This is a genomic window from Mesorhizobium sp. LNHC221B00, from assembly GCF_000502935.1.
Lineage (GTDB): Bacteria > Pseudomonadota > Alphaproteobacteria > Rhizobiales > Rhizobiaceae > Mesorhizobium > Mesorhizobium opportunistum.
This window is the reverse complement of record NZ_AYWR01000031.1, coordinates 1-52,918: the sequence shown is the minus strand read 5'-3', so window position 1 is coordinate 52,918 and position 52,918 is coordinate 1. Positions and strand designations below refer to the sequence as shown.

Sequence of the window (52,918 nt, the reverse complement as noted above, 5' to 3'; positions counted from 1 at the left end):
GAGATCGAGCTTGGCGAAGACCGGCTTCAGCAGCGTCTCGATCTCGGGATGTTCCTTGAGCACGGATTCGCGGATGATCGGCGCCGGCTGGTAGACCGGCTGCACGCCCTTGTCGTCCTCGAGCACGACAAGACCGGACGGCGCGATGCCGCCGTCGGTGCCATAGACCATGGCGGCGTTGGCGCCGCTGGTCTGGTTGGCGGCCGCGGCGATGGTCGCCGCCGTATCGCCACCGGAGAGCGTGATCAGCTGCTCCGGCTTCAGCTTGAAGCCGTAGGTGGTCTGGAAAGCCGGCAAGGCTGCCGCCGAATTGACGAACTCCGCGGATGCCGCCAACACCACCTGGCCGCCGCCCGCGACATATTTGCCGAAGTCGGAGAGCGTGGCGAGCTTGTTGGTGTCGGCCACTTCCTTGCGCAATGCGATCGCCCAGGTGTTGTTGGCGGGCGCCGGCGACAGCCAGACGATCTTGTTCGCGTCGTAGTCGAGCTTCTTGGCCGTCTCATAGGCCTTGGCGGCATCCTTCCACGCAGGGTCGTCGGCCTTCTCGAAGAAGAAGGCGGCGTTGCCGGTGTATTCGGGATAGATGTCGATCTCGCCGGCGGTGATCGCCTTGCGCACCACCGGCGTGCCGCCGAGCTGGATGCGGTCGGTCGTCTTGATGTCGTTGGCGTTGAGGACGAGCTGGATGATGTTGCCGAGCACGCCACCCTCGGTGTCGATCTTCGAGGAGACAACCACCTGGGCGCTGGCGGATGCCATGGTGATGCCGAGCGCCAACGCCGCGCTGGCCAGAACCTTGACTGAAAACATCGTGAAAATCCCTTGCTGTGAACCGTAATGCGGCGGCCGCATATGAGCATGGCTTCAACGGCCAGTCGGGGCACACGGTTTCATAACAATGAGCACAGACGCAATATTTTTGTTGGGAAGTTCAATTTCAAGGCGAAGCTGGCGATCTGGCGCCATCTGACGGATAATGCAGTGAGGGTGCGGGTGGCAAACACGGAGTGCGTGTCATGGCCATACACAAAGTCGGTTACCTCATCGGCAGTCTTGCCCGGGGATCCATCAACCGCAAGCTCGCGAAGGCGCTCGTTCAACTGGCTCCTCCGGAACTTGAAATGACGGAAATCCCTTTCAGGGATCTGCCCCTTTACAGCTACGACTACGACGCCGATTTCCCGCAGGTCGCCCAGGATTTCAAAAAGGCGATCGCGTCCGTCCAGGCCGTGCTGTTCGTCACGCCGGAGTACAATCGCTCGATTCCTGGAGGATTGAAGAACGCGATCGACTGGGCCAGCCGCCCCTACGGAAAGAATTCATTCGCACGCAAACCGTCCGCCGTCATCGGAACATCGCCGGGCGCCATCGCAACCGCTGTCGCCCAGCAAAGCCTGCGCAGCGTTCTGAGCTTCTGCAACTCACCCCAGATGAATGCCCCCGAGGCGTATATCCAGTTCACCCCGGGACTGATAACGGACGACGGCGAAGTGACGGTCGAATCCACCGAGGACTTCCTGCGCAACTACATGGCTGAGTTCCACATGTTCATAGCGCGGGTGCTTCAGGTTCTGCCGCCGGACGCATAGCTTTTGGCGTCAAGCCGGGCGCGCGCTCGTCATCTTCAGCGCGCCCAGCGCCACGAAACAGAGCGCGGCAACCGGGAAGATCATCCAGTTCAGCATGGTCCAGCCCCAGGCGTTATAGACCATGCCCGACATCAGCGAAGCGCAGGCGACGGAGCCGAACAGGACAAAGTCGTGGAAGCCCTGCACCTTGCCTTTTTCCGACGTCCGGTAGCTGGCCGCCACCATCGCGGTGGCGCCGATGAAGGAAAAGTTCCAGCCGAGGCCAAGCAGGATGAGCGCCGTCCAGAACTGCCATAATGCCAGGCCGGACAAGGCAACGACAGCACAGCCGATCAGCAGCAGCAGGCCGATGGCGACAATGCGCTCTGCGCCGAAACGATGGATCAGCGAGCCGGTGAAGAAGCTCGGCGCGAACATCGCCATGACGTGCCAGGAGATGCCGAGCGTCGCATCATCCTCCGACAGGCCGCAGCCGACCATGGCCAGCGGTGCGCCGGTCATGACGAAGCTCATCAGCGCATAGCTGCCGACCGCACAGAACAGCGCCGCGACGAAACGGGGCTTGGTTACGATTTCCGCCAACGGTCTTGCGTCGCTGTCGGCGATTTCAACCCTGCCGGGCACCCTCGCCGGCAGTTGCAGGAAGGACAGGATGACGGCGCCGGCCGCGGCAAGCGGCAGTATGGAGGCGAACGCGCCGGCAAACATCACCGGCGCGAACAATTCGCGGGTGAAGATGACGATCTGTGGCCCGAGGATGGCGGTGACGATGCCGCCTGCCAACACGAAGGAAATGGCGCGCGCCTTGAATTCAGGTGGCGCGTTGTCGGCGGCGGCGAAGCGGAACTGCTGCACGAACGCCCCGCCGACACCAATCACCAGCAGCGCGAACGCGAACAGCCAAAAGCTGCCATGGAAAAGTGCCGATGTGGCGATCAGGCCGCCAAGAGCGGTAACCACGGTTCCAGTCATGAAACCGCCGCGCTGGCCCATCCTGCGGATGATGGCCGCGGCCGGCAGCGCGCCAAGCGCGACGCCAAGGTTGAACCCGGTGATCGGCGCCGTCGCCAGCGATTTGTCGGGACCGAGCAAATATTGCCCGGCCAGCGCGCCCATCGAGATGGCGATGGGCGCCGCCGAGCCGATGATCGCCTGCGAGCCAGCGAGGATCAATGCGGTGCGCCGCGCCTCCTTGCCGACCTCGACGGCGATGGCTGTCACGATGCGTCCTTGCCGCGTCCCTCGCCGCGCACCCGGCGTGACACGCGGTCGAGCACGGCGTTGACCAGCTTCGGCTCGTCTTCCTCGTAGAAGGCCTTGGCGATGTCGACATATTCCGAGACGATCACCGCCACCGGCACGTCTTCGCGCTTCATCAACTCATAGACGCCGGCGCGCAGAATGGCGCGCAACGTCGAATCGAGCCTCGACAGCGGCCAGTCCTCGGTCAACGACTGGCGGATGATCGGATCGATGGTCTTCTGGTCCTCGACGACGCCCGTGAGGATAGCGCGGAACCATTGGGCATCCGCCTCGCGGTAGAGCGCGCCATCAACTTCCTTGCCAAGGCGGAACGCCTCATATTCGGCGGTGATCTCGAAGACGCCGCTGCCGGCGACATCCATCTGATAGAGCGCCTGCACCGCGGCAAGACGGGCAGCCCCGCGCTTGTTGGCGTGGCGCACCGCCGGCTGGCCGGGCGAAGCGGGCTCGCTCACGATTGCGCTCCCAGTTTTTCCTTGAGCGCGATCATGGTCAGCGCCGCACGCGCGGCAAAGCCGCCCTTGTCGCCTTCCGAGCGCTGGGCCCGCGTCCACGCCTGCGCGTCGTTCTCGGTGGTCAGGATGCCGTTGCCGATGCAGACCGAATCCTGCACGGACAGGTCCATCAGCGCGCGGCTGGATTCATTGGCGACGATGTCGAAATGATATGTATCACCGCGAACGACGGTGCCGAGCGCGACGAAGCCGTCGTAATTCGTGCCGCCTTCCGCCGCGCCGTCCAGCGCGAAGGTGATGACCGCGGGAATCTCCAGCGAACCTGGAACGGTGACGACGTCGTAGGTCGCGCCCGCTTCATCGAGCGCGTTTGTCGCGCCGTCAAGCAACGCGTCGGCAAGGCCATCGTGGAAGCGCGCTTCGATGATAAGCAAGTGCGCCTTCGCCTTCGGGCGAATGAAGGCTTTGCCGTGTTGGGAGGTACCAGCCATAAAAGTCTCCGGGGGGTTGCCGGTGACTTAGGCCGAAGCCGGATTGATCGCAAGCACAAGATTGTCGGGAGACGCCAAAGGTCCGTTGAACTTATGGGGTTTCCGATGGTTCAAGTGCCGGTAGCTTGACGGTGGCGGCGCACGGTATCCCGCAGACGATCGTTCACCGGTTGCGGATTGATCAGGGCTTCGACGAAGATCCTGCGGTCGTTGCTCGATAGGCTGAGCCACTGGCGGTCCTCGGCATTCGCGCCGGTCTCTTCACGCATCGGCTTTTCCTCCTGCGTAGGACTTACTCTGTCCTTGGTCATCAAAGTCCCTCTTTCGCCGCCTCCGCCAGCCGCGCGGCGTAGCGGGCCATGGTATCGATCTCGAGATTGACGCGGTCGCCGGCCTTGCGCTCCCCCCAGGTGGTCACGGTCAGCGAATGGTGGATCAGCAGCACGTCGAAGCGGGTGCCTTCGACCTTGTTGACGGTGAGCGAGGTGCCGTCGAGCGCGACGGAGCCTTTCGGCGCGATGAATTTCGCCAGATGGCGCGGCGCTTCCAGCGTGAAGCGCACCGCGTCGCCCTCATCCTTGCGTTCAACGATCTCGGCGGTGCCGTCGACATGGCCCGAAACGATATGGCCACCAAGTTCGTCGCCGATCTTCAGCGCCCGTTCGAGATTGACCTTGGTGCCGGATTTCCAGCCAGAGGCGGTGGTCAGCCGCAAGGCTTCCTCCCACGCCTCGACCTCGAACCAGCGCGCGTTCGAGCCGCTGTCGGGCAAAGCCGTGACCGTCAGGCAAACGCCGCCGCAGGAGATCGACGCGCCGATGGCTATGGTCGTGGGGTCATAGGCGGTGTCGATGCGCAAGCCGACGCCTTCGCTCAGCGACTTGATCGCCGCGACGGTGCCGATATCGGTGACAATTCCGGTAAACATCGATGTTGTCTTCCTGTTTGACCATGACCTTGTCCGAAAACCGGGTCCCACTTTTCGGGATCATGGTCTATCCTGTTTGGCCATGATCTTGTCCGAAAACCGGGTCCCACTTTTCGGGATCACGGTCTAGAGGTCTCTAATCCACTCGGCGTAACCGTCTTCGCCGAAGCGCATCTCGCGCAGCTTGCGAAAGCCTGCCGGGATATGGTCAGCGTCGATGGGCGATGCAATGCCGCCCTCGCCTATCGCTTCCGGTCCCTGGAACAGCACGATGCGGTCGACCAGCCCATCGGCCAGGAAGGCGCTCGCCACCCTGGCGCCGCCCTCGACCAGAACGCTTGCCATGCCGAGCGCCGCCAGATCCTCGAGCAGCTCCGGCAGTGCGACGCCGCCTTCATGGGTTTCCGTGCCGATGAAGCGCACGCCGGCGCGCTCGAGGGCCGCCCTGCGCTGCGGATCGGCCTCCAGGCAAGCCGCGACGTAAAGCGGCACGCGATCCACGCCCGAAACCAGTTTCGAAGCCTCCGGCAGCCTGATCTGCCGGTCGAGCACGATGCGCGCCGGCGAACGGTTCTCCAGCCCGGGCAAGCGGACCGTCAGCGCCGGGTCGTCCTCCAGCGCCGTGCCGATGCCGACCAGGATGGCGTCCGCCTCTGCCCGCATCAGATAGACTTCGCGGCGGGCCATGTCGCCTGTGATCGCGACCTGGCCGGCGCCCTCCCTGCCGATCTTGCCGTCACTGGAAAGCGCAAGCTTCAGAATCACTTCCGGACGTTTTCTGAGTGATCGAATGAGATAGCCGGCCATCTGCTCGGCGGCTTGCGCCGCCAGTACCTTTTCGACCACCTCGATGCCGGCAGCTCGCAGAATAGCATAGCCCTTGCCGGAGACGCGCGGATCAGGATCGCTGGCGGCACCGACGACGCGCGCGACGCCGGCATTGACCAGCGCATTGGCGCAAGGCGGCGTGCGGCCGTGATGAGCGCAGGGTTCCAGGGTGACGTAGGCCGTGGCACCACGCGCGAGTTCGCCCGCTTCGGCCAGCGCCTCTGTCTCGGCATGCGGCCGGCCGCCGACTGCCGTCACGCCGGTGCCGACGATCATCGGTCCGGCGCCGTCATCGCGCACGATCAGCGTGCCGACGGAAGGGTTGGTCGAGGTCCTGCCGGCATTCCTGCGCGACAGCCGTAGCGCAGCGGCCATGAAACGGTGATCAAGGGCCGCATGTGCGGCCTCGCCCTGTCGCGGTCCTGCCATGCTCAGCCGGCTTCCTCTTCACTCTTGTCTTCGTCGCCCTTCAGTTCGCCCAGCAACTCGTGGAAATCCTTGGCCTCGCGGAAATTGCGGTAGACTGAGGCGAAACGCACATAGGCGACATCGTCGAGCGACTTCAGCGCCTCCATGACCAGTCGGCCGACCTCGCCCGAGGCCACTTCCGTCTCGCCGGAGCTTTCCAGCTGGCGCACGATGCCGGTCACCGCGCGGTCGATGCGCTCGGGATCGACATTGCGCTTGCGCACCGCGATCTCGACCGAGCGCAGCAGCTTGTCGCGGTCGAACGGCACTTTTCGCCCCGATTTCTTGACCACGACGAGGTCGCGCAGCTGCACGCGCTCGAAGGTGGTGAACCGGCCGCCGCAATCGGGACAGACACGCCGTCTGCGGATCGCCGCGCCGTCCTCTGCGGGGCGCGAATCCTTCACCTGCGTATCTTCGGACTGGCAATAGGGACAGCGCATGGAGAGCCTTGGGTTCGCGAATCTGGTGAGGCGAAAGGCTTAGAGCCTTTCCGGCCGGGATTGAAGCAATTCCGTGTCTTCGACGGCCTGCCGCATCAGAGATAGCGAGGCACGAGGAAGATTGCCAGCGGCGCCTATGCCGATCCGGTCGGCCGGGTCACGGCGCAACGTCCTTGGTCGGGAAGCCGCAGGATACACCAAGGCTGCGATAGGCCTTGGTAAAGCCGTCCATCGGGATGCTGGCGATAGCCTGCTTGCCGAAGGTCACGTCGAGCGAGGTGACCTGGCGCATGGCACGCAGCAGCGCGAGACTGGTCTTGGGCTGATTGTCGACGGTCCAGGTCGGACGGCCGTTGACCGCGTCGTTGGAATAGACAGTCGTCGAAACCTTGACGCCGGGATCGCCGAAAATCGCCGCGATCTTCTTGCCGGTCTGCAGGCTCCTGTTGTCGATGGTGATCATGACGGCCGGATAGGCATCCGGCGGCAGCGCATCGCCGTTCGAGATCGACAAGGTCAGCGTGCCCGAATTGCCACCCGCATCGTAGAACGCCGTCGAAGCCGCGCAGGTCTTGCGCGCATCCTGGCCGGTGTCGAGCGTATCGACCATGGTTGTCCATAGACCGAACGTGCTGGTGGCAGGCATGTCGGGGGCGGGCTGCGTCTGCGCCAAGGCGGACCCGCAAGCGGCCAGCCAGCCCAGAGCGCCGAGTGAGGCAAGACGAAAATCGCGCATCATCAATTCTCCAGTTCCATGCGCCACCCGACCAGGGGTGACGCGCTGCCGGCGGATAAAAGATGACGCTTCGCGTCTGGTCAATCGAGATAAGGGTCTTGTCAATCGAGATAAGGGGCTGGTCAATCGAGATAAGGGGCTGGTCAATCGAGATAAGAATGGTCAATCGAGATAAGAATGGTCAACCGAGATAAGGATAGAGCGGAAAACGATCGGTCAACGACACCACCTTGGCCTTGACGGCCGCCTCGACCGCGGCATTGCCCTCGTCGGAATTGGCGACCTTGAGCCCGTCCAGCACCTCGGCGATCAGCTTGCCGATCTCGCGGAATTCGGCCTGGCCGAAGCCACGCGTCGTGCCGGCGGGCGTGCCGAGCCGCACGCCCGAGGTGACGAAAGGCTTTTCCGGATCGAAGGGGATGCCGTTCTTGTTGCAGGTGATGTTGGCGCGGCCAAGGGCTGCCTCGGCGCGCTTGCCGGTGGCGTTCTTGGGGCGCAGGTCGACCAGCATCAGATGGTTGTCGGTGCCGCCGGACACGATGTCGAGGCCCGTCTCCTGAAGGCTGGAGGCCAGAGCCTTGGCGTTGGCGGCGACGCTCTCGGCATAGATCTTGAAGCTCGGCTTCAGGGCTTCCCCGAAGGCGACCGCCTTGGCGGCGATGACATGCATCAGCGGTCCGCCCTGCAGTCCGGGGAACACCGCCGAGTTCATCTTCTTGGCGATGTCCTCGTCATTGCACAGGATCATGCCGCCGCGCGGGCCGCGCAGCGACTTGTGCGTGGTGGTCGTTACCACATGCGCGTGCGGCAGCGGCGAGGGATGCACGCCGCCGGCGACGAGACCCGCAATATGCGCCATGTCGACCATCAGATAGGCGCCGACTGCATCGGCGATCTCGCGGAAGCGCTTCCAGTCCCAGATGCGCGAATAGGCGGTGCCGCCGGCCAGGATCAGCTTCGGCTTGGTCTCGTGCGCGGTCTTTTCGATCGCGTCCATGTCGAGCAGATGGTCTTCCTTGCGCACGCCATAGGACACGACCTTGAACCATTTGCCGCTCATGTTGACCGGCGAGCCGTGCGTGAGATGGCCGCCGGAATTGAGGTCGAGGCCCATGAAGGTGTCGCCGGGCTGCAGCAACGCCAGGAACACCGCCTGGTTCATCTGGCTGCCGGAATTGGGCTGGACGTTGGCGAAGTTGCAGCCGAACAGCTTTTTCGCCCGCTCGATGGCCAGTTCCTCGGCCACGTCGACGAACTGGCAGCCGCCATAGTAGCGCTTGCCCGGATAGCCCTCGGCGTATTTGTTGGTCATGATCGAGCCCTGCGCCTCGAGCACCGCGCGGGAAACGATGTTCTCCGAGGCAATCAGTTCGATCTCGTGGCGCTGGCGACCGAGTTCGCTGCGGATGGCGCCGAAAATCTCCGGATCTGCATCGGCAAGCGTGGTCTCGAAGAAAGATTCGAATTTGTTCGACGCTGCCGCTGCAGTTGCCATGGCCTGAAAATCCTCTGGTTCGGGGCAATTTGTTTCTGCATATCGTTGCCCCGAAATCGCTGCGCAGTTCCGGGCGACACGCATTGCCGCGCCATTAACACAGTTGTTTTGGCCTCGCCACGTTTGCAGCGCGAAATTTGCTGGCCGTTTTGCGGCAGGGACTGCAAATCCACGGCGTCAGGCTTCCGCAATTCCTATTTCCGCGTCTGTCTGCCGTTCAAAAGGGCTTCCATGAGGGTGATCTCGGTGAACAACGCCCGCGCCGTGTGGTCGTTGATCTCTCCACGGCGCAGCATGGCGCGCAGGGCGTCGCGCTCGGCGGCTATGCCGGCAAGCCTGAGGTCGATCTCCAGCCTGCCAGCCTCCCGCACTTCGGCGCGCGCCTCGTCGGCCTCGTCGGCCGCCGCGATGCGCCGCCGATAGGCGGCGACAATGCCGTTGGCGGCGGCGAGCCTGATGCCGGGCACGTCGCCCTCCTCCTCGTCCATCTGCGTGATGCTCTCGAGGCGGGCGATTGCCGCCTTCGCCGCGCCGACGCGCGCCAAGCGCTCCTCGGCGGCGCCGGCATCTTCGCCCGGCTCGACCAGCCCNGAATGGCGAGCCGTCCTGCAAGGCCAGCGGCAGCGACAGGATGCCGGCCAGCGTGATGGCGCCGCGCACGCCCGCCACCGATCCGGCCAACCGCACGCGCAAGCCGAATGGCTCGGCCTCGCGCTTGCCGAGCCGCGCCGCGATCCCCGCCGTGATGTCGCCGATCCAGATCCAGACGAAGCGAAGCGCGATCAGGCACAGCGTCAGCGCCAGAACGGTCAGCACCGGCTGGACGACGGGGTAGTGGCCGGTGAGTTCCGCCGGCACGTTGCGGATGATTTCGGGAAGCTGCAGGCCGAGCACAATGAACAGCGCGCCGTTGAAGACGAAGGAAAACGTCGTCCACAACGAGATGGTCTGCATGCGCGCCGAGACGCCAAGGAAGCGGAATATGCCCGTGCTCCCGGTCAAAAGGCCCGCGGTGACCGCGGCCAGGATACCCGAAGCCCCGAAATGCTCGGCCGCGAGATAGGCGACGAAGGGCAGCAGGATGGTGATCAGCACCTGTGCCTCGGCCGGCACGCCGCCAATGCGGTTCAAGAGTTGCAGCATCTTGGCGGCGACGAACAGGGCCGCTACCCCGGCCAGGATGCCGACCGCCACGGCATAGAGGAAACTGAGCGAGGCGGCGGCGAAGGAGAAACTGCCAGTCAATGCCGCCGCGACGGCGAAGCGGAACATCACCAGGCCCGACGCGTCGTTGAGCAGCGACTCGCCCTCCAGGATGTGCATCAGCCGCGCCGGCACCACGTTCCTGTCGACGATCGAGGAGACAGCCACCGCATCCGTTGGCGACAACACCGCGGCGAGTGCGAAGGCCACGACCAGCGGAATGCTCGGCACCAGCCAGTGCAAGGCATAGCCGAAGCCGACAATGGTGAAGAAGACGAGGCCGATGGCGAGATCGAGTATCGGCCGGCGCAAGGCGATGAGTTCGCGCTTGGGCGCGCCAAAGGCGTCGCTGAACAGCAGTGGCGGAATGAACACCAGCAGGAACAGTTCCGGATCGATCTCGACATGGATGCCGCGCACCGGCCAGGCAAGTGCTGCGCCTATGGCGATCTGCAGCACCGGCAGCGGTACCCGCACCAGGCGCACCAGCGCGCCGGAAACGGCGACGAAGACGAGCACGATAAGGATGAAGATGGCGGTTTGCATGGCGCGATTCCGGCTGTCGGGGGACCGTGCGCAATCGCCGGCGCCGCGTCCAGCCAGGCCGCGCCGGCACCGAGATGACCAAAGGCCAGCCCCGAGCTCGGCGCCGTCAATCGTGCGGAAGCTTTGGCACCGCTGGCCAATCAGCGGCTGCGCCGCAAACAGAAAAGCCGCCTCGAAAGGCGGCTTTTCGTCAAAATTATCAGGCGCTTAGAGCGAAGACGTGATCTGCAGCTCGCTGTTGCCGTCGAGCGCATAGACGTCGTCGCGGAACTGGACGACGCCGGGGCCGGTCGACCAGGCCGACAGATAGAGGAAGTGCACCGGGACCGGGTTGGTGACCTGGATCGGCGTGTTCTGGCCCGTCTTGATCGCCGCCTCGAAATGCTGGCGGTCCCAGCCGGGTGTGTCGCGCAGGATCCAGGTGACGAGGTCGCGCACGTTCTGGACGCGCACGCAGCCCGACGAATCGAAACGCATCATCTTGCCGAACAGGCTCTGCTGCGGCGTATCGTGCATATAGACGCCATCCGGGCTCGGGAAATTGATCTTCACCGACGCCATGGCGTTTTCCGAACCGGGATCCTGGCGGAAACGGTACTTGGCGGCATCGTCGGTCGACCAGTCGACGTTCATCGGATCGACTTCGCTGCCATCCGGCGCGAACAGGCGGATATGGCTGTTCTTCAGATAGTCGGGATCCTTCCGCATCAGGGGAATGATGTCCTTGCGCACGATCGAGACCGGCGCGTTCCAGTACGGGTTGACGATGATCTCGTTGATCTTGGAATTGACGATCGGCGTCTGGCGATCGATCTTGCCGACGATTGCCGTGTGGCGGAGCACGACGCGGTCGTTCTCGACCGCTTCGATCTGCGCCGCCGGAATGTCCACCAGCACATAGCGGCTGCCGAGCGTGCCGGCCTTCTCCTTCAGCCGCTGCAGATTGGTCTGCAACTGACCGAGCCGGATTTGCGCCGAAACATTCATCGCCGCATAAGTGTATTTGCCCATCGAGCCGTCTGCCGGAAGACCGTGGCGCAACTGGAAGCGCTTGACCGCGGAGTCAACATAGGAATCGAAGGCCGTCGAAATGCCGGCGCTCTGCGACAGGTCGCCCGCAATCATCAGGCGCTTGCGCAGCGGCACGACGTCCGGGTCATCGACACCGAGTTCCAGTTTCTTAGTGGCGGGAACGTCTGTCCAACCGCCCTGGCTGACAATGTTCTGGTATTGCGCTACCGCCTGTTCCGTGAATGCAACGGTCTGCAGGCTGAAGATCGGCAGCGTCGAGGCGACCTTGCCGCCTTCGCTGGCGCGGGCGTCGAACTGGTCATCCCAATTGCCGCGAGCCGAGGATTTCAGGATATCCCCGATCACATCCTGCGCACTCGCGCGGCCGGCCACCATGGCGGCGGCGAGCGCGGAGGCTCCAGAAAGGAAAAAACGGCGGCTGGTTCTCATGGACGTTCCCGACATTCTTGCTGTGTTCGATCTCGCTCGGTTTGCTCTTAACGGGCGATTGAGCCCGCAGTCTAGGGTTGGCAATGTTAAGAATTAGCCAACCATGACCTGCATCGCGCAGGCGTCAAAGGCGCTGTCGCGATGCGGGTTCAAGTGAGCGCAAGCGCTGGCCGGCAGCATCACCCGCATCCTCGCTTCCACCGCGATTATGGCGGCAACGTGGCCTTGGCCCGCAATATGCTTCGGGCGACACCGCGAAAAGAAAGAACCGGTGCTTTTCGGCACCGGTGACAATCCAGATATCCCGATCCGCAGATATCCAGTCCGAAGCCAACCTCGTCCTCGACCATCACCGTCGTGCGAGAAGCCTCAGCCTTTTGGGTCCGGACGTGCTTTTGGATCCAGACCTGGCTTTGGCGTCAGACCTGGCTGCGCCTTCAGTTCCGAGCAGCGCTGCAACACTTCGTTTTGAGGATAACGCAGGACTTTGTTGTCCAGTTTGAGCAGCAATTCCCGCCTCTTTTCAGCGCCCTGCTCATCGTCCGTACAGGTCATGTCCAGAATGACGGCATCCAGGCGATTGATCTTCTGAACCTTGTCCAGCCTGCAGCCGACCTCCCACATGTCCACGGACTTGTCGGTAATTGTCACGATCGAGTCATTGTTGTCGCACGGACTGCTGCCCTCGGTGGCGAAGGAATCTTTCCACCAGTCCTCGGCGAAAGCCATTTGCGACACCATCGCAAGCACCGCGGCGACAGAACAGATCCTGAAACGCCCCTCTCGTCCCATCATGCCTCNATTTGCGACACCATCGCAAGCACCGCGGCGACAGAACAGATCCTGAAACGCCCCTCTCGTCCCATCATGCCTCCCTCGTGTGGTGACACTAGGCATTGTGGAGGCGAATGCAAAGCCTGGGCCGGGACGGCCGTCCGCCATAAGAAAATGGACCGGTGCTTTCGGCACCGGCCCTGACTGAAGGTCGCTCTTGCGGCCGCGCTTCTTTGGCGCGGGCCAGATCCGATGCGGCGGATGCCTTACATCCGGTAAGCGATGGTGTCGTTCCAGAAGCGGTCGAGCCGCTGCAGGGCGCGGTTCATCTGCTTGAACTCGTCGGTGTTGATGCCGCCGACCTGCTCGATCGAGCCGACATGGCGCTCATAGAGACCGGCGACCACATCGGCCACTTCGTTGCCCTTCGGCGTCAGCGAGACGCGGACCGAACGGCGATCGATGCGCGAACGCTGGTGGTTGATGAAGCCGAGATCGACCAGCTTCTTCAGATTGTAAGACACGTTCGAGCCGAGATAGTAGCCACGCGAGCGCAGTTCGCCGGCGGTCAGTTCGGAATTGCCGATGTTGAACAGCAGCAGCGCCTGGATGGCATTGATGTCGGAACGGCCGTTGCGGTCGAATTCGTCCTTGATGACATCAAGCAGGCGGCGGTGCAGCCGCTCAACAAGCTGCAGCGATTCCATGTACAGGGAGCGGATAGCCTCGCGGCGATCGTCGGATACGTTGGCGGTCTTCGCCGCCGGACGCGAATTGATCATTGTCTTTGCCTCTCGTTTGTCGCCCTGGTGATTTTTTGTTTTTCACCTTGATCGCGACACTATCGAATACTCATAAAATTCGACTTAAACGCTAGGGCTAACAAGAGCTTACCGGTAATAGGTTTCGGAAGAGGCTTAACGAACGGTCACCCGAGTAAGGATAATTAACCTAAAGGCTTAGGCGCCTCTCACGGGGCCGGTTCGGGGCGGTCACGAAGTCATCAATGCCCTCAACGGCTTAGTGCCGTACGGGGCGTTTCTGCAGCCAGATGACGACGCGAAAGACGATATAGAGCAGCGCCACCGCCGCATGCGAGACGACAATCAGCAATCGATGGCCGAAAAGCTCGGGGAAGCCGGCATACATGACGGTCTCGGTGACCGCGCAAATGAACCAGATCACCGGCCCCCAGGAGGCCAGCATCCACAGCCCCGCCGCGGCAAAGGGGAAGAACACGGCGAGCATCACCGCCGCCACCTGCCAATGCACCGGCATGAGATCGAAACGCCACAGCGAACCTGGATAGAAGCCGATCAGCTTGACCCAGTACAGAATGCCGAACAGCAGGCAGTAGCCGGCGATGACGCGCTGGAACCAGGCGAAGATGACCTCGACCGTCGAGGGCTGAAGCACCACGCGTCTCGAAGTCACCTCGCTCATGCCAGGAGTTCCCGTTCACCGAGGGGGGCGAAATAGGCCTCGACATCGGCCTCGCTGACCGCGTCGAGACTTGCCGGCCGCCATTGCGGCTTTGACCCCTTGTCGATGATGGCGGCGCGGATGCCTTCATAGAAATCGTGTCCGGCTAGCATGCGGTTGAGAATGCGGAATTCCATCTTCATGCAATCGTCCATCGACAATGTCAGCCCGGCGTTGATCTGCCGCCAGGCGACACGAAGGCTGGTCGGCGAGCGCATGCGGATCGTCGCCAGCGTTTTTGCCGCGAATTCGTCCGTGCCCGCCGCGCGTTCCAGGCTGTCTACGACATCTTGCAGCGATGGTTGGGCGAAATGACGCGATATCGCTTCCAGGATCGGCCTGTCGGTCTCCCGCTTTGCCTGGACGAAGAAACCGCGCAGCACCGATTCCGGATCGCCGGTCAGTACCAGCCGATCGAGGAAGCTCGCCTGGTCCTCGGCCTTGATGGTGTGAGTGGCCAGCCCCGACCACAGCGCGTCACCATAGCGGATGCGGTTGCCGGTCAGCGCCAGATACATGCCGAACGAGCCGCCAAGATCGGGCAGCAGATGGCTGGCGCCGACATCGGGGAAAAACCCGATGCCGACCTCCGGCATGGCGAACTGGGCATTCTCGGTCATCACCCGATGCGAGCCGTGGAACGAAATGCCGACGCCGCCGCCCATGACGATGCCGTCGATGAGCGCCACGTAGGGTTTCATAAAGCGCGCTATGTAGGCGTTGAGCCGGTACTCGTCGGCGAAGAATGCCACCGGCGGCTCTCCGGCCCGGCCGGCTTCGTAGATATCCAGGATGTCGCCTCCGGCCGAAAACGCCCTGCCCTCGGCCTTGAGGACCACGACGTCGACACCGTCGTCGCGCTCCCAGGAACGCAGGGCCTTGCCCAGCGCCTCGACCATGCGATGGGTGACGGCATTGAGCGCCTGCGGCCGCGTCAACGTGACGACACCAGCCCTGCCCAACCGTTCGAAGCGAATTTCGTCGCCTCCACCAAAATCCATCGCCTGAGAATCCCTCCCCCGCGCCTGCGGGACTGAAGTGCTAAGCGGCGACCGGGCGAACGTCAATTGTCGTGTGCCGGGACAAGAAGCATGATCGGTTGGAATTGCTACCACACGAACGGGATCAACGCCTTCGTGCGACGCGCATAGTCTGGGAATTCGTCGGGAAATTGCCGTGCCAGAAGCCTGTCTTCGGCACCGACACGCCATAGGAAGATCACGCCCAGCAAGATCAGCAGAAAGACGAAACCACCGCCCACCACGATCGCCGAACCGATGCATGCGACGAGGCCGCCTGTGTACATGGGGTGGCGGACATAGCGATAAGGGCCTGACGTCACCAGTTCATGGCCCTGCTTGGCGGAGACGATCTGGCTCCAATTGCTGCCGAGGGTTTGCCGCGCCCAGACCAGGAAGGCCATCCCGGCAACGGCCACGATGACACCGATGCTGCTCAAGACGGCGTTCACGGGTGCGAAGTTGACGAACCGGAACATCGGCACACGCGGAAGCAGGAAAGCGAGGATCATGGCGAACATCAGCCCCAGTCGCTGCGCGATGTGCTCCTCGGTATCCCGTTTCACACCGAACGCCGAAACGGTCAGGTAGACGATCAGCACGAGCCAGGCGGCATAGATGGACCAGACGAAAACCATGGCTTGCTCCTTCCGTCGCCATGCGGACCTAGCGTGCCGCAAGGACGCGTCAACGCCACACGGCCGGTACCGCCTCTTGGCTCGCGTCCGTGGTCGATGTTAGAAATCGACCGGCAAATGCTGGACGGCGGACGTTGTTCATGGCTCGATTTTTACGCCTTGCGCTGGTGGCAATCGGGCTGATCGGTCGATGCCTGGCCGCCCATCCTGTGCTGGCAACCACGCTGGACGAGATCTACCAGTCGCAGACCATCGTCACCGGCCAAGGCGAGGAGAACCGCCAGACAGGCTTCAGGGATTGCCTGGACAGGGTCCTGGTCAGGGTTTCGGGCGATCAGCGGTTGCTCGACAAACCAGAGATAGCGGATCTGCGCGACAAAGCCGGCAGTTTCGTCGATGCTTTCCGCTACCATGACCGGTTGGAGGGCATTCCGATCCATGACGAGCAAGGCACGCATGACCGGCCGCATGATCTGACCTGCTTCTACAAGCCTGAGGTGATCGACAAGGTGCTGGCGTCGCTGGGCAGCAGGCCCTGGCTGGGCGACCGGCCGACGCTCGCGGTCTTTCTCGTTGCCGAACAGGGTGCCCGACATTTCGTCCTAAGCGCCGAGGAGCAGCGTGGCGAAACGATGCGCGAATCCTTCGTCAATGCTACCGGTCCAATGCTGATCCATGTCGCATTTCCGAAGGCTGCGCAGCTTGCCGGCCTGGGCGAAAAAGCGCTGCGCGCCGCCGACATGGCGAGGCTGGATCGGCAAGCCAAACACGTAGGTGGCGCGCAAGCGCTCGCCGGCAGCATCGTATGGAGCGACAAGGAGCTCGGCTGGATCGCCGATTGGCGGCTAGCCGACCGCGGCAAGACCTATCGCTGGCAGGCGCGTGGCGTCAGCTTCGACGAGGCGTTTCGTGTGGCCATCAGAGGCGCGGTGCAGATTCTTTCGGGTAATGGGCAGCCTTGACTGGATAGGCAGGAGGGATAGCGCGCCCCTCTGGCCTGCTGGGCATCTCTCCACAAGGGGGGAAATTGGCAGCTTCGACCGCTGGCACAAACGTGTCGCATTGGTCAGCACCGAGGGCTCGTGGTAAAAGCCGCTGATCTGGAGTTTTGGCAATGAACAGATTCTCCCCGACAAAGCCAGCCGGCGCGCGCAGCGTCGACGACGTCACCGGCAGCCGCCGCCTGCGCCGCATGCGCAAGGCCGATTGGTCGCGCCGGCTCGTGCAGGAGAACCGGCTCACAGTCGATGATTTGATCTGGCCGATCTTCGTCGTCGAGGGGAAAAATGTGCGCGAGCCGATTGCGGCCATGCCGGGCGTCTTCCGCCTGTCGGTCGATCTGGCTGTCAGGGAGGCGGAACGCGCCGCCAAGCTCGGCATTCCGGCGCTCGCCACCTTCCCCAATGTCGATCTGGCCTTACGCGACCAGACCGGCTCGCACATCCTAGACCCCGACAATGTCATCAACCGCGCGACCCGCGCCATAAAGGACGCGGTGCCCGAGATCGGCATCATCACCGACGCCGCGCTCGACCCGTTCACCAGCCACGGCCATGACGGCATCCTGCGCGACGGCATCATCATCAACGACGAGACGGTCGAACAGGTCGCGGCGGCGGCCGTCATCCAGGCGGCGGCCGGCGCCGACATCATCGCTCCGTCCGACATGATGGACGGCCGTATCGGCGCCATCCGCGACGCGCTCGACGCCAACGGCTTTCAGGACGTGGCGATCATGTCCTACGCGACCAAATTCGCCTCGGCCTTCTACGGCCCCTATCGCGAGGCGGTCGGCACCGCCGGGCTGCTCAAGGGCGACAAGAAGACCTACTATATCGATCATGCCAACTCGGACGAAGCCGTACGCGAGGCCGAGCAGGACATCGCCGAGGGTGCCGACATGCTGATGGTCAAGCCCGGCCTGCCCTATCTCGACATCATCCGCAGGCTGAAGGACGAATTCCAGATGCCGACCTTCGCCTACCAGGTGTCGGGCGAATATTCGATGATCAAGGCGGCGGGCGCCAATGGCTGGATCGACGGCGAGAAAGCGATGCTGGAGAGCTTGCTTGCCTTCAAGCGCGCCGGCTGCGACGGCATCCTGACCTATTTCGCACCTGAAGTGGCGACGATGCTGAAGGGGTAGGTTCTCGCCCTCCCCCGGCCAGTCAGCGACGTGGTCGTCCATGAACGGCATCCGCGACTTCCATAGGGAACTTACAGGCAAGGCCTTCCCGCTACATGTCGGAGAGGTCCGGGTACGTGTTTCTTCGCCGCAGAAAATACCACTTGCAATTCGCAATCGGTTTGCTACAAGGCAACCACTTGCAAAATACAACTGGTTATCGAGGAGGTTTTCATGTCCAAGCTGCGTGTCAACGCTTTCACCCTATCGCTCGACGGCTATGGCGCCGGTCCCGACCAGGATCTGCAAAATCCGCTCGGCATTGGTGGGGAATCCCTGCACAAGTGGTTTGTCGACACCCGCACCTTCCGCAAGATGGTGCTCGGGCAAGACGGCGGCACCACTGACGCCGACGAGGCGTTTGCGGCACGCAGCTTCGAGAATGTCGGCGCGTGGATCCTCGGGCGAAACATGTTCGGGCCGATCCGCGGTGAGTGGCCCGACGACACCTGGAAGGGCTGGTGGGGCGACAACCCGCCCTACCATGTGCCGATCTTCGTGCTGACACACTTCAAGCGAGCGCCGATCACGATGGAGGGCGGCACCACTTTCCACTTCGTCACCGACGGCATCCATTCGGCGCTCGATCAGGCAAGGTCGGCGGCCGGCGGCAAGGACGTGCGGGTCGGCGGCGGTGTCTCGACCGTCCGGCAATATCTCCAGGAAAAACTTATCGACACCATGCACCTAGCGATCTCACCGGTGCTGCTGGGAACAGGCGAGAACCTCTTCGCGGGCCTGGATATGGTGAAGCTTGGCTATCGATGCACGGAGCAGGTGGCGACAGCGCTTGCCACGCATGTGATCATCGATCGAGCGTAGGTGGGGAGCGTAATCTCCCCCCACGTGGGGGAGACCGCAGCCTCATCCGCCTCAATACTTCTCCGGCACGTAGAGTTCGCGCGGCAGAACCTGGCGCTCGTATTCCGGATTGAAGACGCGCTCCGGCAGCGTGATCTCCTCGTGCGGCACCTCTTCATACGGCAGTTGCTTCAGCAGATGATCGATGCAGTTCAGCCGCGCGCGCTTCTTGTCGTTGCCTTCGACGATGAACCAGGGCGCCTCGGGAATGTTGGTGCGGGCGAAGGTTTCTTCCTTGGCCTTGGTGTACTGTTCCCAGCGCACGCGCGACTGCAGGTCCATCGGTGACAGCTTCCACTGCTTCATCGGATCGTGGATGCGCATCAGGAAGCGCATCTGCTGCTCTTCGTCGGTGATCGAGAACCAGTATTTGACCACCGTGATGCCCGAGCGCACCAGCATGCGCTCGAACTCCGGCACGTCGTGGAAGAACTCCTCGACCTGCTCCGGTCCGGCAAAACCCATCACCCGTTCGACGCCGGAACGGTTGTACCAGGAGCGGTCGAACAGCACGATCTCGCCACCGGCCGGCAGATGCGGGACGTAGCGCTGGAAATACCATTGCGATTTCTCGCGCTCGGTCGGTGCCGGCAGTGCCACGACGCGGCAGATGCGCGGATTGAGCCGCTGGGTGATGCGCTTGATGACGCCGCCCTTGCCGGCGGAGTCGCGGCCCTCGAAAATCACCACCAGCTTCTTCCTGTGATAGGCGACCCACGACTGCAGCTTGATCAGCTCCGACTGCAAGGTGATCAGGTCGCGGAAATATTGCATGCGGTCGATCGATGGCGGATGTGAGTTCTTGTAGATCTTGGCGATCTCCATCGACAGCGCCGGTTCCGACATTTCGAGCTCATAGTCTTCGTCGAGCGTGTCGGCGAGCTCGGCTTCGAGCCAGTCTTTTGCAGGGGAATTCTGTCTCAGCTCGGTCATATCAGTTGCTCCGCGTGCAAGCCTGTCGGTTTATGTCCCGGCGCCCCAACCCGGCTGGCCCGCGGCCTGGAACGGAACACCTTAGCCGAATTCAATATAGGCCGGCAGTGACGGTTTTATTGCAGCCCGAGCACGATCGCCGGCGCTGCAAATCCCTCGAGATATGATCGATCGTCGTCCTTGCATGGCGACAAACCGGCCGAATTGTCCTACAAATCCCCGGTCGCATTCCGGGCTGCCCTTTCGCGCCGCCCCAATTCAACTCAGCCCCAGTTCAACACGGCCCAATTCAATACGGCCCCAATTCAACACAATCGCGAGGACTGACATGGAATACCGCACTCTCGGCCGTTCCGGCCTGAAGGTTTCGACACTGACCATGGGCACCATGACCTTCGGCGGCGCCGGCCCGTTCGCCGCTGTCGGCAACAGCGATCTCGCCGAAGCCAAACGGATGATCGACATGTGCATCGATGCCGGCATCAATCTTCTCGACACCGCCAATGTCTATTCCAACGGCATCTCGGAAGAGATCATTGGCGAAGCACTCGGCGGCAAGCGCAAGAACGACGTGCTGATCGCCTCCAAGGCGAGGATGCGGATCGGCAAGGGACCCAACGACGAAGGCCTGTCGCGCTATCACCTGATCCGCGAATGCGAGAGGAGCTTGAAGCGGCTCAAGACCGATGTCATCGATATCTATTTCCTGCACGAATGGGACGGTCTGACGCCTCTCGAGGAAACCATCGCCGCGCTCGACACGTTGGTCGGCCAGGGCAAGATCCGCTATGTCGGCTGCTCCAACTACTCCGGCTGGCAGGTGATGAAGGGTCTTGCCGTCAGCGACAGCCATCACCAGCCGCGTTTTGTCACCCAGCAAATCCACTACTCGCTGGAGGCGCGCGAGGCAGAGTATGAATTGCTGCCGATCTCGGTCGACCAGGGGCTCGGCGTGCTGGTGTGGAGCCCGCTCGCCGGCGGCTTGCTGTCCGGCAAATACCGCCGCGACAGCCCCACCGCCCGACAGCTCGCCGGCTGGTCCGAGCCGCCGATCCGGGACGAAGACCGGCTTTGGCGGATCGTCGACGTGCTGGTCGAAATCGGCAAGGCCCGGGGTGTTTCCGCGGCGCAGGTGGCCCTTGCCTGGCTGCTCGGCCGCCCCGCCGTCTCCTCCCTGGTGATCGGTGCCCGCAACGATGCCCAGCTCAAGGATAATCTCGCAGCCGCAGCCCTGGAACTCAGTGCCGACGAACGCCAGCGCCTCGACGCGGTCAGCCGGCCGCCTTTGCTCTACCCCTACTGGCACCAGCAACTGACGGCAAAGGATCGCTTCGGCCCCGCCGACACGGTTCTCGACCGCAGCGCCATCTGACGGACATCAGGATCTAACCCCCGATGAACCGCCAGAGTTCGGGATAGGGTTCGAGCTGGCCGCTGAGCACGAAATATTTGTAGAGCACGAGCAGGGAGATCGCCTGCTCGTCTCGCTGGTTGGAGAACTTGCGGCAATGCGCATTGGCCGCGAGGACGATGCGCTCCGCCGCGGCCGGGTGCCGTTCGAAATAGCTTACTTTTTCGGCCAGATCGGCGAAATCCGGATCGAGCGGCACATAGTGGACATTGGCCTCGAGCTGGCTCTCCCTGAACCACGTCTCGTAGGTCGGCGGCGGCATCAGGCAGAGCGAGTTCGAATTCATGATCCACTTCAGATTGGTCGCCACGTCATTGCCCTCCAGCGAGACGATGTAGCGATAGCGCAGGTGCTGGGCGATGCTGAGAAAGGGCTTGCTGTACTTTGCCGGCGCGTTCGGCTTGTGCGAGCCCGCATCGCAGAACGGCAAGTCGCGCACGGCATCCAGAAACCTTGTCCTGAGCGGATTGTTGAGATCGCCACGCCAGACCACGGCCGGCAATTTGTCGGCGAAGGCAACCGTGTCGACAGGCATGTAGAAGTGGCGGAACTTGTTGAACTTCATGAGCACCGCATTGTCGTTGTCGGCCCGGATCGGGCGATCCTTGACGAATGACGGCACCTTGGGCACCTCGATGACGTCGCCAAACTCCAGGTCGAGGCGCAGTCCGGCATCGAAGTAACGGGCAAATTCCTTCAGGTCGTAGTAATACATGCTGCGTGCCGACGGCAGGCTGTCGATACGGACGGCATCGGGGCTGGGCGAGAACGTGTCGTGCAGTTTGTTGTAGTCGTTCAATCGTTGGCGGACGGCCTCATCGGAGAGCCTGGCCTGATCGAGGCGACCTGCCAGCCGTCGTCGGAAGATTGCCTGTGGTGCGACATCGCGTATGACATTCCGCGCATAGTAGAAAACCTTTTGGGTCGTTCGCTGTATGGTGGCCATCGTTCTCTGATCAAAACAAGCGCCAGCAAACGCACGACAGCCGGAATAGTTCCTCGCCGCGCTCCAGCTTGGTCGTGTCCGAGATTTCGCAAAATGGGCGGCGCCTCCAAATGGTAACGGCGCGCTTGGCCACAGGGGTCGGCTATTTCGCCGGCAACTATCCCGTTATGTAGCGCCAGACATCGGCATCCGGCTTGATCTGGCCGCTGAGCACGAAATATTTGTAGAGCACCAGCAGGGAGATCGCCTGTTCGGTCTGCTCATTGTCGAACGTCCGGCAATAGGCGTTCGCGGCCGCGACGATGCGTTCGGCCTTCGCCGGGTGCCGCTCGAAAAAGGCCACATGTTCAGCAAGGTCGGAGAAGTCCGCTGCGAGCGGCACATAGTGGACATCGGCTTCGAGCTGCCGCTCCGCGAACCATGTCTCGTATGTCGGAGGCGGCATCAAGCAGAGTGACTTCGAGTTCAATATCCATTTGAGATTAGTCGCCACGTCGTTGCCTTCGAGCGAAACGATGTAGCGATAGCGCTGGTGCTGGCTGATGGTGAGAAAGGGCTTGGCATACTCCGCCGGCGCGTTGGGCTTGTGCGAGCCGGCGTCGCAGAACGGCAGGTCGCGCGCTGCTTCCAGAAACCGTGTCCTGATCGGATTGTTGAGATCGCCACGCCAGACCACGGCCGGCAGCTTGTCGGCGAACGGGATCGTATCGGCCGGCATCTGGAAATGGCGAAACTTGTCGAGCTTCATGATGACCGCGTTGCTGTCGTCGTCACGGATCGGCCGATCCTTGACGATCGAAGGCACCTTCGGCACCTTCATGACGTCTCCGAACTCGACGTCGATCAGCAAGCCGGGATCGAAGTAGCGGGCAAACTCCTTCAGGTCGTAATAATACATGGTCGGAGTGAAGGGCAGCTCGCTGATGCGCACGGCCTTTGCGCTTGGCGTGAAACCATCCTGCAGCTTGTTATAGTAATTCAGCCGCCGGCGCGCCGGCTCGCCGGAAAGCTTGGCCGTTTCGAGACGAGCGGCCAGCCTGCGTCGAAACAGGGCTTGGGGAATGATGTCGCGCGCGACGTTTCGCGCATAATAGAACACCCTCGCCGCCGTCCGCGCAATTGTGGCCATGGTTCACTTGATCAAAACAAACAGGCAGCTCTCAATTCGTTGGCGCCCCGACGCTTCCTACACCATTGTGCTGCACATCTGGCAAGCCCTCCCAACCGCGGAAGCGAACGCCGCGGTACTTTTGCCTCGGCTGTTGTGTTTGGCGGCTAATGCTCCTAGGCAAGGTTTGAGCCGCAAGGCAGGTCAAAAAGGAGCCGATATGGCGCGAGCACCAAACTACGATCAGGAACGCAAGGAACGCGACCGGCAGAAAGCAGCCAAGAAGGCCGAAAAGCAGGCCGCCAAGGTCGCCGCGCGGGAACGGTCCAAGCCGGAGACCGAGACCGACACCGAAACAGAGGAATGACGGCAAGAGGCCCGCGAATGCGGGCCTCGTCGCAATCCAATGGCTCGTCTCAATCTCGACTGGCCCGTCTCAATCCGACTGGATTGCGTCAAGCGGGCGCCTTGTCGCTGACGAAAACGTCGACTTCACGCGCCGCCGCGATGAAGGCACGCCTGGCATTCATGGCCGGCTTGTCGCCGGCCAGCGCGTCATGACAGGCCTGCAGCGCTGCGCGGTGCTTGGGGCTGCGCTTGCCGGGCCAGCTGTTGAGGAGGTAATCGGAAGCCTCCCGGGCCGAACGCAAGAGCTGAGTGCTTCCCGCCGTGGCGGACTTGACTGTCACGGGTGTTTCAAATCGGTTGTTTTCCATCGCCGCTCTTACGCCATCGGCATCCATGAAGCGAGGCCGAAAGTGCGCTTTGTGTCGGGACGCCGCTGTTTCGCAGCGATTGCCCCCGCCTTGTGCAGGCCGCGCTAAGCAGCGACCACGGCAAAACCCCTGGCGCGAAGCCCACGTCTATCGTTGGCGAGCGACGTCACCAGCCGGTCACGGCTGCCAACGATGTGGGCTGAAAGCCGGCGGGCCGCTTCATCGGCATCGCCAAGGCGTGCTGCCGCCAGGATGGCGCGATGCTCGGCCCAGGCACGGCCAAGGGCGGCCTCGTCGCGAACCTCCAGCCAGCGGGCGCGCGACAGCCGCGTCATGGCATCGCGAACGGCGCGGAACAGGAATTCATTGCCCGACAGGCGCGCCAGCTCGATGTGAAAATCCATGCCGACGCGATGCCACTCCTCGCGCGGCGTGCTTTCGTCGCAGGAATCGAGCATCGCCTCGATGACATCGATGGCATTCCCGTCGACGTGCGTGCATGTCAGCCGCAGAGCCGCGACCTCGACCGCTTCGCGATAGACCGCGATCTGCTCGAGCTCGGCAAGGTTGATGGGCGACACCGTCCAGCCGCGCCCGTCCCTGCCGACCAGCCCCTCGGTCTCCAGCCGCAGAAGCGCTGCCCTGACCGGCGTGCGCGAGGCGCCGAAGCGACCTTCGATCCAACGCTCCGTCAGCCGCTCCCCCGGCCCAACCTCAAGCCCAAGGATCATCTCGCGCAACCGCCGTTCGACATTCTGCATCTGCGACATCGCGCTCGCCTTTCCGAAGCCGCATTGACAGCAGCGGGGTTGAAGTTCATGACGTATCCGCATTGGTATCCCAAAACGGTATCCGCAACAAGCGCTGGTATCGAGCAGGCAGGACATGACGCAGGAAGACACCCGACAAAGCGGCTACAACATCCACTGGCGGCGCAATCTCGCCGTCTGCTTCGCTGGCTCGTTCAGTACGCTCATCGCCATGACCCTGCTGCTGCCTTTCCTGCCGCTCTATGTCGAACAGCTCGGCGCGCAGGGACATGCGGCCATCGTGCAGTGGTCCGGCATCGCCTATGGCGCCACCTTCTTCGCCGCTGCCATGGTTGCGCCGCTGTGGGGACGCCTGGGCGACCGCTACGGCCGCAAGGTAATGCTGGTTCGCGCCAGTTTCGGCATGGCGATCTGCATGTCGCTGACAGGCATGGTCGAAACGGTCTGGCAGTTGGTGTTGCTGCGCCTGCTGATCGGTTTTGCCGGCGGCTATTCCTCGGGTTCGACCATATTGGTGGCCATGCAGACGCCCAAGGACCGCTCTGGCTGGGCGCTCGGCGTGCTGTCGGCGGGGATCACGGCGGGCTCGCTGGTCGGCCCCCTGCTCGGCGGCGCCTTACCGCCGGTCATCGGCATCCGCGCCACCTTCCTGTTGTCCGGCGGCGTCATCTTCCTCGCCTTCCTGGCCACCACCTTCCTGATCAAGGAGATGCCCCGCCCGAAGCCAGCCAAAGCCGCTTCGTCGGCAAAGGCGAAGAGCGGCTGGTCGCAGATCCCGGACAAACGTCCGGTCGTGGCGATGCTGACAACCGGTATGCTGCTTGCGTTCGCCACCATGTCGATCGAGCCGATCATCACCGTCTATGTCCAGCAGCTCATCGAGGACCAGAGCCGAGTGACGCTGGTCGCCGGCGTGGTGATGTCAGCGGCGGCGCTCGGCACCATCCTGTCGGCCTCCTGGCTCGGCAAGCTCGCCGACCGCGTCGGTCACTGGAACGTCGTCGTGGGTGCGCTCGCCGTCTCGGCCCTGCTGCTCATTCCGCAGGCTTTCGTCACCGACAGCTGGCAGCTGATAGGACTGCGCTTCCTGATGGGCCTGGCGCTTGGCGGCCTGCTGCCCTGCATCACCAGCGTCATCCGCCACAACGTCCCCGACGGTGTCGGCGGCAACGTGCTTGGCCTGGCGATTTCGGCGCAATATGTCGGGCAGGTCGCCGGACCCTTGACCGGCGGCTTCGTCGGCGGCCACTTCGGCATGCCGGCGGTGTTTCTCGGCACATCGGTGCTGATGGCCGGCGGTGCCGTCTACAACTGGATTGTCCAGTCGCGGCGGACACGGCATATGCTGCTGGAGGCGGGCGAGCCTTGAGGGATTCGCCCAAGTCGGCAATCGAAGGCGGCGCTATTATGAATCTCGCTGAATCCAACGCCAGCCGCATCCTGGTGCTTGCCGGCGGTCTCGTCGGTGCGGCAGGTGTGGCACTGTCGGCGGCGGCCGCGCACCGTGGCGGCGCCTTTACCGGCACGGCCGCATCGTTCCTCTTGATGCACGCGCCGGTGTTTCTCGCCGTCGGCCTTGCCGGCGCGAACCGCTTGCTGCGGATGGCCAGCCTGGCCCTGCTTGTCGGGCTTGTGCTTTTCGCGGGCGATCTGCTCGCCCGCGACTTCTTGGAATCGAGACTGTTTCCGATGTCGGCGCCGATCGGCGGCACCCTGCTCATCGCAGGCTGGCTGGCGATTGCCGCCTCCGCCTTGGTGCGCCCAAGACCCTGAGATGGCGAACGGTCAGTCTCGATGACGTTCGGATCGGACCCAAAGATCGCGACCGCGCGAGGCTCGCCTTGTCCGGCGCGGCGCCTCGGGCCGCTCGGCGGCCGGCGCGATGCCCCAATAGTTGCGATAGATGTCTTCGAACAGATGCTTGACGGGATGCATGGTTTTTCTCTCTCTTGAATTGAATCGATCCAATCGGCAGTCACAAAAAGGCAGCGCCGATCAGCTCCGCTTGCGCTCCACCAGAAAGCGAAGGTCCCGAATCCATGGGCCGGCATGATTTCGACGTCTGGACCTGCTGGAGGCCGGCGCAACGCTCCAGTCGTTGCGATAGATGTCTTGAAAAAGATAGTTGACGGGATGCATGGCGCACCTCCCCTTCGGTCGTTTCGCCAGCTTGAATCTGCCGGCTTGGATCGATTCAAAGATAGGTCTTCGGCTGCCGTTGGTCAAGCAGAATTTGAATCGATCCAACGAAAGTGCTAGATGCAAACCCGGAACGTGCTAAATGCATGTCAGGAGGCACGCGCAAAATGGCGTCACTCACCGCAGGCAATCGACGACCCGTCCGGCTGGCCGACATCGCCAAGGCCGCAGGTGTCTCGCATGGCACCGCGTCCAATGTCTTCAGCCGCCCCGAGATCGTGCGCGAGGAAGTCCGCGAACGGGTCAAGGCGGCTGCCGAGGCGATGGGCTATGGCGGCCCGGATCCGAAGGGCCGGCTGCTGCGGGCCGGCAAAGTCAATGCCATCGGCGTGGCCACCGCCGAGCCCCTCTCCTACTTCTTCGACGATCCCTTCGCGCGCGTCATGATGGCGGGCATCTCGCAAGCCTGCGACGCAACCGGGGCCGGGATCTCCCTGGTCTCGGCCGCCAACAACGAACAGCTTGCCTGGAACATCCAGAGCGCGCTGGTCGACGGCTTCATCGTCTTCTGCATCGAAGGCGGCTCGCGCCTGGTGGAACTGGCACGCGAGCGCAAACTGCCGTTCGTGGCGCTCGATCTGGATTCGCAGGACGGTTCGGTCGCGGCGATCGGCGTCGACAACATCGCCGGCGCCGGCATGGCGGCGCGCCATCTCACCGATCTCGGACATCGCCGCTTTGCCGTCCTGGCGCTGCCTTTCGCCGACAACAGGACAGGCCTTGTGTCGCCAGAACAGGTTCGCGCCGCGACCTATGCGGGGACGCGCGACCGCCTCACCGGTTATCTCCAGGAGCTTTCGCGGGTTGGCGTCGACATATCCAAAGTGCCCGTCTACGAGACCGCCAACGATGCGGCCACCACGAAAGCAGGGCTCGAAGCCATTTTCGCTTCCGGCGAACCGCCCACGGCCATCCTGGCGATGTCGGACAGAACAGCCCTGGTGGCGCTTGAATGGCTGAGCGCGCGCGGGCTGGCCGTCCCCGGCGACGTTTCCGTCGTCGGCTTCGACGGCGTCCCGGAAGCAGCGACGTCCAAGCCGCCCTTGACCACGATCGCCCAGCCCATCGCCGAGATCGGCCGCCTTGCCGTCAAGGCGATCCTGGAAAGCGACGGCAGGGTCAGCCGGCAGCTTCTGCCTGTCGAACTGATCGTGCGGGCCTCGTCGGCTCCGCCACGCGGCTGAGCCGCGCGGCCAAGCTCAGCGATTGGCTCTTGCCACGGCGGAGATGCCGAACGGCGCGCGGACCGGCGTGACATCCTTTTGCTTCGCACGGGCTTTGCCCGAGCCTGCGATGGTCGACAGCCATTCGAGATAGAAGGCGAGCGCGAACTGCATGGCGATGCCGGCCGATAGCAGCAGGCTGTCATAGACGAGCCCGCCCGGATTGATCAGCCTCATCACCTGGGCGAGCATGGCAATCAGCGTGCCGGCGACGAAGACCGGAAGCGAGCGCTTGCCCAGTATCGCCAGCGGATGGTCGGGGCTGGTCCGGAACAGACTGGAGAGCGCCGGCAGGGCGACGATAAGATAGCTGACCGCCAGGATGTGCAACAGCCGCGGCAACGACAGGAAGGTCTTGTCGAAGCCGCCGATCACCACCGGCAGCTTGAACCAGGTTATCTGCCCCCACAGCGGACTGTGCACCCAGACCAGCGCCGTCAGCACATAGGTCGCGGCGGCGCCGACCAGCCAGCGATTGACCGGGATGACACCGCCACGCCTGACATGCAGCATGGCGGCCAGGCCGATGTTGAACAGGAACTGCCAGGACAGCGGGTTCAGGAACCAGAAGCCAGGCTCGGGATAGTTGGGCGGGGCGATCTGCCAGATGCCGGCGACGAGCCACAGCGCACCGGACACGACAAGTGTGGCGACGGGCCTGTAGCTGACGAACAGCACGAAGGCCGGCGCCATCAAAAGCAGCACGGCATAGACAGGCAGGATGTTGTTGTAGCCAAGCTGATGGCCGAGCGTGACGATGCCGACTAACACTTCCGGTGGGTTCTTCATCAGCGGCTCGATGTTGATCAGCTTCAGCAGGTCCGGCCGCCTGGCAAACACCGCCACGGCGCAGAACAGGGCCATCACCGCCATGGTCGTCACGATGTGGGTGACGTAGAGCACACCCGCCCGCCGCCACATCTTCAAGGTTGCGAGAAGCCGGCCGCCCGGCCGGAATTTCGTGCCGTAGGCGAGCGCGACCGAGATGCCGGAAATCAGCACGAACGCTTCGGCCGCGTCCGAGAAACCGAAATTCTTGTAGGTCAGGACCTCGAAAGGCGTGCCCGGCACATGGTCGACGAAGATGGTGAGCAAGGCGAGCGCGCGCAGCACATCGATACGCGTATCGCGTTCCGGCGAAATGGGGGCCGGCGAAATGGGGGTGGTCATCGACAAAAGGCCTCAAAGCTGGTTGTTCATGTCCAGCAATGCGACCCCCGGGGCGCACCGCTTCGATTCCTCCCAGGGGAGTGTATCGGCGCAGAAACGGGCTGGAATGCGCCCGGTTCAATCAACTTTCGCGGAGCATGAAAATATTGCGTTTTGAAGCCGGCAAATTCAGCGAAACCTCATATAATCAAGAGGATGCGGAATGATGGGCGACAGCGTCGAAAATGGCCCGCTGCTCATGGATCTGGCCTTTCCCTACCGGCTTCTGGGTGCCGGCGGGAGCCGCCGTGAATGCCTGTTCCTGCTCCATGGTTCCGGTGTCGACGAGACGACCCTGGTGCCGCTGGCGAGACAGATCGCGCCCGACGCCGTGCTGATCGCGGCGCGTGGCCGGATCCCCCATGAGGACGGTTTTCGCTGGTTCGAGCGGATTACCCCGACGCGATTCGAACAGGAAAGCATCCTTGCAGAAACCGCCGCCTTCGCGGCGTTCGCCGGCGAAGCGGCCAAGCGCCATGGGCTTGATCTCGCCCGGGCAACATTCCTCGGCTATTCGAACGGCGCCAATCTCGTTTCAAGCCTGATGCTGCTGCATCCGGGCATCGTGCGCGGAGCGGCGCTGCTGAGGCCAATGCCCGTGCTCGAAATGCCTGTACTCGACCAGGCGCCGGCCGCAACCCTCATCGGAACACGAGCGCTGATCATCGCCGGAGCAGCCGACGAGACCTATGGGCCCTTCGCGCCGGCGCTGGTGATGCTGCTCAGCCGCCACGGCAGCGAGATCGACGCCCGGATCATTCCATCGGGCCATGAAATCGGCGATCCGGACGCGGCGATCGTCAGGCAATGGCTGGTGGGACCGGCGGCGATACAGCGAAGCTGAGGCTTCTGTCCCGAACGGTCAGAGTGTCGATCTGCGCTCGGCCGTGCGGGCCTGCGGAATCCGCGTGGAGAGGCAGCGCCTACCCCCGCCCCATCCTGTTCCAGGCATCAAGGCCCGCGATCTTGTAGGCCTCGGCAAGCGTCGGGTAATTGAAGGTGTTGTTGACGAAGAAGTCGACCGTGCCGCCGAGATTGATCACCGCCTGGCCGATGTGGATGAGTTCGGTAGCGCCCTCGCCGACGATGTGCGCGCCGAGCAGGCGACGCGTTTCGATCGAGAACAACAGTTTCAGGAAGCCGGTGTTGACGCCCATGATGTGACCGCGTGACGTCTCGCGGAAGCGCGCCACGCCAACCTCGTAAGCGGCGCCACTCTCGCGCACCTGTTCCTCCGACTGGCCGACGGTCGAGATTTCCGGCACCGCGTAGATGCCATAGGGGAATGTTTCCGGCGGCGGCGGCAATGCCACGCCGAAGGCATGGCAGGCGGCGACCCTGCCCTGCTCCATCGAAGTGGAGGCGAGACTCGGAAAGCCGATGACGTCGCCGGCGGCGTAGATGTTCGGCACGCTGGTCTGGAAGGTCTGCGGGTCGACCTTGATGCGGCCTCGGGTATCGGCATCGATGCCGACCACATCCAGCCCCAGGCTGCCGACATTGCCGGTGCGGCCGGCGGCGTAGAGCACGACCTCGGAGCGAATGGTGCGGCCATCGGCCAGTTCCACCTCGGCGGCTTCGGGCTTGGAGCGGATTTCCTTCACCGCGCTGCCCAGCCTTATCGTCATGCCGCGATCACGCATCTGATGGATGAAATCGTCGACGATTTCGCGGTCGACGAAATCGAGGAGGGAGTTGCGCGGCTCGACCAGCGTCACCGGCACGTCGAGAGCGGAAAAGATCGTGGCGTATTCGACACCGATGACGCCGGCGCCGATCACCGTCAGCGTGCGCGGCAGGCGGTCGAGTTCCAGCATCTCGTCGCTGTCGAAGACGCGGGTCTTGTCGAAGGGCACGTCGCGCGGCCGGTGCGGCCTGGTGCCGACCGCGATCAGCGCATTGGCGAAACCGACTTCACTGTAGTCGCCATTGTCGGTCGTCAGGCTGACTTTGTTTGGACCGAGAAATTTTACCGCGGCACGTGCGCTCTTGACCGTGTTGCGCATGAACTGGTGCTGCAGCACCTCGACCTCATGGTCGAGCGTCTTGTGCAGCCGCTCGACCAGGTCGCCGACCGAAATATCCTGCTTGACCCGGTAGCCGCGTCCATAAAAGCCGCGTTCGCGCCAGCCCGAGAGGTTGAGCACCGTTTCGCGCAGCGTCTTGGAAGGGATGGTGCCTGTGTGCACCGAGACGCCGCCAAGACGCCGGCCCCTATCGACCACCAGCACCGATTTGCCGAGCTTGGCGGACTGCACCGCGGCGCGGCGGCCGGAAGGGCCGCTGCCGATGACCAGCATGTCATAGTCCATAGTGCCCCGTTCCCCTGCCCCTCGGCGCTTTGGTGCGCCGCAGCAAGCTAATGCCATTCGCGCGGCAAATTCAACCGGTTCAGCTTGCGCCAGACGCCGTTCCGTCCTTGCGCCCGCAATGAAGCCCGATCTTGATTCCGGCACGGGCCTTCACCATTTCATTGTCGAGCGGCCCGCACCCTATGTCGGGCCCTGTTACGAGGAAATGACATGAACGCGCGCGTTCTCGACGGCGAAATCATCAACACCAGGCTCGACGATGTCAGGGCCTATGAAGGCGTGCGCACAAGGCGCATCCTGGCCTTCGTGCTCGACTATATCATCGTCGCGCTGCTCAGCATTCCGTTCGCCATACTGGTGTTCTTCCTGGGGCTCTTGACCCTCGGCCTTGGCTGGGTGCTGTTTGGCGTCCTCGTGCCGGCCGTTGCCATCCTCTACATCTGGAACACGCTGGGCAGCACCGACCAGGCAACCACGGGCATGAAGATGATGGGCATCCGTCTCGACCGGCTCGACGGTCGGCCGATCGACGGGCTCACCGCGGTCGTCCATTCCGTGCTGTTCTGGGCCGGCAACGTCATCCTGTCGCCGCTCGTCCTGCTGGTGACCCTGTTTGCCGACCGCAAGCGCACGCTGCATGACCTTTTGCTCGGCACCGTGGTCAGCCGCACCGGCCGTTGACGGCATTTTCTGGAAGCGCTACCGCCATATCGGCGCAAATGTGAAGGCGTCTGTTCGTCCGCACCTTCACAATCCTGTTGAATTTTTCGCTTTCCGCGCCAAAGGTAGAGCGACTCGAAGGAGTGTTTCCAAGGCTCGATGACGCAGCACCCGACCCAGTCGCCGCAGTTCTTCCTGACCGCGCCGTCGCCGTGCCCTTACCTCGACGGTCAGTTCGAGCGCAAGGTGTTCACGCATCTGGTCGGCGACAAGGCGTCGGAGATGAACGATCTCCTGACGCAAGGCGGCTTCCGGCGCTCGCAGAACATCGCCTACAGACCGGCCTGCGAGACCTGCCGCGCCTGTGTGTCCGTGCGCATCCTCGCCCAGGAATTCACCGCCAGCCGCAACATGAAGCGCGTGCTGCAGCATAATTCCGACCTCGTCGGCGCCATGCACAATGCCGAGCCCTCGACCGAACAATATTCGCTGTTCCGCAGCTATCTCGATGCCCGCCATCGCCGCGGCGGCATGTCCGACATGACGGTGCTCGACTACGCCATGATGGTCGAGGATACCCATGTCGACACCAAGGTGATCGAGTACCGGCGCCGCGGCCCCGATACCTTCATCACCGGCAAGGGCCAGGGCGAACTCATCGCCGTGGCGCTTACCGACAAGATGGCCGACGGCCTGTCGATGGTCTATTCCTACTTCAATCCCGATTTCGAGGAGCGTTCGCTCGGCACGTTCATGATCCTCGACCACATCGCCCGCGCCAGGGCGATGGGCCTGCCCCATGTCTACCTCGGCTACTGGGTCAATGGCTCGCGCAAGATGAATTATAAGATGCGCTTCATGCCGCAGGAGCATCTCGGCCCCAAGGGCTGGGAACGCTACATCAACGAAGCGGTTTCACGCTGAGTTTTTCCACGGCCCACCCTTAAACTGTTTCAAGGCAGGGGATGCTGGTCTTTCAGCCGGTTGGCTGGAGAGAGTGCGCCATTGCACCGGCTGGCCGCCAGCCTGCATTTCATTGCGAAAGTTCCTGCATGTCCTCTCATTACGATCACCAAAAGGGTCTCTTGATAACCGCCATCGGCGGGCTCACGCTCACTGTCGACATACCGTTGATCCGCCTCGCCGACGGAGGCGCATGGACGATCATGCTGCTGCGCACCGGCACGACTTTCGTCGCGGCCATGGTCATTTGGTCGGTCTGGCGGGCACTAAGCCGAAACGCCCCGCCGCTCATCCCCGGCTGGTCCGGCCTGATCGTGGCGATATGCTACGGGCTGACGGGGATCACCTTCGTCACCGCCGTCTATCACACCTCGACCGCCGACCTGGTGTTCATCCTGGCCTTCAACACCGTGTTCGCGGGCTTGCTGTCGTGGATATTCCTGCGGGAAAGGCCGTTGCTGGTGACCATCGCGGCGATGGCGATCATGATCCTCGGCGTGCTGGTCATCGTCGGCGGCTCGGTCGGCACCGGCAAGCTGTTCGGCGATTTCATGGCGCTGTGCTCGGCCTTCTTCATCGCGGTGGCCATCACCATCTCGCGCGCCAGCGGCAAGGACATGGGCTTCACCTCGCTCGTCGGCGTCCTTCTGCCGCTTGGGCTGGCGGCCTTCATGGTGTCAGGCGAAGGCTTTCATGTGAACGCGCCATGGTGGATCGTCTTCAACGGCGCCGTCATCATGCCGATCTCGTTCTTCTGCCTCGCCGCCGGGCCGAAATACATTTCAGGACCGGAAGTGGCGATGTTCTACCTGCTCGAAACCGTGCTGGCGCCGGTCTGGGTGTGGATGATCTTTGCCGAGGCACCGACCCGCAACAGCCTGATCGGCGGAGCGATCCTGATCGTCACGCTGGTCGCACACTCGCTCTGGCAGCTGCATGACGGGCGCAAGCGCCGGGTCGATTTCGCGGTGCATCACCCGGTCTAGCGACAATTCGGCTTACGGCGCAAAGCCGGTCCTTATCAGGCGCTGGCTTTCTTCGCCGCATTGGATTCCGGCAGGACCTCGATTTGCGGACCGGCCTCGATTTCGGCCGCCGAATCGGCGGCCGTCTCGTCGCCCAGTTCCACCTCGCGCAGCCATTCGCGCCAGATCGCCACCAGCAGCGCCATCAGCACCGGGCCGATGAACAGGCCGAGGAAACCCATGGTCTTGACGCCGCCGATGAGGCCGAAAAAGGTCGGCAGGAAGGGCAGCTTTATCGGGCCGCCGACGAGCTTCGGGCGCAATGTCTTGTCGACGATGAACAGCTCGACCGCCCCCCACAGGAACAGCGCCAGGCCGGCCATCGGCGAACCGCTGGCAGCGAGGTAGATCGAGACCAGCGTGAAGGACAGCGGTGCGCCGCCGGGTATCAGCGCCATGACGCCGGTCAGGGCGCCGAGCGTCACCGGCGATGGCACCCCGGCCAGCCAGTAGGCAATGCCCAGCACCAGCCCCTCGCCGATGGCGATAACGGTCATGCCGGTCACGGTCGAGGAGATCGTCGCCGGCACGACGCGCGAGATCCGCTCCCAGCGGGTCGGCAGGATGCGTTCGCCGAGCCGGTCGACCTGGCCGGCAAAGTGTTCGCCGTCGCGATAGGCGAAGAACAGCGCGATCATCATGAACAGCAGCGTCAGCAACAGCCCGAAAGCACTGCCGCCGGCGGCGAGCACGCCGCGATAGATGCTGCCGATATTGGCGCCGCTGATCAACTGGATCAGCTCGCCGATGCCGCCGGGATGGCCAAAATTGTCCGTCCATTGCTCGTTCAGCCACTCACCGATGACAGGCAGCATGGCAATCCAATGCGGTGTGGTGGCACCGTACCGATTGGTCTCGATCGCCCAGCCGACCCACTCGCGCACCTCGTTGATGGCGTAGGTGCCGGCAAGCGCGATCGGTATGACCAGGAAGGCCAGGATGAACAGGATGGCAAAGGTGGCGGCAATGGTGCGGTTGCCGCCGACGCTGGCCAGCAGGCGACGGTAGAGCGGCCAGCTGGCGAAGGCGATGACGAGCGCCGCCAGCACCGGGAACAGGAAGCCGTGGAAGAAATAGACGCCGGCGGCGACGATCAGCACCAACAGCCAGCGCGCCGCCGACAGCGGCGGAATGACCGCGGACCGCAGGGGCGTCGACAGGCCGAACAGGCGCTGCTGCCGTTCCGGTTTCTGGATTTTTGCTTCCTTCAAAACGCCCGTCTCTCCCAAACACCCCGTTATGCACGGATATAGTGCAGCAATCGTGACGATACTCCAAATGAGTTGGGGGAGTGAGCGATCTCCCCCCTCGAGGGGGAGATGGCCGGCAGGCCAGAGGGGGTCGCCGCCCGTAAGGCGCTAGCCTCTTCTGTTAAAAGCAGGAGGTTGCGTCCGGTCGAACCGACCCCCTCTGTCGCCTTCGGCGACATCTCCCCCTCGAGGGGGGAGATTAGTGCGCTTGCCGCCCGCGCCGCTGTCTTGGNTTCTGTTAAAAGCAGGAGGTTGCGTCCGGTCGAACCGACCCCCTCTGTCGCCTTCGGCGACATCTCCCCCTCGAGGGGGGAGATCAGCCGCTACCCAAACTTCCCCGTCCTCGGGAATCCCTTCGGCACCATCCGGCCGGCCGACGCGCGGGCGCCGATCCATTCGGCCAGTTCCTCGCGCGACCGGGTAAACGTGCGGTCGGCCGAATCCTGCCAGGACAGACCGGTCTCCAGCGTGAACGGCTTGAGGTCGAGCAGGCCGCCATCCTTGTATTTCTGCAGCCGCACGCCTTTGCCGCGACCCATTTCCGGGATGTCTGAAAGCGCGAACACCAGCATCTTGCGGTTCTCGCCGACGATGGCGAGATGATCGCCGGTGAGCGGGACGCAGCGCTTGGCTTCGTCCGGCGCCTTGACGTTCATCACCTGCTTGCCCTTGCGGGTGTTGGCGACGACTTCCTCCTCCGGCACGATGAAGCCGTTGGCGTCATGGGAGGCCAGCAACAGCTTGCGCTTGGGATCGTGGACGAAGGCGGTGACGATGTCCTGGTCATTGTCCATGTCGACGATGATGCGGATCGGTTCGCCATGGCCGCGCCCCCCCGGCAACCGGTCGGCGCCGATGGTGTAGAACTTGCCGCCGGTGGTGAACACCAGCACCTTGTCGGTGGTCTGGGCGTGGAAGGCGAGCTTGAGGCTGTCGCCCTCCTTGAAGGTCAGCGTCGACAGATCGGCCAGATGGCCCTTCATCGCCCGCAGCCAGCCCTTTTCCGAAACCACCACGGTGACCGGCTCGCGTTCGATCATGGCATGGGCGATGTCGGTCAGGTCGTGCTCGGGCGCGTCGGCGAACTGGGTGCGGCGCTTGCCGAGCTCGGTCTCCGGGCCGAACTTCTCGCGGATGCTGGTGACTTCCCACTTGATCGTCGACCATTGCTTGGCGTCGGACGCAAGCAACGCCTCGATCTGCTTCTTCTCGGTGGTGAGGCCGTCGAATTCCTTGCGGATCTCGAACTCTTCCAGCTTGCGCAGGGCGCGCAGGCGCATGTTGAGGATGGCTTCGGCCTGGGTGTCGGTGAGCGACCAGCGGGCCATCATCACCTGCTTGGGCTCATCCTCCTCGCGGATGATCTTGATCACCTCGTCGATGTTGAGATAGGCGATCAGATAGCCGGCGAGGATCTCCAGCCGTCTTTCGATCTCGCCCAGGCGATGTTTCGAGCGGCGGACGAGCACGTCGCGGCGATGGTCGAGCCATTCCTGCAGCACGCCCTTGAGCGACAGCACGTTGGGCACCTTGCCGCGCGACAGGACGTTCATGTTGAGCGGGAATCTGCTTTCGAGCTCGGTCAGTTTGAACAGCGATTCCATCAGGATGCCGGGATCGACCGATCGGCTCTTGGGCACCACCACGACGCGGATGTCTTCGGCACTTTCGTCCCTGATGTCTTCGAGCAGCGGCAGTTTGCGGGCCATCAGCAACTCGGCGATCTTCTCGATCAGCCGCGCCTTCTGCACGCCATAAGGGATTTCGGTGACGACGATGCTCCAGGTGCCCCTGCCCTGGTCTTCCTGGCTCCACTTCGACCGAACACGAAAGCCGCCGCGGCCGGTCTCGTAGGCTTCGAGGATGGAGGCGCGGCTGTCGACGATGATGCCGCCGGTCGGGAAATCCGGACCCTGGACGAAATCCATCAGCTTCGCCACCGGCGCGTCCCGGTGCTCGATCAGGTGAAGTGCGGCGTCGCAAAGTTCGGCTGCGTTGTGCGGGGGGATCGACGTCGCCATGCCGACGGCAATGCCCGACGAGCCATTGGCCAGGAGGTTCGGGAAAGCGCCGGGCAGCACGACCGGCTCCTCGTCCTCTTCATTGTAGGTCGGCCGGTAGTCGACCGCGTCCTCGGTGATGCCGGCAAGCAGCTCGGTCGCGACGTCGGTCATGCGCGCTTCGGTGTAGCGCATGGCGGCGGCGTTATCGCCGTCGATGTTGCCGAAATTGCCCTGCCCGTCGACCAGCGGATAGCGCATCGAAAAATCCTGCGCCAGCCGCACCAGCGCGTCATAGATCGACTGGTCGCCATGCGGGTGGAACTTGCCCATCACCTCGCCGACGATGCGGGCGCATTTGGCGAAGCCCTGGTCGGGGTTGAGCCGCAGCAGGCGCATGGCATGCATGATGCGGCGATGGACCGGTTTCAGTCCGTCGCGCACGTCGGGCAGCGCCCGATGCATGATGGTCGACAGCGCATAGGCGAGATAGCGCTCTTCCAGCGCCTTCTTCAGGTCGACCGGTTCGATATGATCGCCACCGCCATTGTCAGGCGGCAAAAGCCTTTTTCCCATGGGCTGGAACTAGCCGAGCGGGTGATTCGCGGCAAGTGGCGCGTGCCGGGCCAATCAACTTGCGTCCTTTGTGCAACATGAAGCCGAAAGGTCCGGCTTGCCGGCCAACATCAATCTGTTACACGCCGCATCTATTGCCAAGCGCGACGGCGCTGCGTGACCCGCTCTTCATGCCAAATTCACCGCTTTAGACAATGACGTTCGGATCGGGTTTGCCTTTCGCCGCGATTTTTGACCAATGTGCCGGGGATACGCCTTTTTCCCGTCCAGTTCGTCACGGAATGGTGATGGCGCAAAGAATTGAAAAACAATTTCAGAACACTCTCAGGGACCTTGTGATGACAATCAACCGCTCAATTCTCCGGAAATTCGCTCTTTCGACCTTCTTGCTCACGCTGCCACTGAATGCGGCCCTGGCACAGGACGCCGCCGTCGCCGACCGGCTGAAGGCGGCGCTTTCCGCGCAGGGAGTCGACATCTCCTGGACCGGCGTGACCGGCGACAACACCAGCATGGTGCTGCAGGGCGTCGCGATCAAACCGGCTGCGGAAAAGGAAGCCCTGCCGATCGGCGACGTCAAGCTCGAGGGCGTCACCGAAGCCAATGGCGGCTATGACATCGCCACCGTGTCGACGTCGGCCTTCGAACACAGCAAGGATGGCGTCACCCTCAATCTCAGCCCCTTCGTGATCCACGACATGACGGTTCCGGCCGATGGCTCCACCGGCCCGCTGGGCTCGCTGATGATGTACAAATCCGCCGAACTCGAAAACATGACCGTCAAGGTCGCCGACAAGACCGCCTTCTCGATGGACGGCCTTGCCATAGAGATCACGCCGCCGGCCGACGGCAAGGCGATGGAATTCACCGGCACCACGGAAAAGTTCAATGCGGACCTGACGCTGGTCGACGATCCCAAGTCGAAGGAAGTCATCAACGCTCTCGGTTATCAGAATATCTCGGGCAACCTCGAAATGGCCGGCACCTGGCAGCCCTCGGATGGCAAGATCGAACTGTCGAAATATGACATTTCCGTCGAGAATGCCGGAACGCTCGGCATGACCTTCGACCTCGGTGGCTACACGATGGATTTCGTCAAGTCGCTGCAGGAGATGCAGAAAAAGATGGCCGCGCAGCCCGAAGGCGCCGACAATTCCGCGCAGGGCATGGCCATGCTCGGTCTTTTGCAGCAGCTTTCGTTCAACAGCGCCTCGATCCGCTTCGACGACGATTCGCTGACCAACAAGGTGCTGGATTATGTCGGCAAGCAGCAGGGCATGTCGGCCAAGGACATCGCCAACCAGGCCAAGGCAATCGTGCCGTTCGGCATGGCGCAGCTCAACAATCCGGAACTGACGGCGCAGGTGACGGCAGCCGTCGGCAAGTATCTCGACGACCCGAAGAGCCTCGAAATCTCGGCCGAGCCGCCGGCATCGGTGCCGTTCGCGCTGATCATGGCGGGCGCCATGTCCAACCCGCTCGACCTGCCGAAGACGCTGGGCGTCAGCGTCAAGGCGAACGAAGACTGATCGAAGTTAGCTCAAGACATGGAAAAGCCCGGCAGCGATGCCGGGCTAATGCGTCAATAGAGCGCCCAAAACGGTGACTATCAGAAGACCGAAAAAGCCGTAGACAACTGGATGTCTCTCTACGTGCCCGACTCCGTCACTCACAATTTTAGCTACACTGTTTGAAGGCTTGATAACCTCAATATCTGATTGTGGATATTGAGCGATGGCTGCACGTTCCTTTTCGAAGGCGCCTGCGGCGTGGTTGTGCACATCCACCAGCTGTGCTGCAAGATGCGCATCCATCATGGCTTCCAACTCTGAAACGTCAACCGTGCCGCGGACTTGCGCCGCGTCTGCTGCTTCAAGCGCCAGATAGTATGGTTGCTTATTTGCTGCAATTTGTTCCGGAATTGTTTTGGTACCAGGAAGGCGATACCCTAGCCTCGCACATAGTATCAGATAAGAGACAATCCGGGCCGTCCGGCCATTCCCGTCAACAAACGGGTGAATCCAGTTCAATCGCCAGAGAGCATAAGCAGACAGGTGAATAGCAGATTTCCCGTCCCAATTTTTTTCTATATAATCGCAGAATTCTTCTACTAAATCAGGCACTTGATCGGATGAAATGGGCAAATGCCCACTTCCTGTTATTTTGATATCTCCCGGCCTGAAAACGCCTGCATATTTGCTTAGCCTTTCGAGTGCAATTCTGTTTAGGCGTAAGATCGTAGATGGCCGAAGCTTATACCGAGGATTCCCAATCCATTTGCGCAACTCAGACATCGCCCCGTCGAATTGACGGAGCGTATTTTCAGCTTCTATCCTCGCAATCTCTTGAGCGTCTGTGACGAGCAAAGGATCGTCAGCTTCGCTCGATCTGTCATTCGTCATTCGGCGCTTTGCTCAATCGGACAGCCGCTTCATCGATAATATCGCGAGTTATATCGTTGTTTTCTATTTTAGCTGATCCGTAGGCAAAACTGCGGCGCTGCGCCTCTTGCTCCGTCTCTGACATTTTGACCGCGCGGGATTTTTCGATAAGTTCCTGTAGGTTACGCGTCATTGTAGTCTCCCTGCGAATCCGGATATTAACGCAACATTAAGGCATTCATAGCCGTAAAATTTCGGTTAATTAGGAAAATTTTCAGGCATCTTTCTTGGTCGGTGCGACGCGCAGCGCCAGCTCGCGAAGCTGCTGCGGGCTCGCTTCCGAAGGCGCGTTCATCAGCAGGTCGTAGGCCTGCTGGTTCATCGGGAACATGGTGATCTCGCGCAGGTTCTTCGCTCCGACCAGCAGCATGACGACGCGGTCAACGCCGGCAGCCATGCCGCCATGAGGCGGCGCGCCGTACTGGAAGGCGCGGTAGAGGCCGCCAAAGCGCTCCTCGACCGTGGCACGGTCGAGCCCGACCGTCTCGAACGCCTTGACCATGGTTTCGGGCAGATGGTTGCGGATACCTCCTGAGGCGATCTCGAAACCGTTGCAGACCATGTCGTACTGGAACGCCTTGATGCCGAGCAGGTCCTCGCCGTTCAGCGCATCGATGCCGCCCTGCGGCATCGAGAACGGATTGTGGGCGAAGTCGATCTTCTTCTCCTCCTCGTTCCATTCGAAGAACGGGAAGTCGACGATCCAGCACAGTTCGAAGCGCTCGCGGTCGACAAGGTTCAGTTCCTCGCCGGAGCGGGTGCGTGCGGCACCGGCGAAGGAGACGAATTTCTTCGGATCACCGGCGACGAAGAAGGCGGCATCGCCATCGGCGAGGCCGAGCTGTAGGCGGATCGCCTCGGTGCGTTCCTCGCCGATGTTCTTGGCGAGCGGACCGGCGCCTTCGAGCTTGTCGCCCTCCTTGCGCCAGAAGATGTAGCCCAGCCCCGGCTGGCCCTCGCCTTGCGCCCAGGAGTTCATGCGGTCGCAGAAGGCGCGGCTGCCGCCGGTCTTGGCCGGAATGCCCCAGACCTCGGCCTTCGGGTCGTTGGCCAGGATGTTGGCGAACACCTTGAAGCCCGAATCGCGAAAATTGTCGGAGACGGCCTGCATCTCGATCGGGTTGCGCAGGTCGGGCTTGTCGGAGCCATATTTGCGCATGGCGACATCATAGGGGATGCGCTGGAATTTCTGCGTCACCGGCTTGCCGTTGGCAAAGGTCTCGAAGACCCCGCGCATCACCGGCTCCATGGTCGACAGCACGTCGTCCTGCTCGACGAAGCTCATTTCGAGGTCGAGCTGGTAGAATTCACCGGGCAGACGGTCGGCGCGCGGATCCTCGTCGCGGAAGCAGGGCGCGATCTGGAAATAGCGGTCGAAACCCGACACCATGATCAGCTGCTTGTACTGCTGCGGCGCCTGCGGCAAGGCGTAGAAAGTGCCGGGATGGATGCGCGACGGCACCAGGAAGTCGCGCGCGCCTTCCGGCGAGGACGCGGTCAGGATCGGCGTCGAGAATTCGGTGAAGCCGACATCGGTCATGCGCTTGCGCATCTCGGCGATGATTTTCGTCCGCGCCACGATGTTCTTGTGCAGCGTGTCGCGGCGCAGGTCGAGGAAGCGATACTTCAGCCTGATGTCCTCGGGATAGTCCGGCTCGCCGAACACCGGCAGCGGTAGTTCCTTGGCCGCCGACAACACCTCGATCTCGCGGGCGAAAATCTCGATCTCGCCGGTCGGCAGGTTGGCGTTCGTGGTTTCTGGCAAGCGCGCCTTGACCTCGCCGTCGACACGGATCACCCATTCGCCACGCACGGTCTCGGCGACCTTGAAGGCCGGCGAATCCGGATCGGCGACGATCTGGGTAAGGCCGTAATGGTCGCGCAGATCGATGAACAGCAGGCCGCCATGGTCGCGCACACGATGCACCCAGCCCGACAGGCGAACGGAAGAGCCGACGTCGCTCTTTCTCAACTGGGCACAGGTGTGGCTGCGGTAACGGTGCATGGTCATTGGTAAAGTCCGGGGTGCTGGGTTGCAGGCCGAAGCATCAAGCCCGGCCTCAAAATTTGCGCGAAAAGCGCATGGGAGGCCGGATTTGTCAAGGCAAGCGAGCGCAGCTGCCTGTTTCGACATCCCTTGTCGAAGCCCGGGTCGAAGCCCGGGCGAAACTCGAAATCAGGACACCCCGTTGGCGGATGCGCGGGCGACGGTTTCAAGCCAAGTGGATTTCAACGCCCTGACGTTCGAATTCCGCAAGGATACTGGCCGGCGCGGTCTTGTCGACGACCAGATGGCGGATCGCTTCGGGGCCGGTGACGCGATAGGCCGATGCGGTGGCCAGTTTGTCATTGGTGGCGGCGATGACGATGCCGCCGCTGTTCCTGGCCATGGCCCGCTTCACCTCGGCTTCCGCCGAATCGAAAGCGGTCACGCCTCTTGTGGCATCGAGACCGCAGGAGCCGAGGAAAAACAGATCGGCGCCAAGCTGCGCGACGGCGGCCAGCGTGTCGCCTCCGACGCAGGTGCCGAGTTCGCGGTCGAACCTTCCGCCCAGCACGATCAATTCGACCAGAACGTGATCGGACAGGGCCGAGGCGACGCCGAGCGAATTGGTGGCTATGGTGAGCTCGAGGTCACGCGGAATGGCCTTGGCGATCGCGGCATTGGTGGTTCCGCCATCGATGAACAGGCTCTGCCCGCTGGAGAGCAGAGCCACCGCCGCGCGCGCCAGCCGCATCTTCTCCTCGACGGCATGGCTGCCGCGCAGGCTGATCGACGCCGCGGCGAAAGGTGCGGGCGCGACCGCGCCGCCATAGACGCGGCGGCATTGCCCGGCCTTCGCCAGTTCCCTCAGGTCGCGCCGGACCGTATCCTCCGATACACCGAAGCGGGTCGCCAGTTCGCCAGCCAATACCCGGCCCTCCGACGCAAGCCGGTCGCGAATGAGTTGGTGCCGTTCATCGGTCAGCATTGCACATTCCTATATTTTTATGCGCGTTCTTGCATGTTCTGCATGATTATGCAAGAAGTCGGTGCATCGGGCAGTCGAGCAGACCAGCCGCAGCTCCTCTTTCCTTGAAGGCATAGCGATGACCCTTGGCCTCAGCCTCTCCCCTCAACACCGGGTCTATGCCGGGTTTGCGATCTATTCCTTTGCCATGGGCAACATCTTTCCGCGGCTGCCCGACATCAAGCACGCCATGGGTATCGAGGACGGCACGCTCGGCCTCAGCCTGATCGGAACGCCGATCGGCACCTTGACGGCGCTGACGCTTGCGACGCCGCTGCTCGAGCGCGTCGGCTTCCGCCGCGCCCTGCTTGCCTTGATCCCGCTGGTGGCGCTTGCCTATGCCATCGCCGTACATGCGCCGGGTCCGCTGGCGCTGTTCCTGATGCTCTTCCCGGTCGGCCTGATGATCGGCAGCGTCGAGATCATGCTCAATGTCGAAGCCGACAGGACGGAATTCCTGCTGAAACGCCGGATCATGAACAGGGCGCATTCGTTCTGGAGCATGGGCTTCTTCGGCGCCGGCCTATTTGGTGCAGCACTTGGGCATCTCGGTGTGTCGGCACAACTGCACCTGGCTATTGTCGTCCCCATGGTCGCGATATCCATGGCGCTGTTTCTCGGCGGCTACCAGCCGGCACCGGCCCGTTTCGCCAGCACCGGCGACAAGGCGCCCACCTTCGCGCGGCCAACGCTGCCGATCCTCGTCCTGGTGGCGGTGACGCTTTCGGCGATGCTGATGGAGGGCGCCAGCATCGACTGGTCGGCGATCTATATGCGTACGGTGTTCGAAGCCGGCCCTTTCGTTGCCGGTTTCACCGTGGCGCTGTTTGCGTTTTCGCAGGCGACCACGCGCTTCTTCGCCGACAGCTTCGTCGATCGTCACTCGCCGAGCGGCGTGGCGCGGGTGCTGCTGGCCTGCATGGCGGCCGGCGTCTTCATCGTCTTCCTGTCGCCTGCCCCGCTGTTGTCCATGCTCGGTTTTGCTCTTCTGGGCATCGGCACCAGCGCCCTCTTCCCGCTGGCGATCTCGGCGGCCGCGCAGCGGACAGATCGGCCGGCGGCAATCAACGTCGCGGCGCTGTCGCAGATCTCCTTCGTCGCCTTCCTGCTCGGGCCGCCGCTGCTCGGCTTCGTCTCGGACCATTGGGGCATCCGCTCCGCCTTCGGCATCGGCATTCCGTTCATTGCGCTCAGCCTGCTGACCGCCGGCGCGCTTGGCCGACGGGCGCCTTCGGAGAAGGCCGCTACGCCATCAAACGAAGCACCTGACCTGGCGCGGCGGAAAATACCGGTGCGGACGGGCGAGGCATGAACGGCTCTCCGGCACGGCCGACGGCGACCTGAGGAGCACGCGCCCTGTCGGCGACCTGGAATTGCCGCTGGCATTGACCAGGGCAATGGTTCAAGAAGGGATCACCGATACGTGATCGTCCTTTTGCATGTCTTCCATCCGCCCCTTGATCCCGCTTCTTCTCGCCGCAGGCATCCTGCTCGGCGGCAATGGGCTGCAGAGCACGCTGATTGCGCTGCGCGGTGCGCAGGAAGGGTTTTCCGCCTCCGATATCGGCCTGATGGGCACCTTCTATTTCGCCGGATTCCTGCTCGGCTGCCTGGCCATCACCCGCATCATGAAGGCGGTCGGCCATATCAGGGCGTTTTCGGCGCTGGCGGCGATCGCCTCGGTCGGCACCTTGCTGCTGGTGCTGGTCCTCGATCCGGTGATGTGGTGCGCGGTGCGCTTTGCCGGCGGCTTCTGCTTCGCCGGGCTGTTCACGATCGTGGAAAGCTGGCTCAATTCCGGCGTCAGCAACCACGACCGCGCCCGCGTACTGGCGATCTACCGGATGGTCGATACCGGTTCGGTGACCGGCGCCCAGTTCCTGATCCCGGTCTTCGGCGCCGGCGGCTTCACCATCTTCGCCATCATGTCGATCATGATCACGTTGTCGCTGGTGCCGGTTTCCCTCGGCGACCGATCCAATCCGACGCCACCGGAGGAGGTCAAGCTCGACCTGGCGCGCGTCTGGCGGATTTCACCGCTGGGCTGCTTCGGCTGCATCGCCGTCGGCGTCACCAACAGCGCGTTTCGGACACTCTCACCTGTTTATGCCGAGCAGATCGGCATGTCGGTCGCCGACGTCGTCACCTTCGTCAGCGTCGGCATCTTCGGCGGCGCCATCATCCAGTATCCGCTGGGCTATCTCTCCGACCGCTGGGACCGACGCCGGGTGCTGTTGATGACCACCTGCTGCGCGATGCTCTCGGCCCTGGCGCTGGTGTTCATCGCCGGCAGCAACCCCGCGCTCAACTTCGTCATCATCTTCATCTTCGGCTGTTTCGCCATGCCGCTCTATTCGCTGTCGGCGGCGCATTCCAACGACCGCGCCGACACTGGCGAGTTCGTGCTGATCAATGCGGCGCTGATGCTGTTCTACTCCTTCGGCGCCATCGGCGGCCCTTTCGCCGCCTCGACCGCGATGCAGTATTTCGGGCCGAGCGCGCTGTTCGTGTTCAGCGCCATGGTCTACGCGATCTTCATCGCCGTCATCCTCTACCGCATGCAGGCCCGGTCCGGCGTGCCGGCGGGCAAGCGCAGCCGTTTCACCGCATTGTTGCGCACTTCCACCGTTTTCGCACGGCTGGCCAGAAGAAACGGCGATCCGGACGGTCCGGAAAGGCCGTGACGAGGGTGCCACGGCTTGACGAAAGCCTTCCCGGCTGAAATCTAGGAAGACCCTACTCCTGCCAAAAGCGATTTGATGCACGTCATCACCACCCAGAAAGAACTCGAGACCGCTCTCGCCGCTTTCGAAAAGTCGGATTTCGTCACCGTAGACACCGAATTCATTCGCGAGACGACCTTCTGGCCAATCCTGTGCCTGATCCAGATGGCCGCGCCCGGCGTGACGGCGCTGATCGATCCCTTGTCATCGGACATCGACCTGAGGCCGTTCTTCAAGCTGATGGCCAACGAGGCGGTGGTCAAGGTCTTCCACGCCGCTAGGCAGGACATCGAAATCATCGTCCATCTCGGCGACCTGGTTCCGCATCCCGTCTTCGATACACAGGTCGCGGCGATGGTCTGCGGCTTCGGCGACAGCGTTTCCTATGATCAGCTGGTGCAGCGCATCACCGGTGCGCGGCTTGACAAGTCGTCGCGTTTCACCGACTGGCGCCACCGGCCGCTTTCCGACAAGCAGCTCGATTACGCGCTGGCCGACGTCACCCATCTGATCGAGGTCTATCAGCACCTCAACGCCGAACTGGCGCGGGAAAACCGCGCCCACTGGCTGAACGAGGAAATGGACGTGCTGACCTCGCGCGAGACCTACGATCCACATCCCGAGGACGCATGGAAGCGGCTGAAGATGCGGCTGCGCAAGCCGCAGGAACTGGCGATCGTGCAGGCCGTGGCGGCATGGCGCGAGCGCGAGGCGCGCGAGCGCGACGTGCCGCGCGGCCGGGTGCTCAAGGACGACGCGATCTACGAGGTGGCGCAGCAGGCGCCGCGCGATGCTGCGGCCCTTGCCAAGCTGCGCACGACGCCGAAGGGCTGGGAGCGGTCCTCGACAGCGACGGCGCTGCTCGGCGCCGTCAACACGGCGCTGGCCTTGCCCAAGGAGCAGATGCCGAAGCTGCCGAAGAGTTTCCAGCCACCCGAGGGCTCGAGCGCTGCGGCGGAGCTGTTGAAAGTGCTGCTCAGGATCATCGCCGAACAGCAGGGCGTGGCCTCGAAAGTGCTGGCCTCCAGCGACGATCTCGACCGCATCGCGGCCGAAGGTGAGGAAGCCGACGTGCCGGCCCTGCAAGGTTGGCGGCGCGCCGTGTTCGGCGAGGCCGCGCTGAAGCTCGTGCGCGGCGAGATCGGCATCAAGTTCGACAAGCGCAAGATCGCGGTCTTCGATTTGTAGGAATAGCGTACCCCCCGCCCCGCTTTGCGGAGCGACCTCCGCCACAAGGGGGGAGGATCAGACTGTTCAAACCACCCCAAGCAAGTGCAGTGCGAACCAGATCCAGCCCAGCAGGACAACCACGGCACCTATAACGAAAGAGCGGTTGCGCAGCAGCAGGTTGTTGCTGGTCAGGTGAACCCAGGCGTGGACATAGCGCGAGGCGACGAAGATCCACATCAGCGCCAGCGTCAGATAGTTGACGCCGTTGGTGGCATGCAGCGTCAGGCACAGCACGTAGAACAGCACCGGCAGTTCGAACTGGTTGCTGAGATTGGCGGCGACCGTGGCGCTGGACGCCGGCTCGGTCGAGCGCATCTTGTATTGACCGACCTTGGCCTCTCCCGACTTGACCGCGCCATATCTGCGGCGGCCGAGGACACAGTAGACGATGTAGATCAGCAGCACATGCGCCATGACAGGCCAGAAGATCGCCGTCTGATTCATGACATGCCCCCTGCCCGGTAAATGCGCGCTCTTCGGTCCGGCATCAAGCCTGATGTTTCTGGCTCGCCAGCCAGAAAGCGGCAATGACGATCACCGGGATGGCGAGAAGCGCGAATTTGGTGACGATGAGAGCCGAAGCGAAAGACAGCGAATCCGGATTTGCCGACAGGAAATCGGACAGGAGACGCGCCACGGCGATGTTCTGGGCATAGTCGGCAAGCATATAGGGCATCACCAGGACCAGCGCGAAGATCGATTGCACCTGCGGCGGCAGCACGCGGAAATTCTTCAGGCGTCGGCCGATGGCCAGGATCAGGCTGATCAGGGTCAGCGACAGCAGCGCCGGAAACAGCAGATCGAAGGTCAGATAGTGCCAGACGAGAATGATCTCGCCGCCGCGCCGGCCGAGCGCCGTCAGCCAGGCCATGCCTTCGTCGGGCGTGAAGCCGAAAAAGCGCATGTCGAGCGACGGCAAACCGCCGCTCAACTGACGGAAATAGAAGAATTCCAGCCCCGTCATGGCGATAAAAACCGCGCCCGACAGGAAACAGAGTGCCGCGGCATGACGCGACAGCCGCAGGACCGCCACCGTCAAGCTGCGCCAGGTTCCGGAAGAGTCAGACTCCTCCGGGATAGTTCGGGCTTTCGCGGGTAATCGTGACGTCATGGGCGTGGCTTTCACGAAGTCCGGCGTTGGATATGCGCACAAAGGTGGCGCGGTCGCGGAAATCGGCAAGGTCGCGGCCGCCTACATAACCCATAGCGGCTTTCAGCCCGCCTGCAAGCTGGTGCAACACGCCAGACACAGGTCCTTTATAGGGAACCTGCCCTTCGATGCCTTCCGGCACCAGTTTCAGCGTGTCGCGCACCTCGGCCTGGAAGTAACGATCGGCCGATCCGCGCGCCATGGCGCCGACCGAACCCATGCCGCGATAGGCCTTGAAGGAACGGCCCTGGTGCAGATAGACCTCGCCCGGGCTCTCGTCCGTCCCGGCCAGCAGCGAGCCGATCATGGCGGCACTGGCGCCGGCGGCGAGCGCCTTGGCGAGATCGCCCGAATATTTGATGCCGCCATCGGCGATCACCGAAACGCCCGATTTATGCGCCGTCTCGACCGCCGACATGATGGCCGAGAGCTGCGGCACGCCGACGCCGGCCACGATACGGGTGGTGCAGATCGAGCCCGGGCCGATGCCGACCTTGACAGCGTCGGCGCCGGCATCGATCAGCGCCTGCGTGCCTTCCGCGGTGGCGACGTTGCCGGCCAGGATGCGCACCGAGTTGGAGAGCTTCTTCGCCCGCGTGACGGCGTCCAGCACGCGCTGCGAGTGGCCATGCGCGGTGTCGATCACCAGGAGGTCGACGCCGGCCTCGATGAGGCGTTCGGCGCGCTCGAAGCCATCGTCGCCGACGCTGGTGGCGGCGGCGGCGCGCAGGCGCCCCTGCGCATCCTTGGTGGCATGCGGGTTGAGCTGCGACTTCTCGATGTCCTTGACGGTGATCAACCCGACGCAATTGCCCGACTTGTCGACGACGACGAGCTTTTCGATCCGGTGCTGGTGCAGAAGCCGCTTGGCCTCGTCCTGATCGACATTCTCCTTGACCGTGATCAGGTTCTCACGGGTCATCAACTCGTAGACCTTCTGCGCCGGATCGGAGGCAAAGCGCACGTCGCGGTTGGTCAGTATGCCGACCAGCCGCCCCGTCTTGTGACCGCCGGTGCCGCCATTCTCGACCACCGGAATGCCCGAGATCGAATAGGTGCGCATCAGCGACAGCGCATCGGCAAGGGTAGCATCGGGCCCGATGGTGACCGGGTTGACCACCATGCCGGATTCGAATTTCTTCACCTGCCGCACCTGCTCGGCCTGCTCGGCCGGAGAGAAATTGCGATGGATGACGCCAATGCCGCCGGCCTGGGCCATGGCGATGGCGAGACGCGCCTCGGTGACGGTGTCCATGGCGGCCGACAGGATCGGCACGTTGAGGTCGATGTCGCCGGCAATGCGGGTGCGGACATCGGTTTCGCCAGGCATGACTTCGGAATGACCCGGCTGCAGAAGCACGTCGTCAAAGGTCAGCGCCAGTGCGCCGGTGGACGTTTCGATGATTTTTGCCATGGCCAGTCCTTAGAATGCATGAAAGGCGCTGGACCGGAATGGACAGCGCCGACTCGTTATTCCCTTTCAGGATTGGCGCTGGCTGGTAACACGTCGTGGCGCCGATGAAAAGCCGATCGTTGCGCCCGGCGCGTCTATTCGGCGGACTCTCCCACGAGAGCATTCAGCAAGGCATGGCGCGGCGATGCGAAAGGATTGACGACAGTTACCCCTCCCCATGTGAAGCCGTCCTGCAGATCTTCCGAAAGCAGCAGCCGGCAACCGGCTTGCGAGGCGGCGGAGAGAATGACCGCATCCCAGATGCTGAAGCGATGGTCCGTCGCCAGATCAGCCGCCATCATCATCACGTCCTGCGTTGTCGCGGCAACCGCAAACGCATCGCGCCAGCTCAGAAGGGCATCCCGGGCCTCGACAGGCGGTCTTGCGGACTTGCGGACGAGAACATTGTACAATTCACCAAGGACCTGAACGGGAATAATGGCGGCCTCTTGCGGGACCTTGCGCATCAACTCGAGAACGGTGTCGCGCTTCTCTACACCGTTGACCCCTTCGCATAGGCAAGGATATTGGTGTCGAGCGCGACCTTCACCGCTCGTCCTCGTAAAGCTCATCGCGGGTCCAGCGCCCGACATCGGTCGCAGGCTGGCGTTCGAGGCGCGACAGCAGCGCTGCGCGCGAGCGGGAGACCACCCCCTCTTGTTGATCCGCGGGCACGATCCGCGCCACGGGGCGTCCGTGACTGGTCACGACGTAGCTTTGTCCTTCGCGAACACCGCGCAGGATGAGCGAGAACTTGCGGTTGGCATCGGCTGCCGAAACGGCTTCTTCCATGATACGGCCTATATAGTAGTTATTATCACTACAATAATGAGGCGCACCGTCTTCCGCAAGCTTCCTCGTTGCCGCCCACCGCCCTGGAACGCGGCCGCCAGTCTCGCGGCATGCCAGGAGAGCCGTCGCCGTCTCGGCCCGGTCGCACAAAAGTGACAGCAAATTAACACGACATCGGTGTCCAGCCGTGATAACCGCCCCTTGTATCGGCTTGCCCCCTTTCTAGACAAGAAGTGGGCCGGAAAGAAAAAATCTGAAACGGCCACGCTCGTGAACCGCACCATTCCGCTCATACTGGCGGTCGCTCTTTTCATGGAAAACATGGATTCGACCGTGATCGCGACATCGCTGCCGGCGATCGCCATCGACATCCACACCAGTCCGATCGCACTCAAGCTGGCGCTGACGGCCTATCTGGTGTCGCTGGCGATCTTCATTCCGATCAGCGGCTGGATGGCCGACCGCTTCGGCGCAAAGACTATCTTTCGCGCCGCGATAGCGGTGTTCATCGCCGGCTCGATCGCCTGCGCTCTCTCCGGTTCGCTGCCGGCCTTCGTGGTCTCGCGGTTCCTGCAAGGCATTGGCGGCGCCATGATGACGCCTGTCGGGCGCCTGGTGCTGGTGCGCGCCACGCCCAAGAGCGATCTCGTCGCCGCCATGTCGTGGCTGACCGTTCCCGCATTGGTCGGTCCGCTCGTCGGCCCGCCGGTCGGCGGCTTCATCACCACCTACTTCACCTGGCACTGGATCTTCCTGATCAACGTGCCGATCGGCTTGGCCGGCATCTGGCTTGCCACCCGCTTCCTGCCGGAAACCGAATCGATGGAGACGCCGCCGCTCGATTTTGTCGGCTTCGTGCTGAGCGGGTTGGCGGCATCCGGCGTCGTGTTCGGCCTCTCGGTGGTCAGCCTGCCCTATCTGCCGCCGGCGACCGGCTTGATCACCGTGGCCGTCGGGCTGTTGTCGGGCGCGCTCTACCTGATGCATGCCCGCCGCGCGAAAAATCCCTTGCTGGCGCTCGACCTGTTCCGCAACCAGGTATTCCGCTCCTCCGTGCTTGGCGGCGGATTGTTCCGCATCGGCATCGGGGCCGTGCCTTTCCTGCTGCCGCTAATGTTCCAGATCGGCTTCGGGCTGACGCCGTTCCAGTCCGGCATGATCACCTTCGTCTCGGCGATCGGCGCCATCGGTATGAAATTCGTCACCGCGCTGATCTTTCGCGTTGCCGGCTTCCGCCGCGTGCTGATCGTCGGCTCGCTGGTGGCGGCGGCGTCGATCGCCATCAACGGCCTGTTCACCCCCGACACGCCCTATCTGCTGATGCTGGCCATGCTGTTGGTCGGCGGCTTCATCCGCTCGATGTTCTTCACCGGCGTCAACGCCCTCGCCTATGCGGAGGTTTCGGCCGAGGATACCAGCAAGGCGACACCGATCGCCGCCGTCTTCCAGCAATTGTCGATCGCGCTCGGCGTGGCGGTTGCCGGCGGCATCCTGGAAGTGTCGACGAGCATCCATGGCGGATCGCTGATGCTGGCCGATTTCCACCTCGCCTTTTTCATCGTCGCGGCAATTTCGGCGGCCGCGTCGCTGTCGTTCATGCGGCTGGCGCCCGATGCCGGCAACGCCGTCTCCGGCCATGGCCGGCTGACCACGCCCAAGACGCTGGAACCGGTGAGATCGCCGGGGGAGTAGCTCCCTCTGCCTTCTCCCCTTGCGGGAGAAGGTGGATCGGCGCGATAGCGCCGAGACGGATGAGGGGTGTTCCAGCGGAGTGAAGCGTTGGTGAGAGGCGCAGTCGTGGCTTTGCAAGCATATCGCCAAGCTGGACCACCCCTCATCCGACCTCGCTTCGCGAGGCCACCTTCTCCCGCAAGGGGCTAGCGTGGGCACACATTTGCTTCGGGCTCATGTTTGTGAGGCGAGAACGAAGCCGTCTACGATGGCGTTGA

Annotated in this window: 53 protein-coding genes and 1 pseudogene; 18 read left to right on the top strand and 36 right to left on the bottom strand. The window is 62.9% G+C overall.

What is annotated here, in order from left to right; translation table 11 throughout:
• Nucleotides 1-813: ABC transporter substrate-binding protein (locus X741_RS139875; protein ID WP_023780336.1), on the bottom strand; the 813-nt coding region annotated here is incomplete at its 3' end.
• 206 nt (nucleotides 814-1,019) lie between these two features.
• Here X741_RS139875 and X741_RS139880 point away from each other — a divergent pair.
• Nucleotides 1,020-1,592 (top strand): NADPH-dependent FMN reductase, encoded by a 573-nt coding sequence (locus tag X741_RS139880; RefSeq protein WP_013895987.1) that lies wholly within the window; start codon nucleotides 1,020-1,022, stop codon nucleotides 1,590-1,592.
• A 9-nt stretch (nucleotides 1,593-1,601) separates the two neighbouring features.
• On the opposite strand, the gene X741_RS139885 is transcribed toward X741_RS139880, so the two are convergent.
• From X741_RS139885 to X741_RS1000000167705, 16 genes are all read right to left on the bottom strand, one after another.
• On the bottom strand, nucleotides 1,602-2,813 hold the full coding sequence (locus X741_RS139885; RefSeq protein WP_023780334.1) for an MFS transporter: 1,212 nt from the start codon (nucleotides 2,811-2,813) through the stop codon (nucleotides 1,602-1,604).
• Nucleotides 2,810-3,310, bottom strand: a complete 501-nt coding sequence (nusB, locus tag X741_RS139890) for a transcription antitermination factor NusB (RefSeq protein ID WP_013895989.1) — start codon at nucleotides 3,308-3,310, stop codon at nucleotides 2,810-2,812. The genes X741_RS139885 and nusB overlap by 4 nt, the downstream gene beginning before the upstream one ends.
• A complete protein-coding gene (gene ribH / locus X741_RS139895; RefSeq protein ID WP_023780333.1) occupies nucleotides 3,307-3,801 on the bottom strand; it encodes a 6,7-dimethyl-8-ribityllumazine synthase in 495 nt (164 codons plus the stop codon). The genes nusB and ribH overlap by 4 nt, the downstream gene beginning before the upstream one ends.
• A 110-nt stretch (nucleotides 3,802-3,911) precedes the next feature.
• On the bottom strand, nucleotides 3,912-4,112 hold the full coding sequence (locus X741_RS1000000169160) for a DUF1778 domain-containing protein (protein ID WP_023780332.1): 201 nt from the start codon (nucleotides 4,110-4,112) through the stop codon (nucleotides 3,912-3,914).
• Entirely contained in the window at nucleotides 4,112-4,729 is a 618-nt protein-coding gene (locus tag X741_RS139900) for a riboflavin synthase (protein WP_023780331.1), read from the bottom strand. The genes X741_RS1000000169160 and X741_RS139900 overlap by 1 nt, the downstream gene beginning before the upstream one ends.
• A gap of 126 nt (nucleotides 4,730-4,855) precedes the next feature.
• On the bottom strand, nucleotides 4,856-5,986 hold the full coding sequence (gene ribD, locus X741_RS139905) for a bifunctional diaminohydroxyphosphoribosylaminopyrimidine deaminase/5-amino-6-(5-phosphoribosylamino)uracil reductase RibD (protein ID WP_031250589.1): 1,131 nt from the start codon (nucleotides 5,984-5,986) through the stop codon (nucleotides 4,856-4,858).
• Between the two features lie 2 nt (nucleotides 5,987-5,988).
• On the bottom strand, nucleotides 5,989-6,468 hold the full coding sequence (gene nrdR / locus X741_RS139910; protein ID WP_013895995.1) for a transcriptional regulator NrdR: 480 nt from the start codon (nucleotides 6,466-6,468) through the stop codon (nucleotides 5,989-5,991).
• Nucleotides 6,469-6,625: 157 nt separating this feature from the next.
• A complete protein-coding gene (locus X741_RS139915) occupies nucleotides 6,626-7,204 on the bottom strand; it encodes a hypothetical protein (RefSeq protein WP_023780329.1) in 579 nt (192 codons plus the stop codon).
• Between the two features lie 181 nt (nucleotides 7,205-7,385).
• Nucleotides 7,386-8,699: a serine hydroxymethyltransferase gene (glyA, locus tag X741_RS139920; RefSeq protein ID WP_023780328.1), complete on the bottom strand. Its 1,314-nt coding sequence runs from the start codon at nucleotides 8,697-8,699 to the stop codon at nucleotides 7,386-7,388.
• 177 nt (nucleotides 8,700-8,876) lie between these two features.
• A complete protein-coding gene (locus X741_RS03555; protein WP_023780327.1) occupies nucleotides 8,877-10,448 on the bottom strand; it encodes a Na+/H+ antiporter in 1,572 nt (523 codons plus the stop codon).
• A 207-nt stretch (nucleotides 10,449-10,655) separates the two neighbouring features.
• Nucleotides 10,656-11,909 (bottom strand): murein L,D-transpeptidase, encoded by a 1,254-nt coding sequence (locus X741_RS139925; protein WP_031250588.1) that lies wholly within the window; start codon nucleotides 11,907-11,909, stop codon nucleotides 10,656-10,658.
• Nucleotides 11,910-12,278: 369 nt separating this feature from the next.
• Nucleotides 12,279-12,638, bottom strand: coding sequence for a hypothetical protein (locus X741_RS0135985; protein WP_245272795.1), 360 nt, complete (start codon nucleotides 12,636-12,638; stop codon nucleotides 12,279-12,281).
• A 311-nt stretch (nucleotides 12,639-12,949) separates the two neighbouring features.
• Nucleotides 12,950-13,465, bottom strand: coding sequence for a winged helix DNA-binding protein (locus tag X741_RS139930; protein ID WP_013896002.1), 516 nt, complete (start codon nucleotides 13,463-13,465; stop codon nucleotides 12,950-12,952).
• A 238-nt stretch (nucleotides 13,466-13,703) separates the two neighbouring features.
• Nucleotides 13,704-14,126 (bottom strand): DUF6163 family protein, encoded by a 423-nt coding sequence (locus X741_RS139935; protein WP_013896003.1) that lies wholly within the window; start codon nucleotides 14,124-14,126, stop codon nucleotides 13,704-13,706.
• The gene (locus tag X741_RS139940) at nucleotides 14,123-15,166 is read right to left on the bottom strand and encodes an enoyl-CoA hydratase/isomerase family protein (protein ID WP_023780325.1); all 1,044 of its coding nucleotides are present in this window, start codon (nucleotides 15,164-15,166) and stop codon (nucleotides 14,123-14,125) included. The genes X741_RS139935 and X741_RS139940 overlap by 4 nt, the downstream gene beginning before the upstream one ends.
• 107 nt (nucleotides 15,167-15,273) lie before the next feature.
• Nucleotides 15,274-15,822 (bottom strand): isoprenylcysteine carboxylmethyltransferase family protein, encoded by a 549-nt coding sequence (locus X741_RS1000000167705; RefSeq protein ID WP_023780324.1) that lies wholly within the window; start codon nucleotides 15,820-15,822, stop codon nucleotides 15,274-15,276.
• A gap of 140 nt (nucleotides 15,823-15,962) precedes the next feature.
• Between X741_RS1000000167705 and X741_RS139945 the strand changes: the two genes are divergently transcribed.
• The 3 genes from X741_RS139945 (at nucleotide 15,963) to X741_RS139955 (ending at nucleotide 18,829) form a co-directional block, all read left to right on the top strand.
• Complete coding sequence (locus tag X741_RS139945) at nucleotides 15,963-16,784, top strand: DUF2066 domain-containing protein (protein WP_031250584.1); 822 nt, start codon at nucleotides 15,963-15,965, stop codon at nucleotides 16,782-16,784.
• Between the two features lie 152 nt (nucleotides 16,785-16,936).
• Nucleotides 16,937-17,968 carry a porphobilinogen synthase gene (gene hemB / locus X741_RS139950; protein ID WP_023780322.1) on the top strand — a complete coding sequence of 344 codons (1,032 nt, stop codon included), beginning with the start codon at nucleotides 16,937-16,939 and terminating at the stop codon, nucleotides 17,966-17,968.
• A 213-nt stretch (nucleotides 17,969-18,181) separates the two neighbouring features.
• Nucleotides 18,182-18,829, top strand: a complete 648-nt coding sequence (locus X741_RS139955; RefSeq protein WP_023780321.1) for a dihydrofolate reductase family protein — start codon at nucleotides 18,182-18,184, stop codon at nucleotides 18,827-18,829.
• Nucleotides 18,830-18,880: 51 nt separating this feature from the next.
• Here the strand turns inward: X741_RS139955 and ppk2 are convergent, their stop codons facing one another.
• The gene (ppk2, locus tag X741_RS139960) at nucleotides 18,881-19,801 is read right to left on the bottom strand and encodes a polyphosphate kinase 2 (RefSeq protein WP_013896009.1); all 921 of its coding nucleotides are present in this window, start codon (nucleotides 19,799-19,801) and stop codon (nucleotides 18,881-18,883) included.
• A 328-nt stretch (nucleotides 19,802-20,129) separates the two neighbouring features.
• Here ppk2 and X741_RS139965 point away from each other — a divergent pair, with 328 nt between their 5' ends.
• Nucleotides 20,130-21,173 (top strand): aldo/keto reductase, encoded by a 1,044-nt coding sequence (locus X741_RS139965; RefSeq protein WP_023780320.1) that lies wholly within the window; start codon nucleotides 20,130-20,132, stop codon nucleotides 21,171-21,173.
• A gap of 13 nt (nucleotides 21,174-21,186) precedes the next feature.
• On the opposite strand, the gene X741_RS139970 is transcribed toward X741_RS139965, so the two are convergent.
• Both X741_RS139970 and X741_RS139975 read right to left on the bottom strand, forming a co-directional pair.
• Complete coding sequence (locus tag X741_RS139970) at nucleotides 21,187-22,158, bottom strand: glycosyl transferase family 90 (protein WP_023780319.1); 972 nt, start codon at nucleotides 22,156-22,158, stop codon at nucleotides 21,187-21,189.
• A 157-nt stretch (nucleotides 22,159-22,315) separates the two neighbouring features.
• The gene (locus X741_RS139975) at nucleotides 22,316-23,287 is read right to left on the bottom strand and encodes a glycosyl transferase family 90 (protein WP_023780318.1); all 972 of its coding nucleotides are present in this window, start codon (nucleotides 23,285-23,287) and stop codon (nucleotides 22,316-22,318) included.
• Nucleotides 23,288-23,486: 199 nt separating this feature from the next.
• On the opposite strand from X741_RS139975, the gene X741_RS1000000169155 reads away from it, so the two are divergent.
• The gene (locus tag X741_RS1000000169155; RefSeq protein ID WP_023780317.1) at nucleotides 23,487-23,633 is read left to right on the top strand and encodes a hypothetical protein; all 147 of its coding nucleotides are present in this window, start codon (nucleotides 23,487-23,489) and stop codon (nucleotides 23,631-23,633) included.
• Between the two features lie 88 nt (nucleotides 23,634-23,721).
• On the opposite strand, the gene X741_RS139980 is transcribed toward X741_RS1000000169155, so the two are convergent.
• On the bottom strand, nucleotides 23,722-23,982 hold the full coding sequence (locus tag X741_RS139980) for a DUF982 domain-containing protein (protein ID WP_031250582.1): 261 nt from the start codon (nucleotides 23,980-23,982) through the stop codon (nucleotides 23,722-23,724).
• A gap of 104 nt (nucleotides 23,983-24,086) precedes the next feature.
• On the bottom strand, nucleotides 24,087-24,752 hold the full coding sequence (locus X741_RS139985; RefSeq protein ID WP_023780315.1) for a GntR family transcriptional regulator: 666 nt from the start codon (nucleotides 24,750-24,752) through the stop codon (nucleotides 24,087-24,089).
• Nucleotides 24,753-24,867: 115 nt separating this feature from the next.
• Here X741_RS139985 and X741_RS139990 point away from each other — a divergent pair, with 115 nt between their 5' ends.
• Both X741_RS139990 and X741_RS139995 read left to right on the top strand, forming a co-directional pair.
• Nucleotides 24,868-26,121: a multidrug efflux MFS transporter gene (locus tag X741_RS139990; RefSeq protein ID WP_023780314.1), complete on the top strand. Its 1,254-nt coding sequence runs from the start codon at nucleotides 24,868-24,870 to the stop codon at nucleotides 26,119-26,121.
• Between the two features lie 38 nt (nucleotides 26,122-26,159).
• Nucleotides 26,160-26,525, top strand: coding sequence for a DUF423 domain-containing protein (locus X741_RS139995; RefSeq protein ID WP_023780313.1), 366 nt, complete (start codon nucleotides 26,160-26,162; stop codon nucleotides 26,523-26,525).
• A gap of 12 nt (nucleotides 26,526-26,537) precedes the next feature.
• Here the strand turns inward: X741_RS139995 and X741_RS1000000170575 are convergent, their stop codons facing one another.
• Complete coding sequence (locus tag X741_RS1000000170575; protein ID WP_023780312.1) at nucleotides 26,538-26,687, bottom strand: hypothetical protein; 150 nt, start codon at nucleotides 26,685-26,687, stop codon at nucleotides 26,538-26,540.
• Between the two features lie 371 nt (nucleotides 26,688-27,058).
• On the opposite strand from X741_RS1000000170575, the gene X741_RS140000 reads away from it, so the two are divergent.
• Nucleotides 27,059-28,135 (top strand): substrate-binding domain-containing protein, encoded by a 1,077-nt coding sequence (locus X741_RS140000; RefSeq protein ID WP_023780311.1) that lies wholly within the window; start codon nucleotides 27,059-27,061, stop codon nucleotides 28,133-28,135.
• A 15-nt stretch (nucleotides 28,136-28,150) separates the two neighbouring features.
• Here the strand turns inward: X741_RS140000 and X741_RS140005 are convergent, their stop codons facing one another.
• Nucleotides 28,151-29,344, bottom strand: coding sequence for an OpgC family protein (locus X741_RS140005; protein ID WP_031250581.1), 1,194 nt, complete (start codon nucleotides 29,342-29,344; stop codon nucleotides 28,151-28,153).
• 202 nt (nucleotides 29,345-29,546) lie between these two features.
• On the opposite strand from X741_RS140005, the gene X741_RS140010 reads away from it, so the two are divergent.
• Nucleotides 29,547-30,227: an alpha/beta hydrolase gene (locus X741_RS140010; RefSeq protein ID WP_023780309.1), complete on the top strand. Its 681-nt coding sequence runs from the start codon at nucleotides 29,547-29,549 to the stop codon at nucleotides 30,225-30,227.
• A gap of 79 nt (nucleotides 30,228-30,306) precedes the next feature.
• On the opposite strand, the gene sthA is transcribed toward X741_RS140010, so the two are convergent.
• Nucleotides 30,307-31,695, bottom strand: a complete 1,389-nt coding sequence (sthA, locus tag X741_RS140015; RefSeq protein ID WP_023769378.1) for a Si-specific NAD(P)(+) transhydrogenase — start codon at nucleotides 31,693-31,695, stop codon at nucleotides 30,307-30,309.
• Nucleotides 31,696-31,905: 210 nt separating this feature from the next.
• On the opposite strand from sthA, the gene X741_RS140020 reads away from it, so the two are divergent.
• The 3 genes from X741_RS140020 (at nucleotide 31,906) to X741_RS140030 (ending at nucleotide 34,304) form a co-directional block, all read left to right on the top strand.
• Nucleotides 31,906-32,376 carry an RDD family protein gene (locus X741_RS140020; RefSeq protein WP_023780308.1) on the top strand — a complete coding sequence of 157 codons (471 nt, stop codon included), beginning with the start codon at nucleotides 31,906-31,908 and terminating at the stop codon, nucleotides 32,374-32,376.
• A gap of 138 nt (nucleotides 32,377-32,514) precedes the next feature.
• A complete protein-coding gene (locus X741_RS140025; protein WP_023769376.1) occupies nucleotides 32,515-33,279 on the top strand; it encodes an arginyltransferase in 765 nt (254 codons plus the stop codon).
• Nucleotides 33,280-33,407: 128 nt separating this feature from the next.
• Complete coding sequence (locus tag X741_RS140030; RefSeq protein ID WP_023780307.1) at nucleotides 33,408-34,304, top strand: DMT family transporter; 897 nt, start codon at nucleotides 33,408-33,410, stop codon at nucleotides 34,302-34,304.
• A gap of 35 nt (nucleotides 34,305-34,339) precedes the next feature.
• On the opposite strand, the gene X741_RS140035 is transcribed toward X741_RS140030, so the two are convergent.
• Together X741_RS140035 and parC are read right to left on the bottom strand one after the other, a co-directional pair.
• A complete protein-coding gene (locus X741_RS140035; RefSeq protein ID WP_023780306.1) occupies nucleotides 34,340-35,554 on the bottom strand; it encodes an AI-2E family transporter in 1,215 nt (404 codons plus the stop codon).
• Nucleotides 35,555-35,916: 362 nt separating this feature from the next.
• A complete protein-coding gene (parC, locus tag X741_RS140040) occupies nucleotides 35,917-38,169 on the bottom strand; it encodes a DNA topoisomerase IV subunit A (protein ID WP_023780305.1) in 2,253 nt (750 codons plus the stop codon).
• A 338-nt stretch (nucleotides 38,170-38,507) separates the two neighbouring features.
• Here parC and X741_RS140045 point away from each other — a divergent pair, with 338 nt between their 5' ends.
• A complete protein-coding gene (locus X741_RS140045) occupies nucleotides 38,508-39,698 on the top strand; it encodes a hypothetical protein (RefSeq protein WP_023780304.1) in 1,191 nt (396 codons plus the stop codon).
• Between the two features lie 45 nt (nucleotides 39,699-39,743).
• Here the strand turns inward: X741_RS140045 and X741_RS1000000169140 are convergent, their stop codons facing one another.
• From X741_RS1000000169140 to X741_RS140060, 4 genes are all read right to left on the bottom strand, one after another.
• Nucleotides 39,744-40,571, bottom strand: a complete 828-nt coding sequence (locus tag X741_RS1000000169140) for a Fic family protein (protein WP_084018905.1) — start codon at nucleotides 40,569-40,571, stop codon at nucleotides 39,744-39,746.
• Nucleotides 40,561-40,743 carry a hypothetical protein gene (locus X741_RS140050; RefSeq protein ID WP_023780302.1) on the bottom strand — a complete coding sequence of 61 codons (183 nt, stop codon included), beginning with the start codon at nucleotides 40,741-40,743 and terminating at the stop codon, nucleotides 40,561-40,563. Before X741_RS140050 ends, X741_RS1000000169140 begins: the two co-directional genes overlap by 11 nt.
• A gap of 81 nt (nucleotides 40,744-40,824) precedes the next feature.
• A complete protein-coding gene (aspS, locus tag X741_RS140055) occupies nucleotides 40,825-42,621 on the bottom strand; it encodes an aspartate--tRNA ligase (protein WP_023780301.1) in 1,797 nt (598 codons plus the stop codon).
• A 202-nt stretch (nucleotides 42,622-42,823) separates the two neighbouring features.
• Nucleotides 42,824-43,582, bottom strand: a complete 759-nt coding sequence (locus X741_RS140060) for a DeoR/GlpR family DNA-binding transcription regulator (RefSeq protein WP_023780300.1) — start codon at nucleotides 43,580-43,582, stop codon at nucleotides 42,824-42,826.
• A 118-nt stretch (nucleotides 43,583-43,700) separates the two neighbouring features.
• Between X741_RS140060 and X741_RS140065 the strand changes: the two genes are divergently transcribed.
• The 3 genes from X741_RS140065 (at nucleotide 43,701) to rnd (ending at nucleotide 47,532) form a co-directional block, all read left to right on the top strand.
• Nucleotides 43,701-44,933, top strand: a complete 1,233-nt coding sequence (locus tag X741_RS140065) for an MFS transporter (RefSeq protein WP_023780299.1) — start codon at nucleotides 43,701-43,703, stop codon at nucleotides 44,931-44,933.
• 127 nt (nucleotides 44,934-45,060) lie between these two features.
• Nucleotides 45,061-46,305, top strand: a complete 1,245-nt coding sequence (locus X741_RS140070; protein ID WP_023780298.1) for an MFS transporter — start codon at nucleotides 45,061-45,063, stop codon at nucleotides 46,303-46,305.
• A gap of 75 nt (nucleotides 46,306-46,380) precedes the next feature.
• Nucleotides 46,381-47,532 (top strand): ribonuclease D, encoded by a 1,152-nt coding sequence (gene rnd / locus X741_RS140075; protein ID WP_023780297.1) that lies wholly within the window; start codon nucleotides 46,381-46,383, stop codon nucleotides 47,530-47,532.
• Nucleotides 47,533-47,598: 66 nt separating this feature from the next.
• On the opposite strand, the gene X741_RS140080 is transcribed toward rnd, so the two are convergent.
• From X741_RS140080 to X741_RS140095, 5 genes and pseudogenes are all read right to left on the bottom strand, one after another.
• Nucleotides 47,599-48,018 (bottom strand): MAPEG family protein, encoded by a 420-nt coding sequence (locus X741_RS140080; protein WP_023780296.1) that lies wholly within the window; start codon nucleotides 48,016-48,018, stop codon nucleotides 47,599-47,601.
• Between the two features lie 43 nt (nucleotides 48,019-48,061).
• Complete coding sequence (locus X741_RS140085; protein WP_023780295.1) at nucleotides 48,062-48,613, bottom strand: hypothetical protein; 552 nt, start codon at nucleotides 48,611-48,613, stop codon at nucleotides 48,062-48,064.
• A 22-nt stretch (nucleotides 48,614-48,635) separates the two neighbouring features.
• On the bottom strand, nucleotides 48,636-50,138 hold the full coding sequence (gene guaB / locus X741_RS140090) for an IMP dehydrogenase (RefSeq protein WP_013896037.1): 1,503 nt from the start codon (nucleotides 50,136-50,138) through the stop codon (nucleotides 48,636-48,638).
• A 134-nt stretch (nucleotides 50,139-50,272) separates the two neighbouring features.
• A pseudogene (locus X741_RS03730) lies at nucleotides 50,273-50,727 on the bottom strand (PIN domain-containing protein).
• Entirely contained in the window at nucleotides 50,724-50,969 is a 246-nt protein-coding gene (locus tag X741_RS140095) for a type II toxin-antitoxin system prevent-host-death family antitoxin (protein ID WP_013896039.1), read from the bottom strand. Before X741_RS140095 ends, X741_RS03730 begins: the two are co-directional and overlap by 4 nt.
• Before the next feature lie 270 nt (nucleotides 50,970-51,239).
• Between X741_RS140095 and X741_RS140100 the strand changes: the two genes are divergently transcribed.
• On the top strand, nucleotides 51,240-52,661 hold the full coding sequence (locus X741_RS140100; RefSeq protein WP_031250578.1) for an MFS transporter: 1,422 nt from the start codon (nucleotides 51,240-51,242) through the stop codon (nucleotides 52,659-52,661).
• Nucleotides 52,662-52,918 lie beyond the last annotated feature (257 nt).

Bases quoted from the DNA above. Each gene is read 5' to 3' on its own strand.
- X741_RS140050 (WP_023780302.1), bottom strand. From the start codon at position 40,743: ATGACGCGTAACCTACAGGAACTTATCGAAAAATCCCGCGCGGTCAAA.
- X741_RS139900 (WP_023780331.1), bottom strand. From the start codon at position 4,729: ATGTTTACCGGAATTGTCACCGATATCGGCACCGTCGCGGCGATCAAG.
- X741_RS140025 (WP_023769376.1), top strand. From the start codon at position 32,515: ATGACGCAGCACCCGACCCAGTCGCCGCAGTTCTTCCTGACCGCGCCG.
- X741_RS140000 (WP_023780311.1), top strand. From the start codon at position 27,059: ATGGCGTCACTCACCGCAGGCAATCGACGACCCGTCCGGCTGGCCGAC.
- X741_RS139955 (WP_023780321.1), top strand. From the start codon at position 18,182: ATGTCCAAGCTGCGTGTCAACGCTTTCACCCTATCGCTCGACGGCTAT.
- X741_RS1000000170575 (WP_023780312.1), bottom strand. From the start codon at position 26,687: ATGCATCCCGTCAAGCATCTGTTCGAAGACATCTATCGCAACTATTGG.
- X741_RS139990 (WP_023780314.1), top strand. From the start codon at position 24,868: ATGACGCAGGAAGACACCCGACAAAGCGGCTACAACATCCACTGGCGG.
- ribH (WP_023780333.1), bottom strand. From the start codon at position 3,801: ATGGCTGGTACCTCCCAACACGGCAAAGCCTTCATTCGCCCGAAGGCG.
- X741_RS139880 (WP_013895987.1), top strand. From the start codon at position 1,020: ATGGCCATACACAAAGTCGGTTACCTCATCGGCAGTCTTGCCCGGGGA.
- X741_RS0135985 (WP_245272795.1), bottom strand. From the start codon at position 12,638: ATGGCTTTCGCCGAGGACTGGTGGAAAGATTCCTTCGCCACCGAGGGC.
- X741_RS139970 (WP_023780319.1), bottom strand. From the start codon at position 22,158: ATGGCCACCATACAGCGAACGACCCAAAAGGTTTTCTACTATGCGCGG.
- X741_RS1000000167705 (WP_023780324.1), bottom strand. From the start codon at position 15,822: ATGGTTTTCGTCTGGTCCATCTATGCCGCCTGGCTCGTGCTGATCGTC.
- aspS (WP_023780301.1), bottom strand. From the start codon at position 42,621: ATGACCATGCACCGTTACCGCAGCCACACCTGTGCCCAGTTGAGAAAG.
- X741_RS139965 (WP_023780320.1), top strand. From the start codon at position 20,130: ATGGAATACCGCACTCTCGGCCGTTCCGGCCTGAAGGTTTCGACACTG.
- X741_RS139985 (WP_023780315.1), bottom strand. From the start codon at position 24,752: ATGTCGCAGATGCAGAATGTCGAACGGCGGTTGCGCGAGATGATCCTT.
- X741_RS139925 (WP_031250588.1), bottom strand. From the start codon at position 11,909: ATGAGAACCAGCCGCCGTTTTTTCCTTTCTGGAGCCTCCGCGCTCGCC.
- X741_RS139995 (WP_023780313.1), top strand. From the start codon at position 26,160: ATGAATCTCGCTGAATCCAACGCCAGCCGCATCCTGGTGCTTGCCGGC.
- X741_RS140060 (WP_023780300.1), bottom strand. From the start codon at position 43,582: ATGCTGACCGATGAACGGCACCAACTCATTCGCGACCGGCTTGCGTCG.
- X741_RS139940 (WP_023780325.1), bottom strand. From the start codon at position 15,166: ATGGATTTTGGTGGAGGCGACGAAATTCGCTTCGAACGGTTGGGCAGG.
- hemB (WP_023780322.1), top strand. From the start codon at position 16,937: ATGAACAGATTCTCCCCGACAAAGCCAGCCGGCGCGCGCAGCGTCGAC.
- X741_RS140005 (WP_031250581.1), bottom strand. From the start codon at position 29,344: ATGACCACCCCCATTTCGCCGGCCCCCATTTCGCCGGAACGCGATACG.
- X741_RS140065 (WP_023780299.1), top strand. From the start codon at position 43,701: ATGACCCTTGGCCTCAGCCTCTCCCCTCAACACCGGGTCTATGCCGGG.
- X741_RS140045 (WP_023780304.1), top strand. From the start codon at position 38,508: ATGACAATCAACCGCTCAATTCTCCGGAAATTCGCTCTTTCGACCTTC.
- X741_RS139935 (WP_013896003.1), bottom strand. From the start codon at position 14,126: ATGAGCGAGGTGACTTCGAGACGCGTGGTGCTTCAGCCCTCGACGGTC.
- glyA (WP_023780328.1), bottom strand. From the start codon at position 8,699: ATGGCAACTGCAGCGGCAGCGTCGAACAAATTCGAATCTTTCTTCGAG.
- X741_RS139915 (WP_023780329.1), bottom strand. From the start codon at position 7,204: ATGCGCGATTTTCGTCTTGCCTCACTCGGCGCTCTGGGCTGGCTGGCC.
- X741_RS139980 (WP_031250582.1), bottom strand. From the start codon at position 23,982: ATGGAAAACAACCGATTTGAAACACCCGTGACAGTCAAGTCCGCCACG.
- ppk2 (WP_013896009.1), bottom strand. From the start codon at position 19,801: ATGACCGAGCTGAGACAGAATTCCCCTGCAAAAGACTGGCTCGAAGCC.
- X741_RS1000000169155 (WP_023780317.1), top strand. From the start codon at position 23,487: ATGGCGCGAGCACCAAACTACGATCAGGAACGCAAGGAACGCGACCGG.
- X741_RS140095 (WP_013896039.1), bottom strand. From the start codon at position 50,969: ATGGAAGAAGCCGTTTCGGCAGCCGATGCCAACCGCAAGTTCTCGCTC.
- X741_RS140020 (WP_023780308.1), top strand. From the start codon at position 31,906: ATGAACGCGCGCGTTCTCGACGGCGAAATCATCAACACCAGGCTCGAC.
- X741_RS1000000169140 (WP_084018905.1), bottom strand. From the start codon at position 40,571: ATGACGAATGACAGATCGAGCGAAGCTGACGATCCTTTGCTCGTCACA.
- rnd (WP_023780297.1), top strand. From the start codon at position 46,381: ATGCACGTCATCACCACCCAGAAAGAACTCGAGACCGCTCTCGCCGCT.
- X741_RS139975 (WP_023780318.1), bottom strand. From the start codon at position 23,287: ATGGCCACAATTGCGCGGACGGCGGCGAGGGTGTTCTATTATGCGCGA.
- X741_RS139945 (WP_031250584.1), top strand. From the start codon at position 15,963: ATGGCTCGATTTTTACGCCTTGCGCTGGTGGCAATCGGGCTGATCGGT.
- X741_RS139930 (WP_013896002.1), bottom strand. From the start codon at position 13,465: ATGATCAATTCGCGTCCGGCGGCGAAGACCGCCAACGTATCCGACGAT.
- nrdR (WP_013895995.1), bottom strand. From the start codon at position 6,468: ATGCGCTGTCCCTATTGCCAGTCCGAAGATACGCAGGTGAAGGATTCG.
- X741_RS1000000169160 (WP_023780332.1), bottom strand. From the start codon at position 4,112: ATGACCAAGGACAGAGTAAGTCCTACGCAGGAGGAAAAGCCGATGCGT.
- X741_RS140070 (WP_023780298.1), top strand. From the start codon at position 45,061: ATGTCTTCCATCCGCCCCTTGATCCCGCTTCTTCTCGCCGCAGGCATC.
- guaB (WP_013896037.1), bottom strand. From the start codon at position 50,138: ATGGCAAAAATCATCGAAACGTCCACCGGCGCACTGGCGCTGACCTTT.
- X741_RS140010 (WP_023780309.1), top strand. From the start codon at position 29,547: ATGATGGGCGACAGCGTCGAAAATGGCCCGCTGCTCATGGATCTGGCC.
- X741_RS140030 (WP_023780307.1), top strand. From the start codon at position 33,408: ATGTCCTCTCATTACGATCACCAAAAGGGTCTCTTGATAACCGCCATC.
- ribD (WP_031250589.1), bottom strand. From the start codon at position 5,986: ATGGCAGGACCGCGACAGGGCGAGGCCGCACATGCGGCCCTTGATCAC.
- sthA (WP_023769378.1), bottom strand. From the start codon at position 31,695: ATGGACTATGACATGCTGGTCATCGGCAGCGGCCCTTCCGGCCGCCGC.
- parC (WP_023780305.1), bottom strand. From the start codon at position 38,169: ATGGGAAAAAGGCTTTTGCCGCCTGACAATGGCGGTGGCGATCATATC.
- X741_RS140080 (WP_023780296.1), bottom strand. From the start codon at position 48,018: ATGAATCAGACGGCGATCTTCTGGCCTGTCATGGCGCATGTGCTGCTG.